Annotated in this window: 50 protein-coding genes and 1 tRNA gene (2 of these 51 running past the window's edge); 24 read left to right on the top strand and 27 right to left on the bottom strand. The window is 74.3% G+C overall.

From position 1 onward, the window contains the following. Positions 1-19, bottom strand: partial view of a tyrosine-protein phosphatase gene (locus ACHZ99_RS06795; RefSeq protein ID WP_420303463.1) — the 5' portion only. The gene continues 773 nt to the left of window position 1, outside the view; the window shows 19 of its 792 coding nt (coding positions 1-19); the start codon lies at positions 17-19; the stop codon falls past the left edge of the window. A 114-nt stretch (positions 20-133) separates the two neighbouring features. Between ACHZ99_RS06795 and ACHZ99_RS06790 the strand changes: the two genes are divergently transcribed. The 7 genes from ACHZ99_RS06790 to ACHZ99_RS06760 all read left to right on the top strand — a co-directional run bounded on the left by ACHZ99_RS06790 (position 134) and on the right by ACHZ99_RS06760 (position 7,850). Beyond that, the gene (locus ACHZ99_RS06790) at positions 134-2,272 is read left to right on the top strand and encodes an alpha-galactosidase (RefSeq protein ID WP_420303462.1); all 2,139 of its coding nucleotides are present in this window, start codon (positions 134-136) and stop codon (positions 2,270-2,272) included. 117 nt (positions 2,273-2,389) lie between these two features. Continuing rightward, positions 2,390-3,028, top strand: coding sequence for a phosphoribosyltransferase (locus tag ACHZ99_RS06785; RefSeq protein ID WP_420303461.1), 639 nt, complete (start codon positions 2,390-2,392; stop codon positions 3,026-3,028). A gap of 166 nt (positions 3,029-3,194) precedes the next feature. After that, positions 3,195-4,886: a sensor histidine kinase gene (locus ACHZ99_RS06780; protein WP_420303460.1), complete on the top strand. Its 1,692-nt coding sequence runs from the start codon at positions 3,195-3,197 to the stop codon at positions 4,884-4,886. Between the two features lie 19 nt (positions 4,887-4,905). Then, positions 4,906-5,292: a roadblock/LC7 domain-containing protein gene (locus tag ACHZ99_RS06775; protein WP_018838691.1), complete on the top strand. Its 387-nt coding sequence runs from the start codon at positions 4,906-4,908 to the stop codon at positions 5,290-5,292. Next, the gene (locus ACHZ99_RS06770; protein WP_420303459.1) at positions 5,289-5,642 is read left to right on the top strand and encodes a DUF742 domain-containing protein; all 354 of its coding nucleotides are present in this window, start codon (positions 5,289-5,291) and stop codon (positions 5,640-5,642) included. The genes ACHZ99_RS06775 and ACHZ99_RS06770 overlap by 4 nt, the downstream gene beginning before the upstream one ends. Next, positions 5,623-6,243: a GTP-binding protein gene (locus tag ACHZ99_RS06765; protein WP_420303458.1), complete on the top strand. Its 621-nt coding sequence runs from the start codon at positions 5,623-5,625 to the stop codon at positions 6,241-6,243. Before ACHZ99_RS06770 ends, ACHZ99_RS06765 begins: the two co-directional genes overlap by 20 nt. A 143-nt stretch (positions 6,244-6,386) precedes the next feature. Continuing rightward, complete coding sequence (locus ACHZ99_RS06760; RefSeq protein ID WP_420304000.1) at positions 6,387-7,850, top strand: cytochrome P450; 1,464 nt, start codon at positions 6,387-6,389, stop codon at positions 7,848-7,850. 7 nt (positions 7,851-7,857) lie between these two features. Here the strand turns inward: ACHZ99_RS06760 and ACHZ99_RS06755 are convergent, their stop codons facing one another. After that, positions 7,858-8,916 carry a terpene synthase family protein gene (locus ACHZ99_RS06755; protein ID WP_420303457.1) on the bottom strand — a complete coding sequence of 353 codons (1,059 nt, stop codon included), beginning with the start codon at positions 8,914-8,916 and terminating at the stop codon, positions 7,858-7,860. Between the two features lie 277 nt (positions 8,917-9,193). Here ACHZ99_RS06755 and ACHZ99_RS06750 point away from each other — a divergent pair, with 277 nt between their 5' ends. The 4 genes from ACHZ99_RS06750 (at position 9,194) to ACHZ99_RS06735 (ending at position 13,095) form a co-directional block, all read left to right on the top strand. Continuing rightward, entirely contained in the window at positions 9,194-10,798 is a 1,605-nt protein-coding gene (locus ACHZ99_RS06750; protein WP_420303456.1) for an alkaline phosphatase D family protein, read from the top strand. Positions 10,799-10,869: 71 nt separating this feature from the next. After that, positions 10,870-11,718, top strand: a complete 849-nt coding sequence (locus ACHZ99_RS06745; RefSeq protein ID WP_420303455.1) for a GNAT family N-acetyltransferase — start codon at positions 10,870-10,872, stop codon at positions 11,716-11,718. 79 nt (positions 11,719-11,797) lie between these two features. After that, on the top strand, positions 11,798-12,721 hold the full coding sequence (locus tag ACHZ99_RS06740; protein ID WP_420303454.1) for an alpha/beta fold hydrolase: 924 nt from the start codon (positions 11,798-11,800) through the stop codon (positions 12,719-12,721). Between the two features lie 17 nt (positions 12,722-12,738). Further along, a complete protein-coding gene (locus ACHZ99_RS06735; RefSeq protein WP_420303453.1) occupies positions 12,739-13,095 on the top strand; it encodes an MmcQ/YjbR family DNA-binding protein in 357 nt (118 codons plus the stop codon). A gap of 33 nt (positions 13,096-13,128) precedes the next feature. On the opposite strand, the gene ACHZ99_RS06730 is transcribed toward ACHZ99_RS06735, so the two are convergent. From ACHZ99_RS06730 to ACHZ99_RS06690, 9 genes are all read right to left on the bottom strand, one after another. Next, on the bottom strand, positions 13,129-14,043 hold the full coding sequence (locus tag ACHZ99_RS06730) for a transketolase family protein (protein WP_420303452.1): 915 nt from the start codon (positions 14,041-14,043) through the stop codon (positions 13,129-13,131). Between the two features lie 31 nt (positions 14,044-14,074). After that, positions 14,075-14,800, bottom strand: coding sequence for a transketolase (locus tag ACHZ99_RS06725; RefSeq protein WP_420303451.1), 726 nt, complete (start codon positions 14,798-14,800; stop codon positions 14,075-14,077). A gap of 57 nt (positions 14,801-14,857) precedes the next feature. Continuing rightward, positions 14,858-15,514, bottom strand: coding sequence for a class I SAM-dependent methyltransferase (locus ACHZ99_RS06720; RefSeq protein WP_420303450.1), 657 nt, complete (start codon positions 15,512-15,514; stop codon positions 14,858-14,860). Between the two features lie 203 nt (positions 15,515-15,717). Further along, complete coding sequence (locus ACHZ99_RS06715; RefSeq protein ID WP_420303449.1) at positions 15,718-17,115, bottom strand: sulfatase-like hydrolase/transferase; 1,398 nt, start codon at positions 17,113-17,115, stop codon at positions 15,718-15,720. Positions 17,116-17,147: 32 nt separating this feature from the next. After that, positions 17,148-17,966 (bottom strand): carbohydrate ABC transporter permease, encoded by an 819-nt coding sequence (locus ACHZ99_RS06710; protein WP_420303448.1) that lies wholly within the window; start codon positions 17,964-17,966, stop codon positions 17,148-17,150. Continuing rightward, complete coding sequence (locus tag ACHZ99_RS06705; RefSeq protein ID WP_420303447.1) at positions 17,966-18,904, bottom strand: carbohydrate ABC transporter permease; 939 nt, start codon at positions 18,902-18,904, stop codon at positions 17,966-17,968. The genes ACHZ99_RS06710 and ACHZ99_RS06705 overlap by 1 nt, the downstream gene beginning before the upstream one ends. Before the next feature lie 6 nt (positions 18,905-18,910). Next, positions 18,911-20,212, bottom strand: a complete 1,302-nt coding sequence (locus tag ACHZ99_RS06700) for an ABC transporter substrate-binding protein (protein WP_420303446.1) — start codon at positions 20,210-20,212, stop codon at positions 18,911-18,913. A gap of 59 nt (positions 20,213-20,271) precedes the next feature. Beyond that, on the bottom strand, positions 20,272-21,282 hold the full coding sequence (locus ACHZ99_RS06695) for a LacI family DNA-binding transcriptional regulator (protein ID WP_420303445.1): 1,011 nt from the start codon (positions 21,280-21,282) through the stop codon (positions 20,272-20,274). 102 nt (positions 21,283-21,384) lie between these two features. Next, complete coding sequence (locus ACHZ99_RS06690) at positions 21,385-22,488, bottom strand: M23 family metallopeptidase (protein ID WP_420303999.1); 1,104 nt, start codon at positions 22,486-22,488, stop codon at positions 21,385-21,387. Between the two features lie 218 nt (positions 22,489-22,706). Here ACHZ99_RS06690 and ACHZ99_RS06685 point away from each other — a divergent pair, with 218 nt between their 5' ends. After that, positions 22,707-23,171, top strand: coding sequence for a Dps family protein (locus ACHZ99_RS06685; RefSeq protein ID WP_420303444.1), 465 nt, complete (start codon positions 22,707-22,709; stop codon positions 23,169-23,171). 59 nt (positions 23,172-23,230) lie between these two features. Here ACHZ99_RS06685 and ggt read toward each other — a convergent pair whose 3' ends face one another. Then, the gene (ggt, locus tag ACHZ99_RS06680; protein ID WP_420303443.1) at positions 23,231-25,036 is read right to left on the bottom strand and encodes a gamma-glutamyltransferase; all 1,806 of its coding nucleotides are present in this window, start codon (positions 25,034-25,036) and stop codon (positions 23,231-23,233) included. A gap of 145 nt (positions 25,037-25,181) precedes the next feature. Here ggt and ACHZ99_RS06675 point away from each other — a divergent pair, with 145 nt between their 5' ends. The 4 genes from ACHZ99_RS06675 to ACHZ99_RS06660 all read left to right on the top strand — a co-directional run bounded on the left by ACHZ99_RS06675 (position 25,182) and on the right by ACHZ99_RS06660 (position 29,119). Then, a complete protein-coding gene (locus ACHZ99_RS06675) occupies positions 25,182-26,312 on the top strand; it encodes a threonine synthase (protein WP_420303442.1) in 1,131 nt (376 codons plus the stop codon). Then, complete coding sequence (locus ACHZ99_RS06670; protein WP_420303441.1) at positions 26,309-26,932, top strand: helix-turn-helix transcriptional regulator; 624 nt, start codon at positions 26,309-26,311, stop codon at positions 26,930-26,932. The genes ACHZ99_RS06675 and ACHZ99_RS06670 overlap by 4 nt, the downstream gene beginning before the upstream one ends. Before the next feature lie 322 nt (positions 26,933-27,254). Further along, entirely contained in the window at positions 27,255-28,277 is a 1,023-nt protein-coding gene (locus ACHZ99_RS06665; RefSeq protein WP_420303440.1) for an NUDIX hydrolase, read from the top strand. A gap of 80 nt (positions 28,278-28,357) precedes the next feature. Continuing rightward, positions 28,358-29,119 (top strand): crotonase/enoyl-CoA hydratase family protein, encoded by a 762-nt coding sequence (locus tag ACHZ99_RS06660; protein WP_420303439.1) that lies wholly within the window; start codon positions 28,358-28,360, stop codon positions 29,117-29,119. Between the two features lie 30 nt (positions 29,120-29,149). Here ACHZ99_RS06660 and ACHZ99_RS06655 read toward each other — a convergent pair whose 3' ends face one another. Both ACHZ99_RS06655 and ACHZ99_RS06650 read right to left on the bottom strand, forming a co-directional pair. Further along, complete coding sequence (locus ACHZ99_RS06655; RefSeq protein WP_420303438.1) at positions 29,150-30,199, bottom strand: acyltransferase domain-containing protein; 1,050 nt, start codon at positions 30,197-30,199, stop codon at positions 29,150-29,152. Between the two features lie 12 nt (positions 30,200-30,211). Continuing rightward, on the bottom strand, positions 30,212-32,044 hold the full coding sequence (locus ACHZ99_RS06650) for a serine/threonine-protein kinase (RefSeq protein WP_420303437.1): 1,833 nt from the start codon (positions 32,042-32,044) through the stop codon (positions 30,212-30,214). A gap of 193 nt (positions 32,045-32,237) precedes the next feature. Between ACHZ99_RS06650 and ACHZ99_RS06645 the strand changes: the two genes are divergently transcribed. Next, on the top strand, positions 32,238-33,338 hold the full coding sequence (locus tag ACHZ99_RS06645) for a hypothetical protein (RefSeq protein ID WP_420303436.1): 1,101 nt from the start codon (positions 32,238-32,240) through the stop codon (positions 33,336-33,338). Between the two features lie 261 nt (positions 33,339-33,599). Here the strand turns inward: ACHZ99_RS06645 and ACHZ99_RS06640 are convergent, their stop codons facing one another. The 3 genes from ACHZ99_RS06640 to ACHZ99_RS06630 all read right to left on the bottom strand — a co-directional run bounded on the left by ACHZ99_RS06640 (position 33,600) and on the right by ACHZ99_RS06630 (position 37,530). Further along, positions 33,600-35,135, bottom strand: coding sequence for an ATP-dependent DNA ligase (locus ACHZ99_RS06640; protein ID WP_420303435.1), 1,536 nt, complete (start codon positions 35,133-35,135; stop codon positions 33,600-33,602). A gap of 72 nt (positions 35,136-35,207) precedes the next feature. Further along, positions 35,208-36,677, bottom strand: a complete 1,470-nt coding sequence (locus ACHZ99_RS06635) for an LLM class flavin-dependent oxidoreductase (RefSeq protein WP_420303434.1) — start codon at positions 36,675-36,677, stop codon at positions 35,208-35,210. Then, the gene (locus ACHZ99_RS06630; protein WP_420303433.1) at positions 36,670-37,530 is read right to left on the bottom strand and encodes an LLM class flavin-dependent oxidoreductase; all 861 of its coding nucleotides are present in this window, start codon (positions 37,528-37,530) and stop codon (positions 36,670-36,672) included. Before ACHZ99_RS06630 ends, ACHZ99_RS06635 begins: the two co-directional genes overlap by 8 nt. Positions 37,531-37,628: 98 nt before the next feature. Here ACHZ99_RS06630 and ACHZ99_RS06625 point away from each other — a divergent pair, with 98 nt between their 5' ends. The 4 genes from ACHZ99_RS06625 to ACHZ99_RS06610 all read left to right on the top strand — a co-directional run bounded on the left by ACHZ99_RS06625 (position 37,629) and on the right by ACHZ99_RS06610 (position 40,392). Beyond that, entirely contained in the window at positions 37,629-38,117 is a 489-nt protein-coding gene (locus ACHZ99_RS06625; protein ID WP_420303432.1) for a MarR family winged helix-turn-helix transcriptional regulator, read from the top strand. 88 nt (positions 38,118-38,205) lie between these two features. Next, positions 38,206-39,303, top strand: a complete 1,098-nt coding sequence (locus ACHZ99_RS06620) for a WD40/YVTN/BNR-like repeat-containing protein (RefSeq protein WP_420303431.1) — start codon at positions 38,206-38,208, stop codon at positions 39,301-39,303. Between the two features lie 97 nt (positions 39,304-39,400). After that, positions 39,401-40,192 carry a type II CAAX prenyl endopeptidase Rce1 family protein gene (locus ACHZ99_RS06615; RefSeq protein WP_420303430.1) on the top strand — a complete coding sequence of 264 codons (792 nt, stop codon included), beginning with the start codon at positions 39,401-39,403 and terminating at the stop codon, positions 40,190-40,192. A gap of 126 nt (positions 40,193-40,318) precedes the next feature. Then, positions 40,319-40,392 (top strand) — tRNA-Pro (locus tag ACHZ99_RS06610). 240 nt (positions 40,393-40,632) lie between these two features. On the opposite strand, the gene pspAB is transcribed toward ACHZ99_RS06610, so the two are convergent. From pspAB to ACHZ99_RS06565, 9 genes are all read right to left on the bottom strand, one after another. Continuing rightward, positions 40,633-41,211 (bottom strand): PspA-associated protein PspAB, encoded by a 579-nt coding sequence (pspAB, locus tag ACHZ99_RS06605; RefSeq protein WP_420303429.1) that lies wholly within the window; start codon positions 41,209-41,211, stop codon positions 40,633-40,635. Between the two features lie 17 nt (positions 41,212-41,228). Continuing rightward, positions 41,229-42,143 (bottom strand): zinc metalloprotease HtpX, encoded by a 915-nt coding sequence (gene htpX / locus ACHZ99_RS06600; protein WP_420303428.1) that lies wholly within the window; start codon positions 42,141-42,143, stop codon positions 41,229-41,231. Between the two features lie 126 nt (positions 42,144-42,269). Continuing rightward, entirely contained in the window at positions 42,270-43,046 is a 777-nt protein-coding gene (locus tag ACHZ99_RS06595; RefSeq protein WP_420303427.1) for a PspA/IM30 family protein, read from the bottom strand. Positions 43,047-43,489: 443 nt separating this feature from the next. Then, the gene (locus ACHZ99_RS06590) at positions 43,490-44,860 is read right to left on the bottom strand and encodes a Gfo/Idh/MocA family protein (protein ID WP_420303426.1); all 1,371 of its coding nucleotides are present in this window, start codon (positions 44,858-44,860) and stop codon (positions 43,490-43,492) included. After that, complete coding sequence (locus ACHZ99_RS06585) at positions 44,857-45,882, bottom strand: PmoA family protein (RefSeq protein WP_420303425.1); 1,026 nt, start codon at positions 45,880-45,882, stop codon at positions 44,857-44,859. The genes ACHZ99_RS06590 and ACHZ99_RS06585 overlap by 4 nt, the downstream gene beginning before the upstream one ends. Further along, the gene (locus ACHZ99_RS06580) at positions 45,879-46,994 is read right to left on the bottom strand and encodes a Gfo/Idh/MocA family protein (protein ID WP_420303424.1); all 1,116 of its coding nucleotides are present in this window, start codon (positions 46,992-46,994) and stop codon (positions 45,879-45,881) included. The genes ACHZ99_RS06585 and ACHZ99_RS06580 overlap by 4 nt, the downstream gene beginning before the upstream one ends. 77 nt (positions 46,995-47,071) lie before the next feature. Further along, positions 47,072-48,367 carry an ABC transporter substrate-binding protein gene (locus tag ACHZ99_RS06575; RefSeq protein WP_420303423.1) on the bottom strand — a complete coding sequence of 432 codons (1,296 nt, stop codon included), beginning with the start codon at positions 48,365-48,367 and terminating at the stop codon, positions 47,072-47,074. 90 nt (positions 48,368-48,457) lie between these two features. After that, complete coding sequence (locus ACHZ99_RS06570) at positions 48,458-49,375, bottom strand: carbohydrate ABC transporter permease (protein WP_420303422.1); 918 nt, start codon at positions 49,373-49,375, stop codon at positions 48,458-48,460. Next, entirely contained in the window at positions 49,368-50,288 is a 921-nt protein-coding gene (locus ACHZ99_RS06565) for a carbohydrate ABC transporter permease (RefSeq protein WP_420303421.1), read from the bottom strand. The genes ACHZ99_RS06570 and ACHZ99_RS06565 overlap by 8 nt, the downstream gene beginning before the upstream one ends. Positions 50,289-50,463: 175 nt before the next feature. Here ACHZ99_RS06565 and ACHZ99_RS06560 point away from each other — a divergent pair, with 175 nt between their 5' ends. The 3 genes from ACHZ99_RS06560 (at position 50,464) to ACHZ99_RS06550 (ending at position 54,414) form a co-directional block, all read left to right on the top strand. Continuing rightward, positions 50,464-51,519: a LacI family DNA-binding transcriptional regulator gene (locus ACHZ99_RS06560; protein ID WP_420303420.1), complete on the top strand. Its 1,056-nt coding sequence runs from the start codon at positions 50,464-50,466 to the stop codon at positions 51,517-51,519. Between the two features lie 599 nt (positions 51,520-52,118). Then, complete coding sequence (locus ACHZ99_RS06555) at positions 52,119-52,358, top strand: hypothetical protein (RefSeq protein ID WP_420303419.1); 240 nt, start codon at positions 52,119-52,121, stop codon at positions 52,356-52,358. 34 nt (positions 52,359-52,392) lie between these two features. Next, positions 52,393-54,414, top strand: coding sequence for an aldo/keto reductase (locus tag ACHZ99_RS06550; protein WP_420303418.1), 2,022 nt, complete (start codon positions 52,393-52,395; stop codon positions 54,412-54,414). 302 nt (positions 54,415-54,716) lie between these two features. Here the strand turns inward: ACHZ99_RS06550 and ACHZ99_RS06545 are convergent, their stop codons facing one another. Beyond that, on the bottom strand, positions 54,717-55,071 hold the 3' portion of the coding sequence (locus ACHZ99_RS06545; protein WP_420303417.1) for a glycoside hydrolase family 5 protein. The gene runs 857 nt beyond the window's last position; only the last 355 of its 1,212 coding nucleotides appear in the window; its start codon lies off the right edge, out of view; it ends in the stop codon at positions 54,717-54,719.

Genomic DNA, 55,071 nt, shown 5'->3' with positions numbered 1-55,071 from the left:
GCTCCGTGGTCTGGGTCATCGGATCTCCCTGGCGTGGCGTGGGACAACCCTTTGACAGTACGACAAAGGCACGCTGGACAAGCATCCCCCGGGCTGCGATGTTGTGTGTCTCTGTTGAGTTATGGGAGACGCGATGGTCGAGATCGGTGAGAACGGTCGGGTCTGGTTGCTGTCGGGCCCGGAGAGCAGCTACGCGCTGCGGCTGACCCGGCACGACGAGCTGGTGCACCTCCACTGGGGCCCGCGGCTGACGCTCGCCGACGCCGAGGCGCTGGCCGCCGAACGGCTGCCGCGCGGCCGCTCCTTCGAGTCGCGCCTCGACGGGCGGGAGGAGTACCCCGTCGAGGGCGGCGCCCGCTTCGTCCGGCCCGCCCTGTCCGTACGCACCGCGGACGGCGACGGCGACGGCGACGGCGGACCGGGCGGCCGCGGCAGCGAGTGGGAGTTCCGCGGCGCCGAGACCGGCGGCGACGAGCTGCGCCTGGCCTTCCACGACCCTCAGCACCGCCTCGCCGTCACCCTGCACTACCGCATGCGCGCCGGCGCGGACGTGCTGGAGCGCTGGGCCACCGCCGTCCACGAGGGCCGCCCGGACGACCCCGCGCTGGACCTGCTGCGGCTCGACTCCGCCGCCTGGACCCTGCCGCGCGCCGACCGCCGCCGGCTGTCCCACCTGCACGGCCGCTGGGCCGCCGAGAGCCTGCTCGCCCGGGCGGAGCTGACCCCCGGCGAGACCGTCATCGGCAGCCGCCGAGGCCACACCTCCCACCGCCACCTGCCCTGGATCGCCCTCGACGACGGCACCGCCGGCGAGGAGCACGGCGAGGTGCACAGCTGCGCGCTGGCCTGGTCCGGGTCCTGGCGCATCGCCGTGCAGCAGCTCGACGACGGCGTCGTGCAGGCCGTGGGCGGCGCCGGGCACGACGACTCCGGGCTGGTCCGGCTCGCGCCCGGCGAGTCGTACACCGCGCCGGTCTTCGCCGGGCTCTACACGGCCGGCGGCTTCGGCGCCGCGTCCCGCGCCTGGCACGCCTGGCAGCTCGCGCACGTCGTACCGGACGCGCACGTCCCGCGGCCCGTCCTGTACAACTCGTGGGAGGCCACCAAGTTCGACGTCGAGCAGGGCCACCAGCGCGAGCTGGCCCGCCGGGCCGCGGCGATGGGCGTCGAGCTGTTCGTCATCGACGACGGCTGGTTCGGCCGGCGCACGGACGACCGGGCCGGGCTCGGCGACTGGACGCCCAACCCCGACCGCTTCCCCGACGGGCTCAAGCCGCTCGCCGACGAGGTCCACGGCCTCGGCATGCACTTCGGCATCTGGGTCGAGCCGGAGATGGTCAACCCCGACAGCGACCTCTACCGCGCCCACCCCGACTGGGTGCACCACCGCCCGGGCCGCCGGCGCACCGAGTTCCGCCACCAGCTGGTGCTCGACCTCGGCCGCCCCGAGGTCCGGACGTACCTGTGGGAACGGCTCGACGCGCTGCTGCGCTCCGCGCCCATCGACTACGTCAAGTGGGACTTCAACCGCTCCCTCACCGAGCCCGGCGCCCGCACCGACCCCTCCGTCCCGCACGTGCAGGGGCTCTACGACCTGATCGACCGGCTGCGCGCCGCGCACCCGCACGTCGCCTTCGAGTCCTGCTCGGGCGGCGGTGGCCGGATCGACCTGGGCATCCTGTCCCGTACCGACCAGGTGTGGACCTCCGACAACACCGACCCGCTCGACCGGCTGCCGATCCAGCACGGCATCGGCCAGATCCACCCCGCCCGGGTCACGGCCGCCTGGGTCACCGACAGCCCGAACGAGCAGATGCAGGACCGCGTCAGCAGCCTGCGCTACCGCTGCGTCAGCGCCATGGCCGGGGTGCTCGGCGTCGGCGGCGACCTCGCCCGGTGGAGCGCGGCCGAGCTGGCCGAGGCCGGGCGCTGGGTGGAGCTGTACAAGCGGATCCGCCCCGCCGTCCAGCTCGGCCGGCTGTACCGGCTGCGGGAGCCGCAGGAGGGCCTGAGCGCGGTGCAGTACGTCCTCGGCGACGACCCCGGGCGCGCGGAGGAGGTCGTCGTCCTCGCCTGGCTCCAGGCGCAGCGCTACCGCGAGCCGCTGCCGCCGCTGCGCCTCGCCGCGCTGGACACCGCCGCGGAGTACGAGGTGCTGGCCGGCGGCGAGCCGGGCGCGGTGCTGCGGGGCGCGGTGCTCGCGCACCGCGGGCTGCACACCGGGCTGGCCGGCGACCTCGACGCCACGGTGGTGCATCTGCGCCGCCGCTGACCGGCCGGCCCGCGGCCGCCCCGCGGCCCGTACGCGCGCCGCGCGGAGGTGCGGCCCCGCCCGGGGCGTCGCACAATGTGACGTGACCGGCGGGGAGACCGACGACGGAGCGGGACCATGCGCTTTACGGACCGCGCGGAGGCCGGCCGCGCCCTCGCCCGGCGGCTGCGGGACGGCCGTCCGGGCCCGGCGCCCGCCGCCGTGGTGCTCGCGCTGCCGCGCGGCGGCGTGCCCGTCGCGTACGAGGTCGCCCGCGCCCTCGGCGCCCCGCTCGACGTCCTCCTCGTCCGCAAGATCGGCCACCCGCACCACCCGGAGTACGGCCTCGGGGCGGTGGCGGGCGGCGCCCCGCCGCTCTACGACCCGGACGCCCTCGCCGGCGCCGGGCTCACCGCGGACGACCTCGCGCCCGTCGCCGAGCGCGAGCGCGCCGAGCTGCGCCGCCGCGAGGACGTCTACCGGGGCGGCCGGCCGGCGCCCGCGCTCGCCGGGCGCTGGGCCGTCGTCGTGGACGACGGGCTCGCCACCGGCGCGACCGCCCGCGCGGCCCTGCGCGCGGCCCGGGCCGCGGAGCCCGCGCGGCTCACCCTGGCCGTGCCGGTGGCGTCCCCGGGCGGGCTGCGGGCAGTCCGGAGCGAGGCGGACGACGTCGTGTGCCTGGCCACGCCGGCGTCGTTCGGCGCGGTCGGACTCTGGTACGACGACTTCGAGCAGCTGTCGGATGCCGATGTACTCGAACTGCTCGGTACCCGCTGAAATTCGGTCAGAACCGGATCGCCGAGCGACCCTCAACTAACGTGAATCGGGCGTCGGTTGGACATGCGGTGAACCTATGCCAGCGGCAAGCGGAGCGCACTAAGCTGCTTGCGATGCTGAGCGTGATCGCCCGGCGTCATACAGTCGTTCGACCCTGAGGATGCTGATGGATCCAGCGGGACCCGCCTCCGGCGGCCGGCGGACGGGCTTCGTCCGCTGGTGGCTGATACCCACCGCCGTCGTGGTCGTGTGCACGGCCATCGCCCTGCCGCTCGTCCCCGCGGACGCGCGCACCCCGGTCGCCGTGTGCGGCGCCGTCGCCGCCCTCGTCGTCGCGCTCGCCGCCGCCGAGGCCGAGCGCCGCGGGCGGGCCGCCAGCGAGCTGTACGCGAGACACGCCGAGCACCAGGCCGCGTGGGAGCGCCGGCTCGCCGCCCAGGAGGCCGAGATGGTGCGGCTCGCGGGGCTGCTGCCCCAGGCCGTTGCGCGGCTCCAGCGGGGCGACTACGCCGAGGACGTGCTGACGGCCATAGAGGCGGAGAAGTCGCTGAGCCCGCAGGTGCGCGCCGCCCACGCGACCGCGCTGCGCTCCGTCGTCGAGGCCGTGCAGAACGCCGAGGACCTGCGCGTCTCCGCCGAGCGCGGGTTCGTCAACATCGCCCGCCGGGTACAGGCCATCATCCACCAGCAGGCGAGCAGCCTGCGGGAGATGGAGCACCGGCACGGCCGGCGGCACGAGTTCTTCGCCGACCTGCTCAAGCTGGACCACGGCACCGCCCTGGTCGGCCGGCTCGCCGACAGCATCGCGGTGCTCGGCGGCGACCGCCCCGGCCGGCAGTGGGGCAAGGCCATCGCCCTCTACAGCGTGCTGCGCGGCGGCATGTCCCGGATCATCGACTACCAGCGGGTCGAGCTGCACCCGGTGGCCGAGGTGGCCGTCGTCGGCTCGGCCGTCGAGCCGCTGATCCACGCCGTCGCCGAACTCCTCGACAACGCCACCCGCTACTCGCCGCCGCACGCCAAGGTCCATCTGTCCGCCACCGAGGTCCAGTCCGGCGTCGCCATCGAGATCGAGGACGGCGGCGTGGGCCTGAGCGAGGAGGCGCGCGAGCGCGCCGAGCACATGCTCGCCGAGGCCCAGGCCGGCATCGACCTCAACGACCTCGGCGAGACGCCGCGGCTCGGCCTCGCGGTCGTCGGCCGGCTGGCCCAGGCGTACGACTTCCGCGTCTCGCTGCGCCCGTCGGCGTACGGCGGCGTGCGCGCGGTGCTCGTCGTGCCGCAGGTCCTCCTCACCACCACGCCCGCCACCGGCGCCGCCCACGGCATCGGCACCACCTCCGGGCCCCGCCCGCTCAAGCCCCCGGAGGCCCACGCCCCCGCCCGGGACGGCGCCCCCACCGGTTCCGACCGGGTGCCCGCCGCGCGGCGGGCCGGCCCGCAGCCGTCGCCGCCGGCGACCGCCGAGCCGGCCTCCGGCAGCAGCCTGCCGCAGCGCCGCCGCCGGGCCCCGGCCGTGCCGCCGGCCGACCCGGCCGCCGGCGGCGTGGCGGGGCGGCGCACCGCCACCGCGTACTCCGCCGGGACCGAGAACGGCGCGGCGGCGGGCGGCGCCGTCGAACCGGGCCTGTGGCTCGGCGACTTCACCCGCGGGCTGGAGGGCGAGGCCCCGGCCGCGGACCCCGCCCCGGCAGCGGGAACCGCCCCCGCCGCCGGAACGCCGCGGGAACCGGGGCCGGACGCCCCGGACGAGGGCACGCAGGACGTCGGGGAGATACGCCCGGAGCGCTCCACCCGGCCACCGCACGGCGACGGAGCAGCGGAACCGTCGAATCCACCATCGGGCGAGGAGGGCTGACGTGGCGCAGCGAGCGGACATGGACTGGATGCTCCGGGATCTGGCCGAGAGCGTCCCCGAGACCCGGCACGTCGTGGTCCTGTCCTCCGACGGGCTGCGGATGGCACAGCACGGCACCGAGCCGGACACCGCCGACCGGCTCGCGGCCGCCTGTGCCGGGCTGCAGAGCCTGGCGAAGTCGATCGCCAGCGTGTTCCCGGACAGCAACGGCAAGATGCGGATGCTGGTCATCGAGGTCAGCGGCGGCTTCTTCTATCTCATGGCCGCGGGGGCCGGAGCGTATCTGGCGGTCGCGGCCGACGAAGGGGTCGACGCCGGCCTCATGGGCCAGCGCATGCGGGATCTCGTCGCACGCATCGGGGCACACCTGACAAGCCCACCGCGGAGCGACGGACAGGCCATATGAAAGAAGCGGACCCGGAGTGGCACGACGACGGTCCCGAACGGCTCTACGTCATCACCGGAGGGCGCAGCGGCACCGCCGCCCAGGAGGCACTCGACCTGGTCACCCTCGTCATCTCGCGGGCGCGGCCGACGCCCGGGACACAACCCGAGCGCGCGGCCATCGTCCGGCTGTGCCGCGCGCCGCTGTCCGTCGCCGAGCTGTCCGCCTATCTGCGCCTGCCCTTCAGCGCGGTGGCGGTGCTCGTGGCGGACCTGATGGCGGAGGGCGCGGTCGAGACCCGTTCCTCCGTGCCACCCGTGGCAGACCTGCGACTCCTCGAGGAAGTAATGGATGGACTCGAACAGCTTTGACGCCGTCGTGGGTCCGCGCAGCGAGGACCTGCTGCCGGCCTCGGCGACGACGTCGGTCAAGGTCGTGGTCGTCGGCGGATTCGGCGTCGGGAAGACGACCATGGTCGGCGCGGTGAGCGAGATCGAGCCGATGACGACCGAGGAGACGATGACCCGGGCCGGCGAGGGCGTGGACCACCTCGCCGGCGTGCCGGACAAGAGCGAGACGACCGTCGCCATGGACTTCGGCCGGATCAGCCTCAACGAGCGGCTGGTGCTCTACCTGTTCGGCGCGCCCGGCCAGCAGCGCTTCTGGTTCCTGTGGCAGGGGCTCTTCGAGGGCGCGCTCGGCGCCGTGGTGCTGGTCGACACCCGCCGGCTCGAAGCCTGCTTCGACGTGCTCGGCCGGCTGGAGGAGGGCGCCGTGCCCTTCCTCGTCGCGGTCAACCGCTTCCCGGACGCGCCCCACCACACCGTCGACGAGATACGCGCCGCGCTGGACCTGCCGGCGCACGTACCGCTCATCACCTGCGACGCGCGCGACCGTGACTCCTCCCGCGGCGTCCTCAAGTCCCTGGTGCGCTTCCTGCACTCCATCGCCCTGACCACGGAGGCGTCGTGACCACCGATTCCGGCCCCGTACCGCCCACAGAGCCACCCGACCCGGCCGCCGAACCGGCCGCCGGGCCCGCCGGTGACGGCGCCCCCGCGGCCCCGCCGCCGGGCTGTCCCGCGCACGCCGGCGGCGCGGGCGGCCCGGCCCGCATGCACGGCGCCGAGGCGTCCTCGAACCCGTACGGCCTCTACGAGCGGCTGCGCGCCGAGCACGGCGCGGTCGCCCCCGTCCTCGTCCACGGCGACCTGCCCGCCTGGCTGGTCCTCGGCTACCGCGAGCTGCTCGACGTCACCCGCAACCCCACCCGCTTCTCCCGCGACTCGCGCAACTGGCGCTTTCTGCGGGACGGCCAGGTCGGGCCCGACAACCCGCTGCTGCCGCTGGTGACCTGGGTGCCGATGTGCTCGTTCGTGGACGGCTCCGAGCACCGCCGGCTGCGCTCCGCGGTCACCGACAGCATGAAGCGCTTCGACCGGCACGGCATCCGGCGCCATGTCACCCGCTTCTCCGGCCAGCTCGTCGACGAGTTCGCCCCGACCGGCCGGGCGGACCTGGTGGGGCAGTTCGCGGAGCACCTGCCGATGCTGGTGATGACGAAGGCCCTGGGCATGGCCGAGTCGTACGGCCCGCAGCTGGTCGAGGCGGCCCGGGACATGGTCAAGGGCTCCGAGACCGCGATCGCGAGCAACGACCACATCGTGGGGACGCTGCGGGAGCTGGTGGCGCGCAAGCAGGCCGACCCCGGGCACGACTTCGCGTCCTGGCTGATCGCGCACGAGTCCGGGCTCGGCGACGACGAGCTGGTGGAGCACCTGCGGCTGGTGCTGATCGCCGCCTACTCCACCACCGCCAACCTGATCGCGAACACGCTGCGCATGGTGCTCACCGACACCCGCTTCCGCGGCAACCTGGCCGGCGGCCACATGACGCTGCCGGACGCGCTGGAGCAGGTGCTGTGGGACGAGCCGCCGTTCACCGCCGTCTACGGGCGGTACGCCACCGGGGACACCGAGCTGGCCGGCCAGCAGATCAAGGCCGGGGACCTGCTCATCCTCAGCCTGGCCGCGGGCAACCTCGACCCCGGGATCCGCCCCGACCTCGCCGTCCCGGTGCACGGCAACCGCTCGCACCTGGCGTTCAGCGGTGGCCCGCACGAGTGCCCCGGGCAGGACATCGGCCGGGCCATCGCCGACACCGGGATCGACACCCTGCTGGCGCGGCTGCCGGACCTGAGCCTGGCGGTGCCGGAGGAGGAGCTGAAGCACCGCACGTCGCTGCTCTCCCGCGAGCTGGTGGAGCTGCCCGTGGCGTTCACCCCGGTCACCCCGGAGAGCCGGGCGGCCGCCGAGCCGGCGGCGGTGGTCGTGTCGGGGCCGTCGGTGCCCGCGAACGGCGTACGGGCGAAGCCGGCCGCCGAGGAGCGGGTGCCCGCCGCGGTGGCGAGCGCGTCCGCGGCCGGTCCGGCCGCCGGGGGCGGCGCGCCGGCGCACCCGGACCCGGCCCCGCATCCGCAGCGGGCCAACGGCCTCCCGGCGGGGCCGCGTGCGGAGGCCGGCGGGCGGCGGCGGGCGTCGCTGTGGCGGACGCTGGTCGCGTGGTGGCGCGGGTACTGAGCCGCCGTCAGACGAGGTGCGGCTCTATGTAGGCGGGCGCGACTCCGGCCCTCGTGGTGGCCACCTCCCGGTAGCGCGGCGACCAGCGGTGCCATTCGAGGCTGCCGGCGATCCAGTGGCCGAGGTCGGCGAGTGACTCCTCGACCACCGCCCACCCGCCGGGGCCCAGGCCGAACAGCGGCCGCATGGCGCGTACGTCCCGGCAGGCGGCGGTGAAGTCCTCGGTACGCGCCGCCACCCGGGCCGCCGCCTCGTCCAGCGCGTCCTGCCAGCCGCCGCCGTTCAGGCGCCGCAGCACGGCGGCGAGGTGGTCGTGGTCGCCGCGGGCGATCTCCTTGCGCACCGAGTAGATGTCGTTGGTCCAGGAGATGACGTCGTTCGCGGCGTCGCGGACGGCCCGGTACGCGTCGCTGGCGGCGACCGCGGGCGGGAGCTCGGTGGAGTTCGCGGGCTCGATCAGGTCGAAGCTCATCTCGCAGCCGGAGTTGAGCCGCCGGCGGCGCTGGAAGTCGGCGAGCGACTGGCGGGCGATCCGGGCCGGTTCGGTGTGCGGGAGGATCGTGAAGGCGAGGAAGTCGCGGTAGTGCGCGGCGAACCGTGCCCGCCAGGCGTGCGAGAGGGGCTTGGCCGTACGTTCCCACAGGTCGGCGAGCGCGGCGGCGAGCGGGCCGGCGGGGGCCGGCGCGTCGAGGTCGGGGTCGAGCTGGGCGCACAGCTCGGCGGCGGTGCGCAGCCGCTGGGCGGTGGTGCGGGCGACGTGCCCCTCGTCCAGCTGGTCGTCCACGATCCAGTTGTACAGCTGCCACTCGGCGACCAGCTCCACCCGGTCGGCGCGGGGGTAGACGGCGGCGGCGAACCGGCCGAAGCCGGCGCGGTGGAAGTGGGCGGTGGCCAGGCCGTCGCGGATGAGGTCGGCGTGCCGCGCCCAGGCGATGATGTGATCGTCCAGACCGGCCGCCTCCGGGTGCAGCAGGGCCGGAATCCGGCACGAGATAGACGGAAAATGGACCTCCTGGGGAGTCGTTTCGTCAAAACTTGCGCGACTCCTGTTCTTCTTGAGTGTCATGTTCTGTCTCCTCGTGGCCAGGAATCGACAGTGACGGGCCGTATCTGCCCGTGCACTCGTCGGCGGCAACCTTTCCGCCGCTTCTTTGGCTATACCTACGACGGAAAGCGCCGAGCGATATGAGACACGGCGCCCCGCGCCCGACCGCACCCGCTGTTGCTCTTCCGTTCGCTCGTGTTCGCCGCAGAGGTGCCCAACCGTGCCCGCCCGCCCCTATGTTGGTGCGGCCCCCCACGCGTCACTCAGGACCGCCAGGCACCGCTCACTGGGAGGCCCCTTGTCTCGTTTCACCAGCACCCCCGGTTTCAGCCGCCGCAGGTTCCTCGCGCTCGCGTCCGGGGTGTCCCTGGCCGGCGCGCTGCCGGTCGCCGCCCTGTCCGCCGCCCCCGCGTGGGCCGACCCCCGCTTCCGCGGCGACCCGTTCGCCCTCGGCGTCGCCTCCGGCGACCCGGCGCCGGACGGGGTCGTGCTGTGGACCCGGCTCGCGCCCGAGCCGCTGGCGGCGGACGGCCGGGGCGGGATGCCCGGGTTCAAGGTGCCGGTGCTCTGGCAGATCGCCGAGGACCCGCGGTTCCGGCGGGTCCGGCGCGCCGGGGTCGAACTGGCCGTACCGGAGCTGGGCCACTCCGTCCACGCCGAGGTGCGCGGGCTGCGGCCCGACCGGGAGTACTGGTACCGCTTCCGCGTCGGCCGGCACGTGAGCGCCGTGGGGCGGACCAGGACCGCGCCCGCCGCCGACGCCGCGATCGACTCGATGGCCTTCGCGTTCATCAGCTGCCAGAACTACCCCGACGGCCACTTCACCGCGCTGCGCCATCTCGCCGGGGAGGACCTCGACGTCGTCGTCCACCTCGGCGACTACATCTACGAGGGCAGCGCCCAGGGCACCGCCGGGCGCGGCCACCTGCCCGCCCACGAGATCCACTCGCTCGCCGACTACCGGGTGCGCTACGGCCAGTACAAGCAGGACCCGGACCTCCAGGCCGCGCACGCCGCCCACCCGTGGATCGTCGTGCTCGACGACCACGAGGTCGACAACAACTGGGCGGACGGCCTCGACGGCCACGACGTCGGCGGCCCCGCGTTCGAGGCCCGGCGCACGGCCGCCCTCCAGGCGTACTACGAGAACCTGCCGCTGCGCCGCTCCTCCCTGCCCCAGGGGCCGCGCATACAGCTCTACCGCCGGCTGCCCTACGGCACCCTCGCCCAGTTCCACGTCGTCGACACCCGCCAGTTCCGCGACAACCAGGCGTGCGGCGACGGCCGGCAGATCGGCTGCGACGAGCGGCTCGACCCGGAGCGCTCCATGCTCGGCGCCGAGCAGGAGGCCTGGCTGCTCGACGGGCTCGCCCGGTCGCGCACCACCTGGGACGTGATGGCCAACCAGATCATGACCATGCAGGGCGACTCCGCCGCGGGGATCGAGCAGGCGTTCGGCATGGACACCTGGGACGGCTACGCCGCCGCGCGGCAGCGGATCTTCGACGGCGTCGAGCGGCGCGGCGTCGGCAACTTCGTCGTCGTCACCGGCGACGCCCACCGCAGCGTCGCCGCCGACCTCAAGCACGACTTCGACGACCCCGACTCGGCCACCGTCGGCGTCGAGTTCCTCGGCACCTCGGTCAGCTCCGGCGGCAACGGCTCGGACCAGGACGAGTGGGGCCGGGTCTGGCTGCAGGAGAACCCGCACATGAAGTTCCACAACGTCCAGCGCGGCTACGGCGTCTGCCAGGTGACCCGCGCGCACTGGCGCACCGACTACCGCGTCGTCCCGTACGTCGCCACCCCCGGCGCGCCCGTCCTCACCCGGGCCCGGATCCACGTGGCGGCGGGCACCCCCGGCATTCAGGAGGTGGAGCAGCCGGCCGCCGCACAGCCCTGAACCGCGGCCGCCGCGCCGGGGCGCCCGGAAACGCACGTGCGCCCCGGCGCGGCGGCGGGGCAGGGTGGGGCATGAGCTGGACGACGACGCACGACCTCGACGCCTTCACCGACGCCGCCGGCCCGTTCCTGCGCGCCGACGCCGCCCCGCACACCGTCCTGCTGACGGTGGCGGCCGCGCTCGCCGCCACCGGGCCCGACCGGTACGGCGAGGGGGAGCCGGAGTTCGGCTGGTGGCGGGATCCGGGCGGGCGGGTGGCCGGGGCGTACCTGGCCACGCCGCCCTTCCCGCCGCTGCTGTCCCGGATGCCGGCGGCCGCCGCCGCCGGGCTGGCCGGGCTGCGCGCCGCCGGCGGGCTGCCGACCCCCGGCGTCAACGGCGGGCGGGACGCGGCCGAGGCGTTCGCCGCCGCCTGGACCGAGCGCACCGGTACGGCCGCCGCCGTGGCCGAGCGGAACCGGCTCTACCGGCTGGCGGAGCTGGTGCCGCCCGACCCGGCGCCCGCCGGGCGGGCCCGGGTGGCGACGGCGGCGGACCGGGACCTGCTGACCGGCTGGACCCGGGAGTTCTCCGCCGAGTCCGGCAGCGGCTCCGGCGACCCGGCCCGCGCCGTCGACGACCGGCTCGCGTACGGCGGGGCGACGCTCTGGGAGGACGGCGGAAGGCCCGTGTCGTACGCCGGGGTCACCCGCACCGTCGCCGGCATGGTCCGCGTCGCCCCCGTCTACACCCCGCCGCCGCTGCGCCGCCGCGGCTACGCGGCCGCCGCCACCGCCGCCGTGAGCCGCGCGGCGCTGGCCGCCGGCGCCGCCGACGTGCTGCTCTTCACCGACCTCGCCAACCCCACCGCCAACGCGCTGTACCGGCGGCTCGGCTACGTACCCGTGGAGGACCACCTCGTGCTCTCCTTCGGCGGCTGATCTGGTGCCGGGCGCCCCGGCGGGAGAGGCTGGAGCCGGGACGTCCCGCACCCGAACGACCGCGAGGAAGGCGAGCCGCATGCACTCCGACACCCTTGAGGCCGCGGACGGCACCCCCGTGGCCACGTACACCTGGCTGCCCGGCGGCGGCCGGCCGCGGGCGCTGGTGCAGATCGTGCACGGCGCCGCGGAGCACGCCCTGCGCTACGACCGGTTCGCCCGCCTGCTGACCGCCCGCGGCTACGGCGTCGTCGCCTCCGACCACCGCGGCCACGGCGCCACCGCCGCCGCCACCGGCGGCTACGGCGTCACCGGCACCGGCGACGCGGACCCCTGGCGCGCCGTCGTCGGCGACCTCACCGCCGTCGGCGACCGGCTGCGCGCGGACCACCCAGGGCTGCCCTTCGTCCTCCTCGGCCACAGCATGGGCTCGATGCTTGCCCGCGACTACGCCCAGGAGCACGGCGAGGGGCTGGCCGGCCTGGTCCTGACCGGCATCCTGCGCAGCCTGCCCGGCGTGGAGACCGAGACCGCGGTGCGCCGGCTGGCGGAGGAGGCCGCCGGGCGGGGGCGGGGCGGCCTCTCGGACTTCGTCCCGGAGATCTTCGCGTCGTTCAACGACCCGTACGAGCACCGCACCGGCTTCGAGTGGCTCTCCCGCGACGCCGCCGAGGTCGACGCCTACGTCGCCGACGAGCGCTGCGGCTTCCCCTTCGACGTCGCGCTGTCGCTGGGCTGGGTGCTCGGCACCCGGAAGATCAACGATCCGTACCACGTGGCGCGCATCCCGGCCGACCTCCCGGTCCACCTCGCCGTCGGCGACCGCGACCCGTGCAACCAGGGCCTCACGCACGTCGCCGAGCTGCTGGAGGACTTCCGCTACGCCGGGCTGCGGGAGCCGACCTGGCGCGCGTACCCCGGGGCCCGCCATGAGATCCTCAACGAGACGAACCGCGACGAGGTCCAGGCCGACCTGCTCGACTGGCTCGACAAGCACGTGTGACCGACGGGGGAGCACCGATGACCCTCACCGCCGAGGACGTACGCAAGACCGCCCTGGCGCTGCCGCAGACCGCGGAGAAGCTGGCGTGGGGCATGCCCACGTTCCGGGTGAAGGGCAAGATGTTCCTCACCCTGCCGGAGGACGAGACGTCCTTCGCGGTGCGCTGCCCCAAGGTGGAGCGGGACGAACTGGCGCTGGCGGAGCCGGAGAAGTTCTGGATCGCCGACCACGAGGCGTCGTTCGCCTGGGTGCGGGTCCGGATCGCGGCCCTGGACGACCGCGACGAGCTGCGGATCATCGTCGCCGACTCCTGGCGCCAGGCGGCCCCGCCCCGGCTGCTGGCGGAGCACCCGGAGCTGGCCGGGGAGTCCTGAGGCGCCGGCGCCCGCGCGCCGGGCCGTGGCGCGTCAGGCCGCGGCCGGCGTCCCCGTGAACGCCGCGATCCGCTCGCGCAGCGACGCCGCGTCGAGCCCGTGGGCGCGCACGTGCTCGGGCACGGTGCCGTAGCGCCGCAGCTCGCGCCGGCCGGTGCCCAGCCCCAGCACCCGGTGCGGCACGTCGGCCAGCGCGTCGTTCGCGTACGCCGTGGAGGTGCCGGCGAGGTACGGCTCGACCAGGACGACGTCCGCGGCGCGCCCCGCGCCGGCCGCGGCCCGCAGCGCGGCGCCGTCGAAGGGGCGCACGGTCGTGGCGTACAGCACCGTCACGTCCAGGCCCTCGGTCGCCGCCAGCACCTCGTCCAGCATCGGGCCGACCGCCACGACCACACCCGCGCGGCCCTCGCGCACCGTCAGGAACCCCGGTCCGGCGACGGGCCGGCCCTCGGCGTTCGACTGCCCCGACAGCCGCACGTACACCTTGTCGTCGCCCGCGCCGACCGCGCGCCGCAGCAGCGTCCCCGCCTCGTCCGGGTGGCCCGGCACGTACACCGTCCAGCCGTCGAGGGTGTCGAGGAGCGCCACGTCGCCGGGCGACATGTGCGTGTAGCCGCCGGCCGGCCAGTCGTACGAGCCGTAGGCGCTCACCAGCACCGCGCCCGCGTCCTGATGGCCGAGGTCGAGCTTGACCTGCTCGAAGGGGCGCTCCACGAGGAAGCTGGCGAACGTGTGCAGCACCGGCCGCATTCCGGCCAGGGCGAGTCCGCCGCCGGTGCCGACGAGCAGCTGCTCGCGGATGCCGACGTTGATCACCCGGTCCGGGTGCCGCCGGGCCGCGGCGGCGAAGCCGTCGGTGCCGATCTCGGCGAGTACGACGGCCACCCGGGGGTCCTCGTCGAGCAGCCGGGAGGTGACGGAGGCGAAGCGCTCGCGCATCGTGTCCATGGTCGGGGGTCCTTTCCGGGCGGAGGGCGGGTCAGCCGTACGCGGGCTCGACGCGGGCGACGACGGCGTGCGGCCGCCCGGGGTGCGGGGCGGTGAAGGCGGCGTGGAGCGCCTCGTGGTCGCGGCCGTCGACGGTGACGGTGGACCAGCCGGCGGCCGCGAAGCGGGCGGCGATGCCGCCGGGGAGCGCGTGGGTGGCGGAGGCGTTGTCGACGACGACGGTGTGCAGGTTGTCCACCCCGGCGGCGCCGGCGAAGGCGAGGGCCTCGTGGTTGCTGCCCTCGTCCAGCTCGGCGTCGCCGACGAGCACCCACACCCGCGGGTCCCGGTCCGGCCGGCCGTACAGCCCCCGGGCGCGCAGCCCGAGCGCGGTGCCGACGGCCAGCGGCAGGCCGTGGCCGAGGGAGCCGCTGCCGATCTCGACGCCGGGCAGCAGGGTGCGGTCGGGGTGGTGGCCGAGCGGCGAGTCGTACGAGCCGAAGCCGGGCAGCAGGTCGGCGGGCAGGAACCCCTTGGCGGTGAGGACGGCGTAGTACGCCATGGGGCCGTGGCCCTTGGACAGCAGGAACCGGTCGCGGCCGTCCGCCTCCGCGGTCTCGGGGGTCACCCGCAGCACCCGGTCGTAGAGGACCCACAGGGCGTCGAGGGTGGAGGTGGCGGCGGGGCCGTGCTTCTCGTCGCCGGTCATCAGGGCCATGAGCCGCGGGAGGTCGTCGTAGCCCGCGGTGGGCTGCGGTAGCACGGTGTTCTTCGTCATGTCCCCACCGTGCAACTTGAAGGAAGGTTCAAGTCAAGCGCCGCCGGGCGGGCGGGTTCAGGGGGTCCGGCGCAGCCGCACCAGCGCGTCGATCGCGTCCTTCGGCGGCCCCGCTTCCTGCGCCACCGGCCGGCGCACCCGCTCCGCGCGCACCCGCTCCAGCCGCGCGCCGGGCGGCCCGGGCGACTCGGACGGCCCGGGCGGTTCCGCCAGGTCCGCCAGCACGTCCTCCGCGGTGAACAGCACCTCCGCGTCCCGCGGCCCGCCGGTGCCCCCGGTGAGGTTCGCCGTGTCGTGCCCGACGACCAGCAGCTCCCCGCCGGGCGCCAGCGCCGCCGCCGCGCGCCGCAGCACCCGGCGCCGCGCGGCCGCGGGCAGGTGCAGATACGCCACGACCACCAGCTCGTACGCGGCCCGCTCCGGCACGTACTCCAGCAGGTCGGCCCGTACCCACCGGATCCGCCCCGCGGTGTCCGCCGCCGCCCGCGCCGCCAGCCGCCGCCCCCGGTCCAGCGCGACCCCGGAGAAGTCCACGGCGGTCACCCGCCAGCCGCGGCCCGCGAGCCAGAGCGCGTTGCGCCCCTCGCCCGCGGCCAGGTCCAGGGCCCGGCCGGGCGTGATCTCCGCCACCTCCCGGGCCACCCAGCGGTTCGGCGCACCGCCCCAAACCAGGTCGACCGCGGCGTAGCGTTCGTCCCAGGCACGGCTGTCCATAAACCTGATCGCTCCCCGTTGCGTCTAACGAGTAGGAGATCACGTTCTCACAGCTGGGCGGAGGATCCGAGATGACCAGTCACCAACCCCTGCGGCCCGCGACCGCGCTTGTGCCCGTGTGCCCGCGCTGCGGTCGCGTCCGCTGCATCTGCCCGCCCATGGCGGCCGCCTGAGCGGCCGCCATGGGCTCGCCCCACCGGGGTTCAGGGATGCTTGCGCTGGTGCCCGAAGCGCATGCCGTCCAGTTTGAATCCGTGCACGGCGGGGTCGACCCGGCGCTGCGGCGCGCGGCGCTCTCCGGCCGCCTCGATCACGGGCTCCGGCTCGCCGGCCGCGGTGATCCGCGCCAGCAGCCGGGCGCGCAACCCGTCGGCGAGCGCGCGGTGGGAGGCGAGCCCGACAAGGTTGTCGAGCTCGTACGGGTCGTGGGCCAGGTCGTACAGCGCCGTCTCGACGTACCTGCTGCCGGAGCGGGTGCGCCAGCCGTCGGCCTCCGGGTCGACGACGTAGTACTTCCACCGTGAGGTGCGCAGCGCCCGTCCGCACTCGGACTCGCTGACCTGGACGAAGACGTCCTCCGGCCAGTCGGCACCCGGGTCGCGGACCAGCGGCAGGAAGGAGCGTCCGTGCATCTCCTCCGGGACGTCGAGCCCCGCGGCGTCCAGGAGGGTCGGCGGCAGGTCCAGGGTGCTGACGGGGGAGTCGAGCACCCGGCCGCCGTCGAAGCCGGGGCCGCGCAGGGCCAGCGGCACCCGGATCGAACCGTCGTGGCAGGAGCGCTTGTACTCGGAGTTGCGGGTACGGAAGTGGCTGCCGTGATCGGAGGTGAACGCCACGATCGTGTCGTCGAGCAGGTCCATGCTGCGCAGCGCGTCCAGCAGCCGGTCCAGGCCCTCGTCGACGCGCCGGATCTGGCCCAGGTAGCCGGCGATGTGCCGGTGCGCCGTGCCGCCTTCGGCGGACAGCGCGGCCAGGTCCGGCGGCAGCCAGCGGCCGGTGTAGCGCTCCTCGTAGCCGTCGGGGGCGGGGTAGTCGTCGACCTCGTTCTGGTGGTGCGGCTCGATGAGGGACAGGAAGAGGAAGAACGGCTCGTCGTGGTGGTCGGCGGCGAACCGGATCGCCGCGTCGAACAGCGCGTCGGAGCGGTAGCCGGGCAGCCGCACCGGGTCGCCGTCCTCGTCGTACACCACCGTGCGGTACGCGTCGGAGGTGAACTCCAGCACGTTGGACGCCAGCCAGTGCCGGTAGCCGCCGCGGTCCTCCGGCGGCACAGGGTCCTCCTCGGCCAGGTGCCACTTGCCGATGTACCCGGTGGTGTAGCCCGCGTCGCCGAAGTGGTGCGCGAGCGTACGGGCGTCGCGCGGCAGCGGGATGCCGTTGCGGAAGCAGCCGGTGTCCGTGGGCCACCGGCCCGTCTGCAGCGCCGCCCGGGCGGGCGCGCAGACGGGCTGCGGGGTGACCGCCGTGCGCGCGTACGTGCCCGAGCGGGCCATCCGGTCGAACGCGGGCGTGAGGTCGAGCGGGTTGCCGCCCGCGCCCGTCGTGTCCCAGCGCTGCTGATCGGTGAACACGACGATGACATGGGGACGCCGGTCGGGCATCGGGGTCCTTTCCAGGTCGGTGGGACCAGCGGTCATTTCAGGCCGGTCAGGGTGATGCCGCGGACGAAGTAGCGCTGGCTGAAGATCAGCAGCAGGGCCGTCGGCACGAACATGATGACCGAACCGGCGGCGGTCAGGTGCCACAGCTGGAACTGCTCCTGGCTGAACTGGGTGAGCCCCACCGGGATGGTGCGCATCTTCTCCGACGTCGTCGCCACCAGCGGCCACAGGAACTCGTTCCACTGGAAGACGAACGTGAACAGGCCCAGCACGGCCAGCGCCGGCTTGCACTGCGGCAGGACGATCCGCCAGTAGATGGTGAACTCGTTCGCCCCGTCGACCCGGGCGGCGTGGATGAGGTCGTCCGGGATCGGCTGGATGAACTGCCGCATGAGGAAGATGCCGAAGCCGTCCATCAGGAACGGCACGATGAGCGCCTGGTAGCTGTCCAGCCAGCCGAGGTCCGACATCATCACGTACAGCGGGATCATCCGGACGAAGAGCGGGATCATCAGGGTGGCGAGGATCGCGATGAACAGCGTGTTCTTGAACGGGAAGTCGAACTTGGCGAACACGTAGCCCACCAGCGGGTCGAAGATCAGGTGGGAGACCGCGATCGCGCCCGCCACCACCAGGCTGTTGATGATGAAGCTGCCGAACGGCGCCTCCTCGAACAGCGTGCTGTAGTTGCCCCACTGCGGCGAGTCCGGCCAGAGCACCGACTCCGCGGACAGCATCTCCGCCTCGGTCTGCAACGACAGCGAGACCATGTAGACCAGCGGCACGACGGTGATCAGGCTGGCGATGGTGAGCAGCAGATAGGCGATCGCCTTGGAGGCCCTGGCGCTCATCAGTACTGCACCTCCCGCTTGCGGCCGATGCGCAGTTGCAGCAGCGTGAACCCCACGATGACCAGGAGCAGGAGCACCGACAGCGCGGACGCGTAGCCGAAGTCGCGGGAGCGGAACGCCAGCTCGTAGACATGGAAGACAAACAGGTCGGACGCCTCCCCGGGGCCGCCGCGGGTGATGATGTACGCCTGCCCGAACGCCTGCAACCCGGTGATCACCGCCATCACGGAGACGAACAGGGTGGTCGGGGTGAGCAGCGGCACCGTGATCCGCCGGAACTGCTGCCAGCGGTTGGCGCCGTCGACCCTGGCCGCCTCGTAGTACACGTCGGGGATCCCTTGCAGTCCGGCCAGGAAGAGAATCATCGTGTGGCCCGTGGTCATCCACAGCGTGACCGCGACGATGGTGGCCACCGGATGAGTGTTCAGCCACTCCTGGGTGGGCAGCCCGAGGTCCGACAGGATCCGGTTGAGGATGCCGAGCTGGGGGTCGAGGATGTTGCGCCACATGAGCCCCACCACGGCGATCGAGGTGAGGTACGGCACCAGCAGCGCGAGCTTGAACGCCAGGCTGCCGCGCAGCCGCTGGTTGATGAGCACCGCCAGGCCCATGCCGAGCACGATGGCGCCGACCGTCGTGCCGACGGCGAACTGGAGGGTGACCTTGAAGGCGTTGCGCGCCTGCGGGTCCTGGAAGGCGTTGGTGTAGTTGTCCAGGCCGGTGAACTCGTCGGTCCGCTGGCCCGTCAGCATGCTGGTGTTGAGGATGTCGGCGATCGGATAGTAGAAGAAGATTCCGAAGAAGATGAGCGCCGGCGCCAGGAACAGATACGCGGTCCGCGCCTGGCGCCGGGCGATCGGTGAGCGCTTCGTGCGCTTCGTGCGCTTCGTGAGCCGCACCGGCTCCGCGCGCTTGGTGAGTTCCGCCGATGATGCCATGGGTGCTTAGCCCTTGAGGATGTTCTTGGCCGCGTCGTCGTACGTGGCGAACGCCTCCTCGGCGTCGGTCCCCTCGATCAGCATGGTCTCGTAGAGCGTCTTGTAGATGTCCTCCAGCTCGCCCGCCTTGCCGGTGGTGTAGATGCCGGTGCGGAACTCCTCGGCGTACGGCAGCCCCGTGGTGAAGGGCTTGACGTCCGGGTTCTCCAGCACCGCCGACTGCTCGGCCCAGGACTTGCGCGGCATCAGCATGCTGGACTGCTCGGTCGCCGCCGTCTCCGTCTTCAGCGCGGTCATCCGCTTGATGAAGTCCCACGACAGGTCGGGGCGCCTGGCCTTCTGCGGGATGAACAGCGTGGTGCCGCCCGCGATCGTCGCCTGCCGCCTGCCGGTGAGCGCCGGCGCGATCCCGTAGTCCAGGTCGGGGTTGGACTCCTTGATGATCGGGATGTCCCAGGGGCCGGTGAAGATCATGGCGGCGCGCTCGGCGGCGAAGAACTTCGCCGCCCGGGTCACGTCGAGCGCGGTCGTCGGCTTGGGGGAGACCTGGTGCTCGTGCACCAGGTCCCGCTGGAACTGCATCGCCTCCATGGCGGCGGCGCGCGGCTGAAGCAGCCGGCCGCTGTCCGGGTCGTACTCGTGCACGCCGTTCTGGAGCATCCACGGGTAGGAGTAGCTGAGCCCGTCGTTGAGCACGGTGCCGGTGACGTCGCCGCTGGTCAGCTCCTGGGCCGCGGCGAGGAAGTCGTCCCAGGTGGTGGGGGGCTCGATGCCGGCGTCCGCGAGCATCCGGCGGTTGTAGAACAGCAGCGTGCAGGTGTAGTGCAGCTGGATGCCGTACACCTGGCCCTCGTGGGTGTTCTCGGTGACGGCGGCCTCCAGCCAGTCGTCCGGGAAGCCGATCTTCGCGCCGTCCTTGTCGATGTACTTCTGGAGCGGCAGCGCGTCCCCGCTGAGCGCGAACTCCTGCACCCAGTTCCCCGGCTCCTCCACCACGTCCGGGACGTTCCCGGACTGGAAGTCGGAGACGAGCTTGGTGCGCAGGTCCTCCCACTGGAACTTCTGCATCTCCACGGTGACCCCGTGGTCCTTCTCGAACTGGGCGACGACGTCTTTGTAGGCGTCGTACTCGTGCGCGTTGTTCCAGTAGGCGAGGAACGTGCCGCCCCCGCCGTCGCCTCCGGAGTCGGCCTCGGGCGCGCCCGAGCCACAGGCTGCCAGGGGGACCGCCGCGGCGACACCGCCGGCGACGCCCAGCATCCTGCGCCGGGTCATCCACTGACCGTTGCTGGCTGGCCTTGCTGACATGCGGGTGCTCCTCTCGCCGTGCATGGGGTTGGTCACGCGCTCGTCGGTCACGCGCTCGTTCACGTCGACTCCCTGGGTATGAAGGACCAGGGCAGGACGATCTCGCGGGCGGCCGGCGGATCCGCGGCGGCCAGCCGTTCGAACAGCAGCCGGGCGACGCGGCCGAAGTCGACCTGCAACTGCCCCACCGTGCTCAGCCGCGGGCGGATCACCGAGCCCTCCTGAAGGTTCCCGACGCCGAGGACCGCCACGTCGTCCGGCACCGTGCGGCCGGTGTCGCGGACCGCCCATATCGCGCTGATGGCCGCCCGGTCGGACGCCACGAACAGCGCGTCCGGCGGGTCCGCGAGGGCCATCAGCCGGGTGGTGGCGCGGTAGCCCTCGACCCGGCTGTCGGCGCCGGCGCGGACGAACCGCTCCTCCGGCCGCAGGCCGTGCCGGCGCAGCGCGTCCCGGTACGCCGTCAGCCGCGCGGAGCGGTCGCCCAGCTCCAGGTCGTGCCGGTGGCCGAGGAAGGCGACGCGCCGGCGGCCCGCGGCCAGCAGGTGGTCCAGCGCCGCGCCGCACGCCTCGTACTCGGGGGTGCGGACGACGTCGAAGCCGTCGGGCGCCACGGAGTTGTCGACGACGACCATCGCCAGCCGGCCGCGGGCCAGCTCGCCGAGGTCGCCGAAGTGGCGCGCGGAGTCGAAGAAGACGGCGCCGTCGGCGAGCCCCTGGCGGAGCAGCCGGGCGGCGTGCGCGGCGTGCGCGGGGGAGTCCACGATGAGCGTGAGGACGCCGTAGCCGTCGTCCTCGGCCGCCGCGTGCAGATCGCGCACCAGCTGCTCCTGCACGGGGCTGCCCAGCGAGCCGATCACCAGGCAGACCCGCTCGGTGCGGCGCTTGCGCAGCCCGCGCGCGGAGCTGTTGGGCGCATAGCCGAGGTCGCGCACCGCGGCCAGCACCCGCTCCCGGGTCTCCGCGCCGATCCGGTTGTCCCGCCCGTTGACCACGTAGCTCACCGTCGCGACGGACACCCCGGCGAGGGCGGCGACGTCGCGGACCGTGGGACGCGTCTTCTTCGGCATGATGATACGTTTAACCACCCGGGGTGCGGCAGGGTCAAGCCCCGTCACATGAAGTCTCGTGACGAATCATCAAGTCGCAGGTCAGCGCGGTGCGCCTATGGGCTAGATGCGCACCCCGTGCGCGCGCAGATAGCGCAACGGGTCGATGTCGGACCCGTAGCCCGGCCCGGTGCGGACCTCGAAGTGCAGATGCGGACCGGTGGAGTTCCCGGTGGATCCGGAGCGGCCGATGCGCTGTCCGGCGTTGACCGGCCGGCCGGCGCTCACGGTGATCGCGGACAGGTGCGCGTACTGGCTGTAGCGGCCGTCGCGGTGCCGGATCACCACCTCGTAGCCGTACGCGCCCGCCCAGCCGGCGCTGACGACCTCGCCGTCGGCGACGGAGCGGACCCCGGTGCCGACGGAGACGGGGAAGTCGACGCCGGTGTGGTAGCCGCTGGACCAGCTGCTGCCGCGGACGCCGTACGCGGTGCCGATGCCGGCGCCGGCGAGCGGGGAGGTGTAGTCGGGGGAGCCCTGGGGCTCGGCCCGCGGTTTCGGCTTGGGCTCGGCCTTGGGCTTCGCATCCGCCTGCGGCGCGGCGGCGCGCCTCTTCGTGTCCGGCTTCGTGCGCTCCGGTTTCGTGCGCTCCGGCTTCGCCTTGCGGGGCTTGGGCTTCTCGCGCTGCTGCGTGCCGGCCCCGGCCCTGTCGGTCGTCTTGTCCCCGGCCCCGTCCTGCTCGGGCTCCGCCTCGCCGCCGGCGGGCCTCCCCGTGCCGGCGGGGGAGTCCTCCCGGGGCCGGGGCGGGGCCGCGGCGCCGCCGCGGAGGGTGAGGCGCTGACCGGGGAGGATGAGGTCGGGGTCGGAGCCGACGACGCCGCGGTTGCGCTCGTACAGGGCGGGCCAGCCGCCGCGTACGCGGTGCTGGTCGGCGATGCCGGAGAGGGTCTCGCCGGCGGCGACCTCGTGGTGGCCGGGCTTCTTGTCCACGGTGCCGGCGCGGCCGCCCTGCGGCGCGGCGCCGTCGCCGTCCTCGGCGGCCTCCGCGGCGGCGCGGCCGGATAACCCGCCCTCGGGCGGGGCGGCCCGGCCGTCCTGCGCCCGGCCCTTCGCCGGGCTGTGCACGGCGTCCGCGGGCGCGCTCGCGGCCGGTGCGGCGGCGCCGGCGACCAGCGGCAGGGCGAGCCCCGCGCCGCTCGCGGTGACGGTGAGGGAGGCCCGCGACACCGGGCCGGGGCGGTGGCGGCGGTGCCGCCCGCGCCCTGTGCGCTCTGACATGACTGAGTCACTTTCCGTGCGCCGAGACCTGAGCGAACGATAGAAGTGCCTCCGCCGATGGACAAGAGGGCGTCCCCCCGCCCCGGATGGCGTAGCCCGGCAAGACTTTAGACAAAGTCTAATGTAGGATGGGATCCACTGAGCACGGAGCAAGGAGGCGCCCACACATGACCACGATCCTCGACAAGAAGGCCCTGGAAGTCACCGGCGAGGCGCTGCAGGGTGCGCTGGTCGACCTGCTGGACCTGTCCCTGCAGGCGAAGCAGGCGCACTGGAACCTGACCGGGCCCCTCTTCCGCGAGCTGCACCTCCAGCTCGACGAGGTGGTGGAGCTGGCCCGCGGGCACGCCGACACCGTCGCCGAGCGGGCCGCGGCCCTGGGCGTGAGCCCGGACGGGCGGGCGAAGACCGTCGCCGCCGGCAGCCCGCTGCCCGACGTCGGCCCCGGGAAGATCTCCGACCAGAAGGTGATCGACGACGTCACCGACATCCTGGAGAAGGCGTCCGCGCGCATGCGCCAGCGGGTCGCGGACACCGACGACACCGACCTGATCACCCAGGACCTGCTGATCACCGCGACGCAGGACCTGGAGAAGCAGGCCTGGTTCCTGCGCTCGCACCGCATCAGCTGACCGCGGGCCCCCAGCCGGCCGCGGATCCGTCCCCCGTCGGGTCCGCGGCCCGTCCCGCCTCAGTCCCGCCCGGCCGGCCGCACCACCGCCGCCGCGCCCCCGCCGCGGCGCTCCGGCTCCGCGGCCGCGACCCAGCGCCCGTCCGGCAGCCGCTCCACGCCGGTCGCCGCGCCGATCTCGCCGCCGTCGGCGAACCGGTGCCCCAGCGCCGTCAGTTCCGCGCTCGCCGGCAGGCCGAGGAACCCCGGCTCCGCCACCGTCGAGGCGGTGTTGCGCTGGCTCGCCCGCGGCGCCGCGATGGCCTCCGGCAGGCTCAGCCCGCGGTCCAGCCGCCCGGTCACCACCTGCAACACGGTGGTGATGATGGTCGAGCCGCCCGGCGACCCCGCCGCCAGCAGCGGCTCGCCGTCGTCGAGGACGATCGTGGGCGACATCGACGACCGGGGCCGCTTGCCCGGCCCCGGCAGGTTCGGGTCCGGCACGCCCGGCACGGACGGGGTGAAGGAGAAGTCCGTCAGCTCGTTGTTGAGCAGGAAGCCGCGGCCGGGCACGGTGATGCCGCTGCCGCCGGTCTGCTCGATCGTGAGGGTGTACGAGACGACGTTGCCCCACTTGTCCGCGGTCGTCAGGTGCGTGGTGCTCGGCCCCTCGTACGACGTGCCCGCCGGCGCCCGCTCCGCCGTGCAGCCGGCGTCCGGGTCGCGCGGGTCGCCCGGGGCGAGCGGGCTGGTCAGCACGGCGTCGGGGGAGATGAGGCAGGCGCGGGAGTCCGCGTACGACTGGGAGAGCAGCTCCCGCGTCGGCACCTTCGAGAAGCGCGGGTCGCCCACCCAGCGGCCGCGGTCCGCGAAGGAGATGCGGGACGCCTCCAGGAAGCGGTGGAGGTACTGGGCCTGCGACAGCTCGCCGAGGTCGGTGCCCTCCAGGATGTTCAGCGCCTCCCCGACCGTGGTGCCGCCCGACGACGACGGGGCCATGCCGTAGACGTCGAGCCCGCGGTAGCCGACGTGCGCCGGCTTCTGCCGGGCGACGCGGTACCCGCGCAGGTCGGTCCGGCGCAGGTCCCCGGCGCGTACGACCCGGTCGGCGGCCGGGTCGACGGGCGGGCGGCGCACGGTGGCGGAGACGTCCGCGCCCAGCTCTCCCCGGTACAGCGCCCGGGTGCCCTCGTCGGCGAGCAGCTCGTAGGTGCGGGCCAGGTCGGGGTTGCGCAGCGTGCTGCCCACCTCGGGCAGGTCGCCGCCGGGCAGGAACAGCTCCCGGGTGGCGGGGAAGTCGCGGAAGCGGTCCTCGTTGGCCGCGGTCTGCGCGCGGAACGTCTCGTCGACCGTGAAGCCGCCGGCCGCCAGCCGGGTCGCGGGCGCCAGCGCCTCGCCGAGCGAGGAGGTGCCCCACCGCCGCAGCGCCTGCTCCCAGGTCGCGGCCGTACCGGGCACGCCGACGGACAGCCCGCTGGTCACCGCCTGGTCGAACGGGATGGCCTCGCCGTCCTCGACGAACAGGTCCTCGCCGGCGGTGCGGGGCGCCGTCTCGCGGCCGTCGAGGGTGCTGACGCGGCCGCTCCTCGCGTCGTAGTGGACGAAGTAGCCGCCGCCCCCGATGCCCGAGGAGTACGGCTCGGTGACCCCGAGCGCCGCGGCGGTGGCGACGGCGGCGTCGACCGCGTTGCCGCCGTCGCGCAGCACCTCGACGCCCACGGCGGTGGCGTCGGGGTCGACGCTGGCCACGGCGCCGCCGTAGCCGGTCGCCACCGGGGACTTCGGCGGCGCGGGCGCGTCCGGCCGGGCGGCCGTCGGCGGGGCGGCGGCCACGGCGGTGGCGAGAACCGCGGTCAGGGCGAGGGGGACGGTGGGGCGCAACCGCATTTACTGCCTCCCGGACGGGTGGGCGTCACGACCCGGCCCATTGTCGTGACCGCGACGGGTGCCGTCACCGGGGCGTGCCGGTCCTTCCCGGCCCGGTCCCCCCGGCGGGCGGATCCCTTGGACGGATCGTCTAGACTTGGACGCTATGACTCATCTGGTGGACGAGCGCTCCGGCCGTACGTACCCGTACGACGCCCTCCGCTGGCGCGCCGACGACGGCGCCCCGCTCCAGGTCGCCGGCGTGCCCGGGATCGGCAGGGACGACATCGAGACCGGCGAGCGCTCCCTGTGGCGCTACCGCGCCGCCCTCCCCTTCGGCATCGACGCGCCCGTCTCCCTCGGCGAGGGCCGCACCCCGCTGCTCGCCCGCCGCTGGAACGGCACCGACGTGCTCTTCAAACCGGAGTGGTTCGGCCCCACCGGCAGCTTCAAGGACCGCGGCGCCACCGTGATGATCTCCGCGCTCGCCCACCGCGGCGTCCGCGAGGTCGTCGAGGACAGCTCCGGCAACGGCGGCGCCGCCGTCTCCGCCTACTGCGCCGCCGCCGGCATCCGCGCCCGCATCCTCGCCCCCGAGGGCACCTCCCCGGCGAAGGTGCTGCAATCCCGCGCCTACGGCGCCGAGGTCGAGCTGGTGCCCGGCGGCCGCGACGCCACCGCCGCCGAGGCCGTGCGCCGGTCCGCCGGCGTCCCGTACGCCGGACACAACTGGCACCCGCTCTTCCTCCAGGGCACCAAGACCCTCGCCTACGAGCTGTGGGAGGACCTCGGCTTCGCCGCGCCCGACTGTGTCGTCACCGTCGCCGGCGCCGGCAGCTCCGTCCTCGGCCTCGACGCCGGCTTCGGCGAGCTCCTCGCCGCCGGGCAGATCCGCCGCCGCCCCCGGATCCTCGCCGCCCAGCCCGCCAACTGCGCCCCGATCCACGCGAGCTTCCGGGCCGGCGCCGACGGGCCCGTGCCCGTCGACTTCGCCCCGACCCTCGCCGAGGGCACCGCCATCCGCGAGCCCGTCCGGCTGCCGGAGGTGCTGCGCGCCGTGCGCCGCTCCGGCGGCGACATGGCGGCGATCGGCGAGGACGGCATCCGCGCCGCCGTCACCGGCCTCGCCGCCCTCGGGCTCTACGCCGAGCCGACCAGCGCCACCGCCGCCGCGGCCGTCGACGTCTTCCGCGCCCGCGGCGCGATCCGCCCCGGCGAGACCACGGCCGTGCTGCTCACCGGCACCGGGCTGAAGGCGGCGCCGGTCATGACCGGGCTGTTCGGGGGCGGCGCGTGAGCGCGGAGGACGAACTGCTGCTGCGCGAGGCCGAGAAGATCGTCACCGCCCTGGGCCGGATGTTCCCCGGCGTCTGCGAGGTCGTCCTGCACGACCTGCGCGACCCGGGGCACGCGGTCCGTACGATCGAGAACCCGCTGTCCGGCCGCGCCCCCGGCGACCCCGCCACCGAACTCGGCCTCGCCCGCATCGAGGACCCCGGCTACCCCGAGGTCATCCAGAACTACCCGAACCGCTTCCCCGACGGCCGCCCCGCCAAGAGCACGTCGATCGGCATCCGGAACTCGGCCGGCACGTACGTCGCCGCCCTCTGCCTCAACCTCGACGTCTCCGTCCTCGACCGCACCGCCCGTACGCTCCGGGCCCTGACCGCCGTCGACGACCCCGGCCTGCCGCTGACCGAGACCCTCAGGGCGCGTACCGCGGACGAACTGCGCGCCGCGGTGGAGGAGTTCGCCGCCGCCCGCGGCCAGACGCCGCGGGCGCTGGGCTCCGCCGACCGCCGCGAGCTGGTCCGCGACCTGCGCGAGCGCGGGCTGCTGGAGGTCCGGAACGCGGTCCGGCAGCTCACCGGGCTGCTGGGCGTGTCGCGTGCGACGGTCTACAACTACCTGCGGTGAGGCGGGGGCCGAACGGGGCATGCCCGCGCCCCCGTTCGGCCCCGCCCCGGATGCGCACGGACCGGGGGCGGCCGAGGCTGACGGTGGAGGTGTGCCATGGCGCCCAGCCGGTTCGACGCGCCGCGGCCGCCACGGGCGGCCGCCCCCGTACCCTGTCCGGTGCCGCTCGTCGCCCGCCCGCCGAACGCCGACGGCGGCGTCGGCCGCCCGGACCAGCGCGGGGACGCCGGCGGCCGCGCCGTCCGCGTGGCCCGCGCCGAGGCGCCGCCGCCCGCGGCCCAAGCCGCCGCCCCGCCACCCGCCCCGATCCGAGGAGCCGCCCATGCTCACGACCGCCGGCACCGCCGCCGAACCGGACAGCCCGCCCCCGTACGGCGACGCCGCGCACGGGCCCGCGGTGACCGCGGCCGCGGTGGTGCAGGACCGCGCCGGCCGGGTGCTCGTCCTGGCGCCCGCCGAACCGGGCGCGGCGGCGCCCCTGCTCCCCGGCGCCGCCGTCTCCGGCCGCGAGACCCCCGAGGAGGCCATCGTCCGCGCGGTGGGCGACGCGCTCGGGGCCGAGGTCACGGCGGGCCGGCTCCTCGCCGTGGACTCCGTCCCGCCCGCCGGCGGCGCCCCCGCCGGACTCGTCCACCTCTACGCGGCCACCCTGCCGCCCGGCGCCCGCCCCGCCGCCCGCTGGCTGGACCGCGACGCCGCCCTCGCCGCGCTGCCCGCGCCCGCCGCCCGCCGGCTGGGCGCCGCGCTCGCCGCCTGGGACACCGGCGCCGTCGCCCACCTCGTCGGCGGCGAGCCGCAGCCCGGCTCCCCGGCCGGGCTCTCCGCCGCCCGCCGCGCCGAGTTGGAGCACGCCGCGGCGCTGGACCCCTCCTCGTACCTGGCCGTGCGCCCCCACGTGCTCGTCGGCGCGGGCGCGCTGGTGCGCGACGGCGCCGGCCGGGTGCTGGTCGTACGCGCCGGATACCGCGACGACGGCCGCTGGCAGCTGCCGGGCGGCGGCGTCGACTGCGACCTGGGCGAGACCCCGCGGCCGGCCGCCCGGCGGGAGCTGCGCGAGGAGACCGGGCTCGACCGGCCGCTGGGCCGCCTCCTCGCCGTCGACTTCGCGGTGCGCCGGCCCGCGCCCGCGCTCGTCCTCTACCTCTACGACGGCGGGGTGCTGGGCGCCGCCGACCTCGTCGGCGTCCGCGTCGACGGCACCGAGATCGTCGACTGGCGGCTGGCCGGCCCCGGCGAACTCGACGGCCTGCTCTCGCCGCGCGGCGCCGCCCTCGCGCGCGCCGGCCTCAGCGCGCTCGCGGAGGGCGCGGGCCCGCTCGACCTCGTCGCGGGCCGGCCGGCCTGAGCCGGGGGGCGGCCGCGTACCGGACGGGCCCGGGGACGTACCGCGGCCGCCGCGGACCTACGCGCTGGTAACGTCCGGTCATGAGCGGACACGTACGCACCGAGCGCACCGGCCCCGTCACCACCGTCGTCCTCGCCCGCCCCGAGGTCCGCAACGCCGTCGACGGCCCCACCGCCGCCGCACTCGCCGCCGCCTTCCGGGAATTCGACGCCGACCCCGGCGCCCGCGTCGCCGTGCTGTGGGGCGAGGGCGGCACGTTCTGCGCCGGCGCCGACCTCAAGGCGCTCGGCACGCCCGAGGGCAACCGCGTCGCGCCCGACGGCGACGGCCCGATGGGCCCCACCCGGATGCGGCTGACCAAGCCCGTCATCGCCGCCGTCGCCGGGCACGCCGTGGCCGGCGGGCTGGAGCTGGCGCTCTGGTGCGACCTGCGGGTCGCGGAGGAGGACGCGGTCTTCGGCGTCTTCTGCCGCCGCTGGGGCGTGCCGCTGATCGACGGCGGCACCGTCCGGCTGCCCCGGCTCATCGGCACCGGCCGCGCCCTCGACCTCATCCTCACCGGCCGCCCGGTCCCGGCGCCCGAGGCGCACGGGATGGGCCTCGCCGACCGCCTCGTGCCGCCCGGCCGGGCGCGCGCCGCGGCGGAGGAACTCGCCGCGGAGATCGCCCGGTTCCCGCAGACCTGCCTGCGCGCCGACCGCGCCTCGGTGCTGGGGCAGCACGGGCTGCCGGAGGCGGAGGCGCTGGCCGCCGAACTCCGCCACGGCTCCGCGGCGCTGGACGAGGCGCGGGCCGGCGCCGGGCGCTTCGCCGCGGGGGAGGGGCGGCACGGGGCGTTCTGACGACGGGCCGCGCCGGTGTCCCGCCGCCGCTCAGCCCGGGACCGGGAGCCTGAACGAGCCGCGCGGCGCGCCCCAGTGCCGGCCCGCCGCGAGGTGCGCCACGACCGCCCGCTCCAGCGTCGTACGCGCCGGCAGCGCGGCGACGTCCGCGGGCGTACGCACCAACCGCCGGAACACGAACTCCACGATGCCGCGGTCGGACACCGTCAGCCCGTGCTCGTCCGGCTCCGGCACGTGCGCCGCCTCGCCCGGGTCGAGCGTGAACCGGCGCTGGAAGCGCATGATGTTGCTCCCGTCCGGCAGGTACGCGCCGAGCTGCGGATCCAGCAGCCACGACGCGCAGTTCAGCCGCAGCTCGCCGCCCGCCGCGGCGGCGCCGAGGAACGTCCGGAAGCGGCGCGGGAAGAACTCCGCGGCCCGCCCGTACGACTCCTCGCACGCCTGCGGGTCCAGCGGGCCGTCCTCCGGGATGTGCACCTCCAGGCCGCGGCCGGCGTCCGGATCCCGGTCGAGGTTGAACTGCAGCCGGCCGAGCCGGTAGAGGATGCCGCTGTACGGCAGCGATATCCACCACTGCTTGCCCATGCCGCCGACGTCGTGCAGCCGCCGGTGGACGCCCACCTTGTTGCCCAGGTCGGCGAGCGTCGCCCAGGACACGTCGTCCGGCACATCGTGGCGCGCGTGGTACGCCCGCACCTCCGGCACGGCGGCGAGGAACACCCCGGCGTGGAACCAGCGCCCGGCCGCGCCCAGCGCCGCCGGCAGCGTCGGGCCGCTCCCCGGCCCGCCCCGGTCGACGCCGACCGACCCCAGGCCGGCGGCCAGCGCGGCGACGGCGCGGTCCAGCAGCCACCGGTACGGCGAGCCGTCGGCGGCCAGCTCCGCCAGCGCCGCGGCCAGCTCGGCGTCCTCGCGCTCGGGGACGCCGACGGCGCGCAGCAGCGCGGTCAGCTCCGCGCCCCGCGGCGGCGCGGCGGGCGGCGGCGCGGGGTGGGCGGCTTCGAGGGCGTCGGTCCACGCGGCGTACGTGCCGTCGAGGCCGAGCCGGTCACGGACGGCGGCGGCGGTCAGATCGGTCATGCGACGATCATCTCAGCAGACCGGCAGGCCGGGCACGGGGGCGTCGTTGGCGCCGCCCTTGACGTAGACGACGCTGACCCAGACGTCGACGTTGCCGTTGTCGTCGTCCGTCCTGCCCCACCACACGTTCGTCCACTCGCCGGAGGTCTCGCGGTAGGACTTCTTCTGCTGGCAGTAGAAGTAGTTGGTGCCGGCGTAGAGCGTGCCGACCTGCCGGTGGGCCGAGTCGTACGACGCGGCGGTGCGCCACACCTGGCAGTTGTACTTCCCGCCGCCGATCGGCGTGCACGACGGCGCGGGGTCCGAGCCGCCGTCGTCACCGCCGCCGCCCGACGTGCTCCCGCCGTCGTCACCGCCGCCGCTCCCGCCGCCGTCCGAGCCGGAGCCGTCGCCGGAGCCGTCGCCTCCGCCGCTCCCGCCGCCGTCCCCGTCGTCGCCGGCGGCGCCGCCCGCCGCGGAGCCCTCCTCCTGGGCGGGGGCGGAGCCGCCGTCCGCGTCCGGCTCGCGCTCCGCGTCCGCGTCCTTCTCGTCCTTCCCGCCCGGGCCGTCCTTGCCGTCCCTGCCCTCCTTGCCGTCCTTGCCGTCCCGCTTCCTGCCCTCGGCGGTCTTGCCGGGCGACGGGGACGCGGACTCCGAGCCCGGCGCGGCCGGCTCCCCGCTCGCGGCGGTCCCGTCGTCGCCGCCGGCGAGGGCGTACGTCACGCCGCCCCCGGCGAGCAGCACGGCCACCGCCGCCGCGACCGGGAGCCACCGGCGCCCCGGCCGCCGCCGCTGCGGCACCGTCTGCTCCGCGGTGCGCGACTCCGCACCGGGCGCGCCGAGCTGCGGCGGGCCGAACCGCCCCGGCGGGGTGCCGGGCCCCGGCGGCGCCGCGGGCGCTCCCGGCCCGTACGCCCCGGGCGGCCCGGCCGGGACCCGGCCCAGCCGCATCGTGTCCGGCCCCTGGGCCGCCGGCGGCCCCGCCGTCCCGGCGAGCGGCGCCAGCAGGGCGCGGGCCTGTTCGACGTCGGCGCGCTCCGCCGGGTCCTTGGCCATCAGCGCCCGCAGCACCGGCGCGAGCGGCCCGGCCCGGCGCGGCTCCGGCAGCGGGTCCACGATGATCGCGGTGATCGTCGACCACGTCGACGTACGGCGGAACGGCGAGATGCCCTCCACCGCCGCGTACAGCGTCGCGCCCAGCGACCACAGGTCCGACGGCGGACCGGGCTGCTCGCCGCGCGCCCGCTCCGGCGCCAGGTAGTCCAGCGAGCCGACCAGCTCGCCGCTGCGCGTCAGGTGCGTGCTGTTGCCGTCGGCCGGCTCCTCCATGGCCGCGATGCCGAAGTCCGTGAGCACGACCCGCCCGCCGTGCTCCAGCAGGATGTTGCCCGGCTTCACGTCCCGGTGCAGCACCCCCGCGCGGTGCGCGGCGCCGAGCGCCTCGACCACCTTCAGCCCGATCTGCGCGGCCTCGGCCGGCGGGACGCCTGGGGGTGCCCCCACGCCCTCAGGGCGTAGGGGGAGCTCGCGCAGCACGTCGTCCAGCGACGGCCCGTCGACCAGCTCCATCACGATGACCGGCCGGCCCTCGTGCTCGGTCACGTCGTGCACGGCGACGACGCCCGGATGCCGGACGCGCGCCGCGGCGCGCGCCTCCCGCTCCGTGCGCAGCCGCATCTCGGCCAGGTCGCGCGCGTCCGAATCGCTGAACGCGCGCAGCTCCTTGACCGCGACCTCGCGGCCCAGCCGCTCGTCGACGGCCCGCCACACGGTGCCCATGCCGCCGCGTCCGAGCTGCGCCAGTACCCGGTAGCGCCCGGCGAGCAGCCGCCCGGGCCCTTCCGCCCCGTTGTCCCCCAGTTGCATTGCCCTGCCTGCCCCGTTTCTGTTTCCGGAAGTGGCAGCTTACGTCCCGTGGGGCGCGCGGGACGGGTGACTGGTCAGTAGCGCGGGGGGAGGTGGATCACGCCCGGGCGTTTGCGTTCTGGTGCAATCCCCGCCCCGGGCGCCCCGGGCGGCGCGATCCTGCGGGGGACCGACCGGAAAAACAGGGGGACAGATGAAATCGTGGCAGTACCGCGCCCTTCTGGGCGCCGCCGCGCTGGCGGCGCCCTTCGTCCTCGCCTCCCCGGCCCCCGCCTCGGGGCCCGCCGCGGACGCCGGCGGCGCGCCCGCGGCCACCGCGGCGGCCGCGGAGGCGGTGCCGAACAACGACCCGTCGTTCCTTCAGGTCTACGACGCCAACGTGGAGAACCTGCCGACCACGACGGAGTCCTGCCCCGGCGACTGGCACGACCTCATGTACTACATGCGCCTCCAGGAGTACCGGCCGGACATCTACCTCGTGCAGCAGATCAGCCACCGCGACCAGCTCGACCTGCTGCTGACGCGGATGGAGGAGCACTTCGGCGAGACCTACGCCGGCGTCCTCGCCGAGAACGACCCCGCGGAGTTCGAGAACGGCTGCTCGGGGAAGGTCCAGCAGACCAACGCGGTCGTCTGGCGCACCGACCGGCTGTCGCTGAAGCTCTCCGCCTCCCCGGGCAACCGCTGGCAGGCCCAGCGCGAGTACCCGGCGGACTCGGAGAACTGCGTGAACAACAACCAGGCGCGCACCAAGGGCGTCAAGGCGCTGCTGGAGGACAAGCTCTCCGGCAGGACGGTCACGGCGGCGTCCTTCCACTGGCCCACGCAGTCGCACGGCGGCACCTACTGCAACGTCTCCAACGCCGGCGAGCTGAACAACGAGCTCACCGAGGACGGCTACGGCGTCGCCGACCTCTTCATCGCCGGCGGCGACACCAACCACTCCGCCAGCGGCACCAACGGCGACGACAACTGGACCACCTGGTACCGCGCGGCCAACGGCGACCTCGGCGGCGCGTACCGCTTCCGCGACGCCGTCTACGCCGGCTGCGCCGACGCCGGCGGCCCGATCCCGGACTGCCTGGCCGACAAGTGGACGCTGTACACGTCCGGCCCGCGCCGCGTGGACTTCCTCCTCGCCCGCAACCCGGACGGCGCGCCGCCGCGGACCAGCCACCCGGTCGTCCCGACCTTCGCCGAGGGCGACGCCGCGGACCTGGAGCTGACCGGCAGCGACAACGGGGCCATGGACTACTCCGACCACCGGTCGGTGGGGGCGCGCATCCACTACTGACCGCGACCCGCCCCGGGCAGGGGACGCGCGCCGGCACGGGGGTGACGACCGGCGCGTGTGGCCGGGGCGGCCGGAGCCGGGGGGAGCCGGCTCCGGCACGGGGCCGGGGCGGCGGCGCGCGCGGACCGCTGCCCCGGTCCCGTACACCCGTCCGCTCCGCGGGGGCGCCCGCCCCGCGTGCACGCCTCGCGCGCGGGGCGGGCGCCGCGCGCGAGGCGGGCGCGGGCGCGGGGACGCGCCGGGCCGCCGCGGGGGAGGACGTCAGCGCAGCAGCTCCCGGACCGACGCCACCGTGTCCGCCTCCGCGGCCGTCTTGTCCTCGCGGTAGCGCACCACGCGCGCGAACCGCAGCGTCACCCCCTCGGGATAGCGCGGCGAGCGCTGCACCCCGTCGAACGCGATCTCCACCACCAGCTCCGGCCGCACCACCACCCCCCAGTCCTTCTGCGCCACCGACAGCTCGGCCAGCCGCTCCGTCTGCCACGCCAGCAGCGCGTCCGTCATCCCCTTGAACGTCTTGCCGAGCATCGCGAACGAGCCGTCCTCCCGCCGGGCGCCGAGGTGCAGGTTCGACAGCCGTCCCGTACGCCGCCCGTGGCCCCACTCCGCCGCCAGCACCACCAGGTCCAGCGTGTGCACCGGCTTGACCTTCAGCCACGCCGAGCCGCGGCGGCCGGCGCTGTACTCCGAGTCGAGCGCCTTGACGACGACGCCCTCGTGGCCGCGGGCCAGCGTCGCCGCGGTGAACTCCCGGGCCGCCGCCCGCTGCCCGGCCTCCGCCGGGTCGGCGACCTCGACCCGCCGCACCCGGCGCGGCCCGGGGGCGATCCGGGCCAGCTCGGCGTGGCGCTCGCGCAGCGGCGCGGCCAGCAGGTCGCGGCCGTCGACGGCGAGCAGGTCGAAGAAGACCGGGTGCACCGGGAGGGTCCTGCGCGCGCTCGCCACGTCGACCCGCGAGCCGACGCGGCCGGCGACCTCCTGGAACGGCCGCGGGCCGCCGTCCTCGCCGAGGGCGATCACCTCGCCGTCGAGCACGGCCGCCGCCGCGCCCAGCTCGCGGGCGGCGGCGACGACCTCGGGCAGCCGGCCGGTGATCTCGTCGAGCGTGCGGGTGTAGACCCGTACATTCTCGCCCTCCCGGTGCACCTGCACCCGGATGCCGTCGAGCTTCTCCTCCACCGCGCTCGGCCCCAGCCGGCCGATCGCCTCGTCCACGTCCTTCGCGGACTGCGCCAGCATCGGCTGCACGGGGCTGCCGACCGCCAGCCGGAAGTCCGCCAGCGCCGCCGGCCCGCGGGCGAGCACCGCCTCGGCGACCGTGCCCACCGAGCCGGCGAGCATCACCGCGCGCCGCACGCCGGCCGCGTCCGTGCCCGCCGCGGCCGCCAGGCCCTCGGCCGCGAGCGCGTCGAGCGCGCCCTGCCGCAGCTCCCCGCCGATCAGCCCGGCGAGGAAGCGCTGCTCCTCCACCGTGGCGGCGCCCAGCAGCCGGTGCAGCAGCCGGCGGCGCTCGGCCTGCGCGCCCTTCCCGCCGACGGCGGCGATGGCGTCGAACGCCTCGTGCACCTCGCGCACCGTCAGCCGCGGCTGCCGGGCGGGCGCCGGCGCGTCCTTCAGCGCCGCCCAGCCCACGCCCGTCCGGCGCTGCGGCAGCCGCCCGGCGAGATACGTCACCACGAGCGGCGCCTCGGCGGGCTCGGCCGCGCGGAAGAGATCCGCCAGCAGCGCGGTCTTCTCCGAGCGGGCCCGGGTGGCGGCGATCTCCCGCGAGGTGCGGGCGAGGTCGGCGAACAGCATGGTCCCATCGTCGCCCACGGCACCGACATCCGCGCCGCGACGACCGACCGCCGCGCCGGGCCGCCGCCCGGGTCAGCCGCCCGCGTACCTCGCCAGCGGCGCGACCAGCTCGTGCTCCTCGTACGACAGGTGCGACAGCAGCGCCTCCGAGAGCAGGTCGACCGCGGCCCGCAGCTCCGCGTTCCCCTCCGGCCCCGCGACGAAGGCGACCAGCGCGCGGTCGACCCGCTCCAGCACGTCGTGGATGGCGAGGTGCTCCTCGGACAGCCGGTCGAGCACGGGGGCGAGCCGCGGGTCGAACCGCCGCAGCGCGGGGAACAGCTGCTGGTCCTCGACGGTGTGGTGGAGGGTGACGACCCGGCAGTACGCGGCGCAGTGGGCGCCGAGGGACCAGTTGTGCTGCCGCAGCGTCATCGTCGCGACGTGCGAGCGGGCGGCGGCGGCCGTCAGCGTGCCGCCGGCGACCTGGACGACCAGCTCGCGCAGCTGCTCCAGCTCCCCGCGCAGGTGGTCGTGGACCTCGACGAGGTGGTGCCCGGCGGAGACGTCCTCGCCCGGGCGGGCGGTGTGCGCCCCGGGCACGGTGGGGCGGGTGCTCTCGTCCCAGAGATCCGCCCCCGGCGCCGCGGGCCGCGCCGGCCCGGTCGCCGACGGCGTACCACCGCCCTCCGGCCGGGCGCCGTCCCCGCGTTCCGCGGCCACCGCCTCCCGTACCGCCGGCGCCACCTCCGCCGCGAACCGCTCCAGCTCGGCGGCGGAGCCGACGGGCAGCAGAAAGCCGCTGACGCCGTGGGTGAGCGCCAGCTCGGCCAGCCGTTCGGCCTGCTCGGCGGGTCCGCGGCCGGGGAGCCCGGCGAGGTTGTACAGCCGGCGCACCGCCGCCGGCTCCCGCCCCGCGGCGTGCGCGGCCTCGTCGACCAGCTTCATCCCCGCCGCCAGCGCCTCCGGCGGCACCCGCGCGGCGCTGGCCAGCCAGCCGTCCGCGACCGCGCCGGTCAGCCGCAGCATCCGCGGACCGTGCCCGCCGATCCAGATGCCCATGTCGTGCGCCGGGTACGGGCCCGGGGGCGCCCCGCGCAGCGCGTAGTGCCCGCCGTCCAGGTGCACCTCCGGCCCCGGCGTCCAGCGGGCCCGGATGATCCGTACCGCCTCCGCCAGCGCCTCGACGGCCTCGCCCGGCGTGCGCCGCGGGCCGCCCGCGGCCTCGACCTCGTCCGGATAGCCGCCGGCGCCCAGGCCCAGCTCGACCCGCCCGCCGCTCAGCCGGTCCAGGCTCGCCGCGGCCCCGGCGAGGACGGCGGGCTGGCGCAGCGGCAGCGCGGCGACGTCGGGCAGGACCCGTATCCGCGCGGTCGCCGCGGCGACCGCGGCCAGCAGCGTCCACGCCTCCAGCAGCGCGGGGCGGTACGGGTGGTCGGGTACGGCGAGCAGGTCGAGCCCCGCGCCGTCGGCCGCCCGCGCCAGCCCCAGGGCTTCCGGGGCCCGGTCGGCGTACGGGGTGATCAGGGCGCCGAACAGCAGGCCGTGTCCGTAGTCAGGCACGACGGCCCCGCTCCGCGGCCACCTGCTCGCGCACGGCCGGGGCGACCTCGCCGGTGAAGCGCTCGATCTGCCGCGGGTCGCCGGTCATGAGGAGGAACGTGCCGGTGCCGTACGCGAGCGCGAACTCCGCGAGCTCCTCGGCCGGGTGGTCCTCGGCGAGGTTGAGCAGCCGCCGCACCTCCCCGGGCGCGCGCCCGGCCTCCGCCGCCGCCTCGTCGACGACGGCGTTGCCCTCGGCGAGGGCGCCGGGCGTGCCGAGGTACGGCAGCGACGGCAGCCAGCCGTCGGCGGCCCGGCCGACGAGACGGAGCATCCGCGGCTTGTACGCGCCCAGCCAGATCCCCACGTCGTGCGCCGGCCGGGGCCCGCGCTTGGCGCCCCGCACCTGGTAGTGCCGCCCCTCCACGCGGATCCCGCCGCGGGCGCCGGTGTCCCACGTCTCGCGGATGATCCGGACCGCCTCGTCCAGCGCCTCGACCGCCTCGCCGGGCGTGCGCCGCGGCCCGCCGAGGGCGGCGATGGCGTCCCAGAACCCGCCGGCGCCCAGCGCCAGCTCGAACCGGCCGCCGCTGAGGATGTCCAGGCTGGCCGCGGCGCGCGCCAGCAGGGCCGGCGGGCGCAGCGGGACCGGGTGGACGTTGCCGGACAGGGCGACGGAGTCGGTGCGGGCGGCGACGTAGGAGAGCAGCGTCCAGGTGTCCAGGAACGCCGGCTGGTACGGGTGGTCCTGGAAGGTGACCAGGTCGGCACCGGCGCGTTCGGAGAGCTGCGCGAGCGCGACGACCGCCTCCGGGTCCTGGCTGGACGGGATGAGGTTGATACCGAAGCGGAGATCGTGGCCGTAGTCGGGCATGGCGGCTTCCTCAGCGGGAGAATTTGATTCGTGCCGCGAACCAGATTATTTCGCTACGCGAAGTAGTGTCAAACTTGACGCCCGGGAGGTGGTGGCACATGGGGCGGCGTACGGAACCGGTGGCACGGGCCGACGCGGAAGCGGCCGCGCTGGCGAGCGCGCTGGTGCGGCTGACGCACGTGCTACAGCACGTCTTCGCCGAGGCCGGGCGCGCGCACGGCCTCACCCCGCAGCAGATCCAGCTGCTGTGCGCGCTCAGCGGCGGCCCGGTGGGGATGAGCGAGCTGAGCCGCCTGCTGCACCTGGGCAGACCGGGGCTGACCGGGCTGGTGGACCGGGTGGAGCGGCGCGGGCTGGTCGCCCGTACGCCGGACGCCGACGACGGGCGCGCCTGCCGTATCGCGCTGAGCCCGGCGGGGGAGGAGCTCGCCACCCGCACGCACGCCGAGGTGACGGACCGCATCGCCGCCATGACCACGGGCCTGGACGCCGGCGCGCGCGCCGCGCTGACCGACGCGGTGACGCGCCTGACCGCCGCGGCCCCGTGCCCGTCGCCGGCGCCGGAGGCGTGGCCGGAGCGGGCCTGAGCCCGGCCCGTACGGGCCGGTGCCGCGCCGGCCGCGGCGCGCCCGGCGCTCTCGTCAAGCCGCGCGGCGGCTGCTACGTTCCTCCGCCATGACGCTGCGGGGAACTCTGAGTCGTACAGCCGCCGCCTGCCTCGGCGCGGTGGCGCTGGCCGCCGGCCTCGGCCTCGCCACCGGCCCGGCGCACGCCGGCCCCGGCACGGACGCCCGGTGGCACCTGCCGGGCTGGGAGCCGAAGGACACCGGCAGCGACGCCCGCCTGCGCGGCCTGTCGGCGGTCAGCCGCCACGTCGCGTGGACCTCCGGCTCCGGCGGCACGGTGCTGCGCACGACGGACGGCGGCCGGAGCTGGCGGGACGTGTCGCCGCCGGGAACCGGGGCGCTGGAGTTCCGCGACATCGAGGCGCTCGGCCGGCGCAGCGCCGTCGTCCTGTCCATCGGCCCCGGCGAGGACTCCCGCATCTACCGCACCGACGACGCCGGCGCGACCTGGACCGAGACCTTCCGCAACGACCACCCCGACGCCTTCTACGACTGCGTCACCTTCTTCGCCGGCGGCCGCCACGGGCTCGCGCTGAGCGACCCGGTGGACGGCCGGTTCCGCATCCTGTCGACGTCCGACGGCGGCCGCTCCTGGCAGGTGCTCCCCGACGACGGCATGCCGCCGGCGCAACCGGGCGACGCGGCGTTCGCGGCGAGCGGGCAGTGCCTGGTCAGCGCGGGCCGCTCGGACGCCTGGTTCGCCACCGGCGGCGGCGCCACCGCGCGCGTGCTGCACTCCGCCGACCGCGGCCGCACCTGGACCGCGGCCGAGTCCGGCATCCCGGCCGGCGACCCCGCGCGCGGCGTGTTCGCCCTGGCCTTCCGCGACGCCCGCCACGGCCTCGCGGTCGGCGGCGACTACCGGCCCGGCAGCCCCTCGCCGGACGCGGCGGCCCGTACCGCCGACGGCGGCGCGACCTGGACCGGCGCCCGCACACCGCCGCCCGCGTACCGCTCGGGCGTGACCTGGCTGCCGCACAGCCGCTCCGTCGCCCTGGCCGTGGGCCCGACGGGCTCGGACGTCACCTTCGACGCCGGGCGCTCGTGGCACGGCTTCGACTCCGGCTCGTACGACACCGTCGACTGCAGCGCCGACCTCGGCTGCTGGGCGGCGGGGGAGCGGGGCCGGGTGGCCCGCCTGGAATAGCCGGCCACCTCGGGACCTAAGACCGTGGCCGGCGCGCGCGGCCCGTCCGTACGTTTGACCGGTCCCCGAACGGTGCCGAACGGCTGGAGCCCACCGCGTGACCACCCGCGCAGCAGCGCTGACCCGCCGCCTCGACCTCGACCCGGGGATAGCGCGCGTGCTGTCGGTGACCTTCCTGTGGGCGGCGCTGACCTGCACGTCGCTGCTGATCCCCATCGGCCTCACGCTGCTCCCGGGCTACGCGGCGTGGAAGGTCTCCGCCGGCGACCTCGCCCCGGCCCTCGGCGTCGCCGCCGCCTTCACCCTCGCCGCCGCGCTGCTCGCGGGCTCCCGTACGTCCCTGAAGGCCGCCGCCGCCCGTCTCACCACCGCCCTGGGCCTGCGCCCCGGCACCCGCCGCACGGCCGCCGTCAGCCTGGCCGCCGGCCTCGCCGCGGGCGCCTTGTGCACGGCCGCCGCCGAACTCCTGGCCCGCGTCCCCGCCCTGTCCGCGTCCGCCACCCCCGCGTCGGAGGACCCCCGCTACACCGCCGTGGCCGGCACCTCCACCGCCGTCCAGCTCCTCGACGCCGCCCTGTCCGCCCCCGTACCCGAGGAACTCCTCTTCCGCGCGCCCCTCCTGCTCCTCCTGACCTTTCTCGCCACCCCCCGCGGCCGTGAGACGATCCCCACCCCCCTCCTCCGCCGTACCACCCTCACCGCCGCCGCGGCCCTCTCCGCCCTGGCCTTCACCACGGGCCACGAGATCGGCGGCCCCGTCAACGTGATCTTCGCCGCCTTCCTGGCCGCGGTCACGACGGCCCTGCTCCTGTGGCGCCGCTCGGTGGTCCCCTGCGTCGTGGCCCACACGGTCCACAACACCGCGGTCACGGCCCTCTGGCTCTTCTGACCCGGAGGCGGGGGCCCGGGCCGGGGGGCGGGGCCGGGGACAATCGGCTTTGCGGCACACGGGGGTGGATGCGGTATGGTTCTCGTGCGCGATCGGCCGGGGCGAAACCCCAGGTCGTCCGGGCACCGGGACGTGGCGCAGTTTGGTAGCGCACTTGACTGGGGGTCAAGGGGTCGTGGGTTCAAATCCCGCCGTCCCGACGGTGCGAGAGGGTCCTTTGAGCGGGAGAATTCCCAGGTCAGAGGGCCTTTTCTGGTTCGCTGACGCGTTGCCGGTCTGACGCCGTGTCAGCCTCTCGGGGGGCAAGCCGCGGTCTGCCTTCGAACGGAGCGCTCCCAGAACGGGCCGACGTCCCCGTCCAGGAGGTTGCTCCACGGTGGTCGTCGTCGCCGTCAACGAGGGGACCTCGCGGGTGAGCCAGGCGTCCACCCTGGTGGTCCTCACAGGCCGGGGGCGTTCCAGAGGGGGAACCAGCGGCTGAGGTCCTGTTCGATGCGCAGGTCGTTGGTGACCGCCGCCCTGACCTGGAGCTCCAGCGGGTTGTCGCGCTTCTCGCCCGGTAGCGGAGCGAAGGGGTAGAAGCTGCCGCGCTTGTAGAGGTAGACCAGCGCCAGGGGGCGCAGTTCGGGGTCCTGGAAGGCGACCAGGGAGCAGAGGAGCTGAGGGCCGAAGCCGCTGTCCTGCAGTGCCGAGTTCACCGCGTGCAGGTCGCCTACCAGCGCGGGCAGGCTGTCGGGGGCGCGGCGGGAGAGCAGCCACGAGTATCCGTAGGCGTCGCGGCTGAACTCCACCGGCGTACCCGCCCGTTCGGAGTCCGCGTCCAGCAGGGCACGTACCTCCTGCTGGACTTGCGTGAAGGCACCGCCCTCGATGGAGGCGAAGCAGACCGAGCCCGCGCCGGTCGGGGTGAAGCCGACGGCCGCCTGGAGCGTGATCGCGGCGGAGGGGAGTCCGAAGAGCTGGTCGAGGTCGGGCTTGACCGGCTTGGAGCGGCCGAACAGGGTGTCAAGGAAGCCCACGGGGTCTCAGCTCCTCCTCACGGCGTCCCGCCGCCCGGTTCGCCCAGTTCGGCGGAGATCCCGGCGAGGGCCTCCAGGCGGCGTTCCAGGCTGGGGTGGGTGGAGAAGAGGTTGGCCACCGCGGTGCCGGGGCTGAGGGCGGGGGTGAAGAAGAAGGCGTTGAACGCCTGGGCGGTGCGGAGGTCCCGGGTGGGGATACGGGCGATGTCCCCGCTGATCTTGGTGAGGGCCGAGGCCAGCGCGGAGGGCTTCGCGGTCAGCATGGCCCCCGCGCGGTCGGCGGCCAGCTCCCGGTAGCGCGAGAGTGCGCGGATGAGCACGAAACTGAGCGCGTAGACGAGTGCGGAGACCGCCATGACCACGGCGAGGACGACGACGGTGTTCTGGTCGCGCTGGCGTCCGCCGAACAACTGGGAGTAGAAGGCGAAGCGGACCACGAGTCCCGCGATCACGCCCAGGAACGAGGCGATGGTGATCACCGCCACGTCGCGGTGCGCCACATGGGACAGCTCGTGGGCGAGGACGCCTTCGAGTTCCTCGGTCGTCAGGCGGCGCTGGAGACCTGTGGTGACGCAGACGACGGCGTGGTCGGCGTTGCGGCCGGTGGCGAACGCGTTCGGCAGGTCCATCTCGGACACGGCCACCCGGGGTTTGGGCATGTCCGCGGTGGCGCACAGCCGGTCGACGATGCCGTGCAACTGGGGCTGTTCCTCGGCTGTGACGAGTCTGCCGCGCATCGCGTACAAGGCGATCCGGTCGGAGAACCAGTACTGCACGCCCAGCAGCCCGGCGGCGAGGACGACCACCAGGACGACGGACTTGAGCAGGACGATCAGCGCGGCGACGAAGGCCACGTACACCAGCCCGAGCAGGAACATCGTGGCCACCATGCGGGTGGTCAGCTTCCGGTCGGGCTCAAAGCGGCTGCGCATCGATCCTCACCCCGGGTACGGACCATTGTCGGGTGCCCTCGTCCGGCGGGACCATGTCGGACGCCGTGATCTCCTCGCCCGGCGGCGGGTCCGTCCCGCGCCGGCCTTCTGCGGGCGGACGAGTGGTCATGACGGCGCCTGCTCTTCCGGCCCGTCCTCCGGGGTGTCCTGACCCTCCGTTTCCGTCGGGGCGGCAGCGGAGGGCAGTTGCGCCTTCATCCGGGCCAGCTCGATCTCCACGTCCTGATCCGCGCTCACGCGCTCCAGCTCGGCCTGCATGTCGTCCTGCCCGGCCGGCAGCGTGGCATCCTCCAGCGCCCCGGAGGCGATCAGCTCGTCCAGCGCGCCCGCGCGCGCCTGCATCTGCTCGGTCTTGTCCCGGGCCCGCTGGGTGGCGAGGCCGACCTCGCCCAGCTCGTCACCGATGCCGCTCACGGCCTCGGTGACCCGGGTCTGGGCCTCGGCCGAGGTGTAGGTGGCCTTGATCGTCTCCTTGCGGGTACGGAACGAGTCCGTCTGCGCCTGAAGGCGCTGGGCGGCCTGGGTCAGCTTCTCCTCCTGCGCCTGCAACGACGCCTGCTGCTCCCGCAGCTCGGTGATCTTCGCGGTCGCGGCCGTCCGGCGGGTGAGCGCCTCGCGGGCCAGGTCCTCCCGGCCGCCCGTGAGCGCCTGCTGCGCCTGGTCCTCCAGCCTGCCCGTGGACTCCCGCAGCTGGTCCACCTGCCGCTCGACGTGCTTGCGGCTGGTCGCGACATCGGCCAGCCCGCGCCGCACCCGCTGCAGCATCTCCAGCTGCCGCTCGTACGAGTAGTCCAGGACTTCGCGCGGGTCCTCGGCCCGGTCGAGAGCCTTGTGGGCCTTGGTCCGGAACAGGGCGCCGATACGCTGAGTGATGCCGGCCATGACGACCGCCTGCCTCCCGCCTCTCGACTCCGGGTGCTGTGTGAGGACCGGCCGGGCAGCTGCGCGCACGCGCACGTGACGTTCTGCCACGCAGGGTCACCGACCCGGCCGTGGCACTTCCATTGTCCCGCACCCGCCGGATCCGGCATCTCCACCCGGGGACCATGGTCCTCCCGGGCCCCGGCCCCGGCCTGAGCGGCGCGGGATGCCGAGGGTCCCTCGGCCTCCAGCGCCGTGACCCCGCATGCCACCGCCGCCGTCCACCTGGCCCTGCACCAGGCACCTCGGTCACCGTGGGACCGGACACTTCCCGGCGCGTCACCGTCCTTGAGACATCGCGTGCCGCTCCTCGCCGCTTCGGTCGGGGTGCTGCCCGCTCGCTTCTCTCTCCGGCCGCACACCTCGACGCGGTGCTCGGGACGGCGCACGGAAGGGAGGGCGACTCAGCGGGAAGGCACTGCGACGAGATCGGACGTGACGACCCGCGCGCCGGTGGCGAAGGACTCGTTCGCGGCGAGGCCGGTGACGAGCGCGAGCGCGCCGTCCACCGCGGTGGCGCACTGCCCGGCGGCGTCGGCGGTGCCGGGTGTGTCCGCCGGGTCGGCGGGGCCGTACAGGGCGGTGAGCATCCGTCCGTCGCCTCCGCCATGTCCGGCGTGGCCGTAGTCCGGGACCGGTATGTCGTAGGGCTCCCGCCACAGCGGGCGGATGAGGATGCGCGGGCCGCCGGCCGTAGCCACCGCGCTGTCGCCGCGGGCACCCTTGTCGGAGGCCGCCGGTGGCCGAGGCGGTTGCCAACGGCTCTCCTCCACTTCCAGTTCGAGCCTTCCGCCGGTGCCGTTGAACGCCACCCGGTAGCCCTCCCACGGGGAGTAGGCGGTCAGGTGGTACGTCATGGCGGTGCCGGTGTCGTAGCGCACCAGCACCGCCATGTCGTCCTCGATGGTGATGCCGTCGCCGAAGACGTTGCGGTCGCGCAGATATCCGTCGTGCTGCTCGGCGTCGAGGTAGAGCGAGCGCAGCGCGTCGCTGTCGGCCAGGGTCAGCGCAAAGGGGTCGTCCGCGGCCGCGGCCGCGCCGTGGGCGCGCTCGTAGTCGCGCCGGTAGCCGGTGCGCTCGCCCGCCTCGCGGCCGTAGAAGGCCAGCCGGCCGTGGCCGAACACGTGCTGCGGGCGGGCGCCGAGCCACCAGTTGACCAGGTCGAAGTGGTGGCTCGCCTTGTGCACCATCAGCCCGCCGCTGAGGTGCTTCTCGCGGTGCCAGCGGCGGAAGTAGTCCGCGCCGTGCCGGACGTCGAGCAGCCACTCGAAGTGCACGGACAGCACCTCGCCGATGGCGCCGCCGGCCAGTTGGCGGCGCACCTCCTCGTGCACCGGGTTGAAGCGGTAGTTGAACGCCACGGCAAGCTCGCCGCCGGTGGCCTCGACGGCGCGCAGGATGCGTCGGCAGCGGCCCGCGTCGGTCGTCATCGGCTTTTCCGTCACCACCCGGCAGCCCGCCTCCAGCGCGGGCACGATGTAGGCGTCGTGCAGCGCGTCGACGGTGGTGACCACCACCTCCTCGATGCCCTCGGCGCGCAGCCGGTCCGGGAAGTCCTCCGGTGTCCAGGCCGCCGCCTCCGGCTCGCCCGCGTCCCTCAGCAGCCGCTGGTGGTGGGCTATCCGCACGGGGTTGGGATCGCACAGCGCCGCCACCCGGAACCGCGGGCGCCCGGCAAGCGCGGTGGTGAAGACCTGGGCGCGGGAGCCGGTGCCGACCACGACGGCACGGACCGGTGCTTCTCCGGGCGTGGAGGTGCGCCGCGTGCTGCTCACGGCTGTGCGCCTCCGTTCGGTGCGCCGGGCGGCCGGCCGGGTCGTGAGCCCGGTCCCGCGGCACCAGCGGCGGCGGCTGACGGCTTGGCTTCGGCGCGGCGACCGCCCGGTGCGGCGGGTGCGAGCGACTCGCGCACCGCGGACGCGAGTCCGGCCGCTTCGTCGGCGTCGGCGTCGGCGACGCCGATACCGTAGCGGAATCGCGCGTTCTCACCCGGTGGTATGAGGAACTCCTCGCTGAAGAACGGAGCGGGGTTCAGACAGGCGAACTCCTCGCTGCGGGCGAACCACTGCGGCGGGTGGTGCGGATTCTCGGCGTGGTCGACCATGAGGATGAGGGACGGGGCGCCGTTCCCGTCGTGACGTCCCGCGAAGGCCATCCACGCGTGGTGCTGTCCGCGGACCTCTTCGCCGCTTCCCACGCCGTCGGGGGTGACGAGCCTTCCTCCGGTGAAAGAGCGGGGCCCGCGCCAGAACAGGCCGCCGTATCCGGCGTTCTCCCTGCCCCGGGTGGTCGGGGACCCGATGACGATGTCCTGCCCGGACACGTTGGTCAGACAGGTCTCGAAGCTCAGGGCCCAGGCGCCCGGTGAGAGGATCCGGGCCGTGAGGGTGCGGTGCTCGGTGAGTATCCTCGCTCCGGCCTGGGTGATCCAGTCCAGTTCGTGGCCGAACGCGACCTTCCCGTGGGACGCGTCGATGCCGGTGAAGCGGCGGTGCCGCTGAGTGCCGTTGTTGTCCCTCTGCACGTAGAACTTGCCGTGGACGTAGGTGGGGCCGCCCCAGAAGTTCTCTTCGCCGACGACCGGGAGCGACCAGGCGATGCCCTTGTGCCACCGGTGGTCCCAGGGTCTGAACAGGCTGACGGTGCGGCCGGAGCGGGTGCGGAGGGGGTGCAGGTACGGCTTGGGTGATTCGAGCTCGGGTGTGGAGGGGTGGTAGACGTACCGGAACAGCTCGGTCCGTCCGTCGCGGACCGCGAGCGCTGAGCCGATGTCGTGGCGGATCCCGAGGTCGGTCATGCGGTCGCCTGCTTTCCGGGCGCCCAGGGGACGATCCCGCCGCTCATGCTGGAGGTGAAGGGGTCGTCGCCGGTCAGTTCGCCGGCGGAGACGGGACGGCCGCGGAACGCGGAGGCGTAGGTCGCCGCGGCGAACTCCATGGTGCGACGGGCCTCGTCGAGGGACACCCCGGGCTCGGTACCGTTCTCGAACGCGTCGAGAACGGCCTGAATCTGCAGCAGATGTCCGCTCTCGATGTCGGCACCCCCGTCGGACTTCCAGCGATCGGCCAGTTGCTCGTGTCCGGGGGCCGGGGTGAAACGCCAGTGTTTCTCGCGATAGCCGTAGAGGTGATCGAGCTCGACGGTGGCGTGCTCGAAGTCGAAGCGCAACCGTGAGGTCTCGCGCGGGGAGACCACGGAGTTGACGACGGTGGCCATCGCCCCGTTCTCGAACCTGGCGACCGCCATCGAGACGTCCTCGGTGTCGGTGGGGCGGGAGAGCCGTCCGGCGATGGCGCTGACCTCGGACCAGGGGCCGAGGACCGACAGCAGCAGATCGAACTGGTGGATGCCGTGGCCCATGGTCGGGCCGCCGCCTTCGAACTCCCACCTGCCCCGCCAGGGCGTGTCGTAGTAGTCGTCGGCGCGGTACCACAGCGTCTCGCAGGTGGCCGTCAGCGGGCGGCCGAGCGCGCCCTCGCGGACGAGGTGCCGGAGCCGGACGGCCGCGGCCCCGTAGCGGTGCTGGAACACCGTCAGCACCGGGGTGCCGGTCTCGGCCTGCACATCGGCGAGCCCGTTCATCTCGGCCAGGCTCAGCGCCGTGGGCTTCTCCACCAGCGCCGGAACGCCCGCGCGCATGGCCGCGGCGGCAAGCGATGCGTGGGTTTGCGGCGGCGTGCAGATGTGCACCAGGTCGAGCTCCTCGTTCGCGAACAGGGACTCCGCGTCCCCGTACACCCGCGGCGCCGGGGAGCGGCGGGAGAACTCGGCGGCCCGGGCCGGGTCCGTCTCGGCAATGGCGACCAGGCGTGCTCGCCCGGCCAGTTCGGTGAGGGCGCTGACGTGCGTACGGGCGATGCTGCCGACGCCGACGATGGCGACGCGGAAGGCGGGTGCCGGATTCGGCATGACGTTCGTTGCTCCCTGGGGTGCGGTGGAGGCGTGATCCGGAGGGCGCTGCTCGGCGTCCTCCGTCCTGGGGGTCGCTACGCAGCGTCGATCTCGCCTTGCAGCTCGTCGACGAACGCCTGGGCGGCCTCCTCCGGCGACGTCTGCTGGGCGTAGACCTCCTGGGTGTAGCGCTGGAGCATCGGCTCGACGCCGCTGCCGCCCTTGGGGGTCACGGCAGGTGAGGGGCCCGGTGTGACGGAGTCCATGTAGTCGACGGCGAGTTGGTCGCTCTCGCTCAGATCCGCGGAGACGGCCTCACGGATCTTGCCGTTCGCGGGGATACCGCGTTCGGTTCCCAGGATGTCCCCGGCGGCCTTGTGGTTGACCAGGAAGTCGGCGAGGAGGGCGGCTTCGGCGGGATGCTCGCTCTGGGACGAGACGGCCCAGTACATCGACGGTTTGAAGAAGTTCGCGTCCACCTCGCCGCTTCCGGGCAACCGCAGCAGCCGCAGATCGGCGCCGCTGGCCTCGCGGAGCGCGGTGATCTGGGTGTTGTAGGAGAAGCCCATGGCCACCTTGCCGGTGGCCAGGCTGCCGCCCTCAAGGCCGGCGTTGTAGCTCTCGACCGCCTGGGCGGCGCTCTCGACGCCGCCGGACTCCATCAGATCGAGGTTGTACTGCCACATCGAGGCGAGGGCCTTGGGATCGAGCGTGACGTCGCCGTTCTTGTCGAAGAACTCGTTGCCGTCCAGCCGTGCCCAGTACCGGACGCTGCCGGTGTCCATGCCACCGGTGATGGAGGAGCCGTTGAGTTTCCCGCCGCTCTTCTCGGCGAACTCCTCGGCGAGGTCGGCGTACTCGTCCCAGGTCCAGGTGGCGTCGTCGGGGAGCTCGATGCCGTACTCCTCGAACAGGTCGACGTTGACGATGCTCGCGAGGACGGCGATCCCGATGGGCATGGCGTAGTGGGTGCCGTCGACTTCACCGGTCTTCAGCGCCTCCGCGTCGAACTGCGAGGTGTCCAGGAACTTGCCGGCTTCGCCCAGGTCGAGCAGGGATCCGCGCTCGGCGTAGGAGGCGAGGTAGAGCTCGTCCATCTGGACCACGTCGGGTGAGTCGTTCGCGGCGGTGGTGGTCGCCAGGGCGTCCCAGTAACCGTTCCAGTCCTTGAACTCGCCTTTGACGGTGATGTCCGGGTATTTCTTCTCGAACGCCTCGATGGCTTTCTCGGTGAGGTCGGCGCGGGTCTCCTCCCCCCACCAGGTCACCCGGATGGTGACCTGCTCGTCGCTGCGCTCGACGGCACCGCCGGAACTGCCGCAGGCGGCCAGGACGAGCGTGCTCGACAGCGCGACGGCGCCGAGGAGACGTGCTGTGGCGCTACCTCTCATGGTGTTCTCCCTGCCTGAGTGGGGTGTCCCGGCCGGGCCCGGCCGTGGGCGCTGGTGGACCGCCGGCGAGGGGGTGGACGGGCGGGCATGTCACTTGCCTCCCGTCGTGGCGATGCCGCGCAGGAGGAACCGCTGGCCGAAGAGGAAGACCAGGAAGACCGGCAGGAGCGAGACCACGCTCATGGCGAGCGCGGCGCCCCAGTTCGTGCCGGACTGCCCGTCGATGAACGCGCGCAGTGCCACCGGCACGGTGTACATCTCCGGATCGGTCAGATAGATGAGCTGGGAGAAGAAGTCGTTCCAGACCCAGATGAACGTGAAGATCGCCGTGGTCGCCAGCGCCGGGACCATCAGCGGCAGGATCACCTGCAGGAAGATGCGCGGGTGACCGGCTCCGTCGATGCGCGCGGCCTCGTCGAGTTCCCTGGGGATGCCGCGGATGAACTGGACCATCAGGAACACGAAGAACGCGTCTGTGGCCAGGAATTTCGGGACGATCAGCGGCAGGAACGTGTTGACCCAGCCGAACTCGGAGAACAGCACGTACTGCGGGACGATGATGACGTGCACCGGCAGCATGATCGTGAGGAGCATGATCGAGAACCACCACTTGCGGCCCCTGAACTCCAGGCGCGCGAACGCGTAGGCGGCCATCGAGCAGGCGATCAGGTTTCCCACGATCGCGCCCAGCACCACGATCGCCGAGTTGACCATGAAGTGGCTGAACGGCTTCGAGAAGGCGTTCCAGCCCTTCCCGTAGTTGCCCGACTCCAGGTTGGTCAGGAACAGGCCCGGGTCCTGGAATATCTCGTCGTTGGGCCGCAGCGAACTGACGACCATCCACAGCACCGGGTAGAGCATGACCAGCGCGCACAGGATCAGCACCGCGTGCTTGAGGGCCGACCGGATGGCCGGGCGGAGCCGCCGGCGGTGCCGCCGGGCGGGGCGGCTGCCGGCGCGGCGGGGGCCGGGCGGGGAGTCCGCCACCTTGGTCAGGGTGTCAGTCATCGTAGAACACCCAGTACTTCGCGGCCCAGAAGTTGATCGCTGTGAACGTCCCGACCATGAGCAGCAGGAGCCAGGCGAGTGCGGAGGCGTAGCCCATGTCGAAGTTCCCGAAGCCGCGCTGGTAGAGGTAGAGCGAATAGAACAGCGTGGAGTCGGCCGGGCCGCCGTTGCCGCCGGAGACGATGAACGCCTGGGTGAACGACTGGAACGCGTGGATGATCTGCAGAACCAGGTTGAAGAAGATGATCGGCGTCAGCAGCGGCAGCGTCACGCTCCAGAAGCGGCGCCAGCGGCCGGCCCCGTCCACCGCGGCGGCCTCGTGGTAGGAGGCCGGGATCTGCCGCAGACCGGCCAGGAAGATCACCATCGGGGCGCCGAAGGTCCAGACGTTGAGGGTGATCAGGGTGAACAGCGCCGTGTCGGGCTCGGAGATCCAGCCGCGCCCTTCGATTCCGACGAGGCCGAGGGCCTCGTTGAAGAGACCCTCCGTGCCGAAGACGGTGCGCCACAGGACCGCGATAGCGACGCTGGTGCCGAGAAGTGAGGGCAGGTAGAAGACCGAGCGGTAGATCGCGAGACCGCGCACGCCCCGGTCGAGGAAGACGGCGAGCGCGAGCGCCAGGGCGAGTTGGAGCGGTACCGAGACGAGCACGTACGTGAACGTCACCTGCAGGGACTTGTGCAGGCGCTCGTCGGTGAGGATCCGGCTGTAGTTGTCGAGTCCGGTGAAGCTCGGGGGCTGCAGCAGGTTGTAGTCGGTGAAGCTCAGGTACAGCGACGCGATCATCGGCCCGAGCGTGACGGCGAACAGGCCCAGGAACCATGGCAACAGGAAGAAGAACGCCGCCTTGTTCTGCTGCTTCGACGTCTGACGGCCGGACCGCAGCGTGCGCAGCTCGGTGGTGGCGCTCATCAGACGCGATCACCACGACTCTGGCTGGATTGACCGCGAACGGCGATGTGGATCGGCATCGATGCTCCCTCCGGAGCATATTGTGATCGTTCACTTTCTCGGTCCCGACGTAAAGTAGTGAACGATCACCATGAGGGCAAGACCCTCTGCGGGCCTATGGAGAGGGAGCTTGCGCATGACCGCACACTCAACGGCGGGCAGACGTCCCACCATCAGAGAGGTCGCCCGTCTGGCCGGGGTCTCTCACCAGACCGTCTCCCGGTACCTGCGTTCGAGGGAAGGGCTGAAGCCGGCCACGCTCGCCCACATCGACGCCGCGGTCCGCGAGCTCGGCTACCGCCCCAACCTGGTGGCCAGGTCCATGCGCACCCGCCGCACCGGCCGCTTGGCGCTCGTCATGCCGACGATGGCCTACAACCCCGCACGTATGCTCGCCGGCGCGGCCGCGGCTGCGCACGAAGCCGGGTTCGCCGTGGAGGTCGTCAGCCTGGAGGGCGGAGCCGCAGCCAGGGCCGAACGCACGCTGGAACTGGCCGACTCCGGGCAGGTCGAGGGCATCCTGGCACTGGCCCCGATCAAGCCGACGCTGGAGGACCGGCTCCCGGAGCGCGCGGCCATCGTCGTCTCGGCCGACTTCGACGACGCCATGCGCGGCATCGGCGAACTGACCGACGCCTCACCGGTGGACGAGATGATCGAGCATCTCGCCGGGCTCGGCCACCGGCGCTTCTTCCACGTGGCCGGAGACCTGCAGTTCGCTTCCGCACGGGCACGCAAGGCCACGTACCTGGAGGCCGTGCGGAGGCTCGGGCTGGAGTCGGTCGGCGTTTTCGACGGTGACTGGTCCGGCGACTCGGGGGTCGCCGCCATGCGGACGCTGCGGACGGGGCACCTGCCCACCGCCGTCATCGCCGCCAACGACGTCGTCGCCGCCGGCGTCATCCGCGGCGCCCAGGACCGCGGGCTCGACGTTCCCCGCGACCTCAGCGTCACCGGCTGGGACAACCACGAGATCTGCCGGTATCTCCCACCGTCGCTGACCACGGTGCACGTCGACCTCGAAGGTCTGGGGCGAAACGCCATGCTGCGGCTGGTCAAGGCGATCAACGGCCGCGAACTGGAGCCGCCCCGGCAGCCGTTGAACGAGGTGATCTGGCGAGAGTCGGTGACGGCACCGCCCTCCCGGGCCGCCGCCGCCCCTGGACCGCAGGTTCCGTCGGGGGCGGCCTGACCAACCACGCGAGGCGGCTCCGGCCGTTCGGGCCGACCGCCCCCGCGCGTCGTTCGCGGGCGGTGTCGACGTCGTCGGTACGCGGTCAGGGTGCGGCAGGCTCACCCCCCGCCGGCCGGAACCGGCTGAAGCACCGCCATCCGTACGTCGGCGCCGCCGTTCGTCGCCCCCGCGCCGTCGGGTGCCACACGCCGAGAGATCGCCATCGAATCCTCCACGGCCGTGTTGATTCCTGCTGTCACCCGGCTCGGCACGCTCGTCCCCGCCTGCCGACACGCGCATCACCGGGCGCGCGCCGTGTTGACGCAACATTCGGGCGTCCTTATCATCCACCAGCGCCAAACAGGGCCACGCAAAATCTCACGTAGTCGAACGCGCTCGATGCTCGAATCTCGCTGCACATGCGGTGGCCGGATGGACCTCCTGGCGCCGATGCCCCGCAACCGACCCGGGGGAGCCGCGACCCCAGCGAAGGTGGGTTCCCGCGTCATGGCAATGTCACAAAGGAGGCTGCTGGCGCTCGGCACCGGGGCCGCCGCCGGAGGGTTCGCACCGGCCGGCTGCGGCTTTCAGCGCTCGCTCGGCGCTGGGACCGGTCGGTGAGCGACGAGCTGGTCGCCCAGGCCGAGACCGAGGGCATACCCGGGGCCGAGGGCTTCCGGGTCAGCCGTACCAACGTCGGCGGCAACTACAACACCAAGGTGCGCACCACGCTCGCCGGCAGGTCCATGGTGCCGGACATCATCGGCATCAACTCGGTGATCCCGCTGATCGGGGTCTTCCTGATCGGCTCGCGCCACTTCATCGCCAACCTGGCCGCGGGCTCGATGAGGTTCTGAAGCCGGTTCCCCCCCCAAGAGAGGTGTTCGCACTATGCAGGACAGCACGCACCGGACTCCCCCCGCGGCCGGCACCGTCGGCTGGGGGATCCTGGGCACCGGCGGGATCGCCGCACGCTTCGCCGGGCAGTTGCCCCGCTCGCACACCGGCACCCTGGCAGCCGTCGGCAGCCGCTCCGCCGCCTCCGCCCGCGACTTCGCCCAGCGCTTCGCCGCACCGCGGGCGCACGGCTCGTACCAGGAGCTGCTGGACGACGACACCGTCGACGCGGTGTACGTCGCCACGCCTCACCCGCAGCACGTCGAGTGGGCGGTGCGGGCCGCCGAGGCCGGCAAGCACGTGCTGGTCGAGAAGCCGATGGCGGTGCGCCGGGTCTGGGCCACCGCCGTCATCGAGGCGGCGGTACGGGCCGACGTGTTCCTGATGGAGGGGTACATGTACCGCTGCACCCCGCAGACCGCGAAGCTGGTGGAGCTGGTCAGAGACGGAGCCGTCGGCGACCTCCACCACATCCAGGCGCAGTTCTCCTTCGGCGGTCCCGGTTTCGACGCGAGCAGCCGGCTGTTCTCCAACGTGCTGGCCGGCGGCGGCATCCTGGACGTCGGCGGCTATCCGGTCTCGATGGCCCGCCTGCTGGTCGGCGCCGCGGCGGGCGCGCCCTTCGCCGACCCGGAGCACACCACCGCCGCCGGAACCGTCGGCCGCACCGGCGTGGACGAGTGGGCCCTGGCCACCCTGCACTTCACCGGCGGGCTGACCGCCCAGGTCGCCACCGGCATCCGGCTCGCCGGCGAGAACCGGGTCCGGATCTACGGCTCCGGCGGCTTCCTCGACGTACCCGACCCCTGGTTCTGCGGGGACGGCGAGCCCACCGGTCTGATGCTGCACCGGGTGGGCGAGGAGCCGCGGGAGATCCGGGTCCCGCCGGCGCACATCTACGCGGCCGAGGCCGACACCGTCGCCGGCCATCTCGCCGACCGCCAGGCCCCGCAGATGAGCTGGGCCGACACCCTCGGCAACCTCGCCGTCCAGGACGCCTGGCGGGCGGCCCTCGGCCAGCGCTACGACAGCGAGCGCGACGACGCTCCCGTATCCACCGCCTCCGGCCGGCCGCTCGCCCGCCGCGCCGACGCGGCGATGACCCACGGCCGCGTCCCCGGCCTGGACAAGGACATCTCCCGGCTGGTCATGGGCGTCGACAACCAGCCGGACCACATCCACGCCTCGGTCGTCTTCGACGACTTCTTCGCGCACGGTGGCACCGCCTTCGACACCGCGTACCACTACGGCGGGGGACGGCAGGAACGGCAGCTCGGCCGGTGGATGGAGGACCGCGGGATCCGCGACGACGTCGTGGTCATCGGCAAGGGGGCACACACGCCGCACTGCGACCCCGCCTCGCTCAGCCGCCAGCTGGAGACCAGCCTGGAGCGGCTGCGCACCGACCACGTCGACATCTACTTCCTCCACCGCGACAACCCCGAGATCCCCGCGGGCGAATTCGTGGACGTCCTCGACGAGCACCGCCGAGCGGGCCGGATCGGCGTGTACGGCGGCTCCAACTGGAGCCCGCAGCGGGTCGACGAGGCCAACGCGTGGGCGCGCCGGAACGGGCGGCAGCCGTTCACCGTGCTCAGCAACCACCTGAGCCTGGCCCGCGCCCACGCCGTGCCGTGGGAGGGCTGCCTGCACGTCAGCGACCCGGACTCGCAGGACTGGCTGCGCGACCGGGAGGTGGCGCTGTTCCCGTGGTCCAGCCAAGCGCGCGGGTTCTTCACCGGCCGGGCCGCTCCCCACGACACCGGCGATGCGGAGCTGGTGCGCTGCTTCTACTCGGAGGAGAACTTCGAGCGACTGGACCGGGCCCGCAAGCTCGCCCGCGACCGCGGCGTGCACCCCACGGCCATCGCCCTGGCCTGGCTGCTCCACCAGCGGTACCCGGTCTTCCCGCTGATCGGTCCCCGCCAGGTCTCGGAGACCCGCACCTCCCTGGCCGGGCTGGACGTACGCCTCTCTCCACAGGACGTCGCCTGGCTGGACCTGCGCGAGGAGTAGCGGCGGCCCGTCCGCAGGGTCTGGCGCCCCGGCCCGCGTGTCTCCGTACGGTCGAGCGAGCGCTTACCGCACGCGACCACCCACGGCCTGCTGACCGCCTGGAGCCTGTACGGCGTCACCGCCGCACGCGACCGCCTCCCCGAGGACGCCGCCGGCGGCGACACCTCTCCTGGGAGTTCGTCCAGGCGTGGGCCCGATGCGCGGAGGCGGTGCAGAGCTGGTCTCCGCCCCGCCTCCGCGCCGCGCCGCGTTGTTGTTCGCGCGGGTGGCGGAACTGCCCGGACGGCAGGCCCGGGTTGCCGTCAACCGCTGCCGACGCCGCTCATGATGGCGCTGATGATGCCCGGCTGGGTCACGGCGCGCGAGTTTCGGTCGAACAGACCGAACCCGTACTGTCCGTTGTAACCGTTGTCCCAGTAGATGCTGACTGCTCCGTATTTCTTGGCTGTGGCCGCCAGGGTCCGCGCAAAGTCAGCACGGTATGTGTTGCTCGCCGGGTCGAAGGACGACTTGTCGATCGCTCCGTATTCGCCGACGACTACCGGATACCCCTTCGTGACGAACCTGTCGTACATCTTCTTCAACTGCCCGTCCAGAAAGTCCTCCTGCCCCCAGGTGGACGTCCTTGACGGATCGGTCGCGGCCGGGCCCCACTGC

It is taken from the genome of Streptomyces sp. MAR4 CNX-425, assembly GCF_048656465.1.
In the GTDB taxonomy this organism is placed as follows: Bacteria; Actinomycetota; Actinomycetes; order Streptomycetales; family Streptomycetaceae; genus Streptomyces.
The sequence above is the reverse complement of the archived record's forward strand: the minus strand, read 5'-3'. Positions and strand labels throughout refer to the sequence as shown.

What these genes read in the sequence shown, in the direction of transcription:
- ACHZ99_RS06625 (WP_420303432.1), top strand. Translation starts at nt 37,629, where the DNA reads ATGGGGCGGCGTACGGAACCGGTGGCACGGGCCGACGCGGAAGCGGCC.
- ACHZ99_RS06660 (WP_420303439.1), top strand. Translation starts at nt 28,358, where the DNA reads ATGAGCGGACACGTACGCACCGAGCGCACCGGCCCCGTCACCACCGTC.
- ACHZ99_RS06730 (WP_420303452.1), bottom strand. Translation starts at nt 14,043, where the DNA reads ATGGACACGATGCGCGAGCGCTTCGCCTCCGTCACCTCCCGGCTGCTC.
- ACHZ99_RS06585 (WP_420303425.1), bottom strand. Translation starts at nt 45,882, where the DNA reads ATGACCGACCTCGGGATCCGCCACGACATCGGCTCAGCGCTCGCGGTC.
- ACHZ99_RS06735 (WP_420303453.1), top strand. Translation starts at nt 12,739, where the DNA reads ATGACCCTCACCGCCGAGGACGTACGCAAGACCGCCCTGGCGCTGCCG.
- ACHZ99_RS06570 (WP_420303422.1), bottom strand. Translation starts at nt 49,375, where the DNA reads ATGACTGACACCCTGACCAAGGTGGCGGACTCCCCGCCCGGCCCCCGC.
- ACHZ99_RS06740 (WP_420303454.1), top strand. Translation starts at nt 11,798, where the DNA reads ATGCACTCCGACACCCTTGAGGCCGCGGACGGCACCCCCGTGGCCACG.
- ACHZ99_RS06640 (WP_420303435.1), bottom strand. Translation starts at nt 35,135, where the DNA reads ATGCTGTTCGCCGACCTCGCCCGCACCTCGCGGGAGATCGCCGCCACC.
- ACHZ99_RS06755 (WP_420303457.1), bottom strand. Translation starts at nt 8,916, where the DNA reads ATGACACTCAAGAAGAACAGGAGTCGCGCAAGTTTTGACGAAACGACT.
- ACHZ99_RS06780 (WP_420303460.1), top strand. Translation starts at nt 3,195, where the DNA reads ATGGATCCAGCGGGACCCGCCTCCGGCGGCCGGCGGACGGGCTTCGTC.
- ACHZ99_RS06745 (WP_420303455.1), top strand. Translation starts at nt 10,870, where the DNA reads ATGAGCTGGACGACGACGCACGACCTCGACGCCTTCACCGACGCCGCC.
- ACHZ99_RS06765 (WP_420303458.1), top strand. Translation starts at nt 5,623, where the DNA reads ATGGACTCGAACAGCTTTGACGCCGTCGTGGGTCCGCGCAGCGAGGAC.
- ACHZ99_RS06710 (WP_420303448.1), bottom strand. Translation starts at nt 17,966, where the DNA reads ATGAGCGCCAGGGCCTCCAAGGCGATCGCCTATCTGCTGCTCACCATC.
- ACHZ99_RS06645 (WP_420303436.1), top strand. Translation starts at nt 32,238, where the DNA reads ATGAAATCGTGGCAGTACCGCGCCCTTCTGGGCGCCGCCGCGCTGGCG.
- ACHZ99_RS06775 (WP_018838691.1), top strand. Translation starts at nt 4,906, where the DNA reads ATGGACTGGATGCTCCGGGATCTGGCCGAGAGCGTCCCCGAGACCCGG.
- ACHZ99_RS06630 (WP_420303433.1), bottom strand. Translation starts at nt 37,530, where the DNA reads ATGCCCGACTACGGCCACGATCTCCGCTTCGGTATCAACCTCATCCCG.
- ACHZ99_RS06725 (WP_420303451.1), bottom strand. Translation starts at nt 14,800, where the DNA reads ATGACGAAGAACACCGTGCTACCGCAGCCCACCGCGGGCTACGACGAC.
- ACHZ99_RS06650 (WP_420303437.1), bottom strand. Translation starts at nt 32,044, where the DNA reads ATGCAACTGGGGGACAACGGGGCGGAAGGGCCCGGGCGGCTGCTCGCC.
- ACHZ99_RS06785 (WP_420303461.1), top strand. Translation starts at nt 2,390, where the DNA reads ATGCGCTTTACGGACCGCGCGGAGGCCGGCCGCGCCCTCGCCCGGCGG.
- ACHZ99_RS06770 (WP_420303459.1), top strand. Translation starts at nt 5,289, where the DNA reads ATGAAAGAAGCGGACCCGGAGTGGCACGACGACGGTCCCGAACGGCTC.
- ACHZ99_RS06595 (WP_420303427.1), bottom strand. Translation starts at nt 43,046, where the DNA reads ATGGCCGGCATCACTCAGCGTATCGGCGCCCTGTTCCGGACCAAGGCC.
- ACHZ99_RS06580 (WP_420303424.1), bottom strand. Translation starts at nt 46,994, where the DNA reads ATGCCGAATCCGGCACCCGCCTTCCGCGTCGCCATCGTCGGCGTCGGC.
- ACHZ99_RS06675 (WP_420303442.1), top strand. Translation starts at nt 25,182, where the DNA reads ATGACTCATCTGGTGGACGAGCGCTCCGGCCGTACGTACCCGTACGAC.
- ACHZ99_RS06655 (WP_420303438.1), bottom strand. Translation starts at nt 30,199, where the DNA reads ATGACCGATCTGACCGCCGCCGCCGTCCGTGACCGGCTCGGCCTCGAC.
- ACHZ99_RS06565 (WP_420303421.1), bottom strand. Translation starts at nt 50,288, where the DNA reads ATGAGCGCCACCACCGAGCTGCGCACGCTGCGGTCCGGCCGTCAGACG.
- ACHZ99_RS06760 (WP_420304000.1), top strand. Translation starts at nt 6,387, where the DNA reads ATGCACGGCGCCGAGGCGTCCTCGAACCCGTACGGCCTCTACGAGCGG.
- htpX (WP_420303428.1), bottom strand. Translation starts at nt 42,143, where the DNA reads ATGCGCAGCCGCTTTGAGCCCGACCGGAAGCTGACCACCCGCATGGTG.
- ACHZ99_RS06790 (WP_420303462.1), top strand. Translation starts at nt 134, where the DNA reads ATGGTCGAGATCGGTGAGAACGGTCGGGTCTGGTTGCTGTCGGGCCCG.
- ACHZ99_RS06560 (WP_420303420.1), top strand. Translation starts at nt 50,464, where the DNA reads ATGACCGCACACTCAACGGCGGGCAGACGTCCCACCATCAGAGAGGTC.
- ACHZ99_RS06695 (WP_420303445.1), bottom strand. Translation starts at nt 21,282, where the DNA reads ATGCCGAAGAAGACGCGTCCCACGGTCCGCGACGTCGCCGCCCTCGCC.
- ACHZ99_RS06550 (WP_420303418.1), top strand. Translation starts at nt 52,393, where the DNA reads ATGCAGGACAGCACGCACCGGACTCCCCCCGCGGCCGGCACCGTCGGC.
- ACHZ99_RS06705 (WP_420303447.1), bottom strand. Translation starts at nt 18,904, where the DNA reads ATGGCATCATCGGCGGAACTCACCAAGCGCGCGGAGCCGGTGCGGCTC.
- ACHZ99_RS06685 (WP_420303444.1), top strand. Translation starts at nt 22,707, where the DNA reads ATGACCACGATCCTCGACAAGAAGGCCCTGGAAGTCACCGGCGAGGCG.
- ACHZ99_RS06620 (WP_420303431.1), top strand. Translation starts at nt 38,206, where the DNA reads ATGACGCTGCGGGGAACTCTGAGTCGTACAGCCGCCGCCTGCCTCGGC.
- ACHZ99_RS06665 (WP_420303440.1), top strand. Translation starts at nt 27,255, where the DNA reads ATGCTCACGACCGCCGGCACCGCCGCCGAACCGGACAGCCCGCCCCCG.
- ACHZ99_RS06575 (WP_420303423.1), bottom strand. Translation starts at nt 48,367, where the DNA reads ATGAGAGGTAGCGCCACAGCACGTCTCCTCGGCGCCGTCGCGCTGTCG.
- ACHZ99_RS06720 (WP_420303450.1), bottom strand. Translation starts at nt 15,514, where the DNA reads ATGGACAGCCGTGCCTGGGACGAACGCTACGCCGCGGTCGACCTGGTT.
- ACHZ99_RS06715 (WP_420303449.1), bottom strand. Translation starts at nt 17,115, where the DNA reads ATGCCCGACCGGCGTCCCCATGTCATCGTCGTGTTCACCGATCAGCAG.
- ACHZ99_RS06700 (WP_420303446.1), bottom strand. Translation starts at nt 20,212, where the DNA reads ATGTCAGCAAGGCCAGCCAGCAACGGTCAGTGGATGACCCGGCGCAGG.
- ggt (WP_420303443.1), bottom strand. Translation starts at nt 25,036, where the DNA reads ATGCGGTTGCGCCCCACCGTCCCCCTCGCCCTGACCGCGGTTCTCGCC.